The 56,734-nt window shown below is 71.9% G+C and carries 50 protein-coding genes (1 of these 50 cut by a window edge); 25 read left to right on the top strand and 25 right to left on the bottom strand.

Annotation, left to right across the window (positions count from 1 at the left end):
• The 4 genes in view from ACF062_RS03990 to ACF062_RS03975 are tightly spaced (at most 44 nt apart) and all read left to right on the top strand, a layout consistent with a single transcriptional unit that may run on beyond the window.
• Positions 1–81, top strand: the 3' end of a protein-coding gene (locus ACF062_RS03990) for a type II toxin-antitoxin system Phd/YefM family antitoxin (protein WP_392135320.1). The gene continues 192 nt to the left of window position 1, outside the view; only the last 81 of its 273 coding nucleotides appear in the window; its start codon lies off the left edge, out of view; it ends in the stop codon at positions 79–81.
• Positions 74–526 (top strand): PIN domain-containing protein, encoded by a 453-nt coding sequence (locus ACF062_RS03985; protein WP_359775484.1) that lies wholly within the window; start codon positions 74–76, stop codon positions 524–526. Before ACF062_RS03990 ends, ACF062_RS03985 begins: the two co-directional genes overlap by 8 nt.
• Before the next feature lie 27 nt (positions 527–553).
• On the top strand, positions 554–1,303 hold the full coding sequence (gene recO / locus ACF062_RS03980; RefSeq protein ID WP_392135317.1) for a DNA repair protein RecO: 750 nt from the start codon (positions 554–556) through the stop codon (positions 1,301–1,303).
• Positions 1,304–1,347: 44 nt separating this feature from the next.
• Positions 1,348–2,169 carry an isoprenyl transferase gene (locus ACF062_RS03975; protein ID WP_392135314.1) on the top strand — a complete coding sequence of 274 codons (822 nt, stop codon included), beginning with the start codon at positions 1,348–1,350 and terminating at the stop codon, positions 2,167–2,169.
• 63 nt (positions 2,170–2,232) lie between these two features.
• Here the strand turns inward: ACF062_RS03975 and ACF062_RS03970 are convergent, their stop codons facing one another.
• The 4 genes from ACF062_RS03970 to ACF062_RS03955 are packed head-to-tail and all read right to left on the bottom strand — an operon-like array spanning position 2,233 to position 5,419.
• On the bottom strand, positions 2,233–2,697 hold the full coding sequence (locus tag ACF062_RS03970) for a Fur family transcriptional regulator (protein WP_392136510.1): 465 nt from the start codon (positions 2,695–2,697) through the stop codon (positions 2,233–2,235).
• Between the two features lie 17 nt (positions 2,698–2,714).
• Positions 2,715–3,605 (bottom strand): metal ABC transporter permease, encoded by an 891-nt coding sequence (locus ACF062_RS03965; RefSeq protein ID WP_223774545.1) that lies wholly within the window; start codon positions 3,603–3,605, stop codon positions 2,715–2,717.
• A gap of 15 nt (positions 3,606–3,620) precedes the next feature.
• The gene (locus tag ACF062_RS03960; RefSeq protein WP_392135311.1) at positions 3,621–4,403 is read right to left on the bottom strand and encodes a metal ABC transporter ATP-binding protein; all 783 of its coding nucleotides are present in this window, start codon (positions 4,401–4,403) and stop codon (positions 3,621–3,623) included.
• A 32-nt stretch (positions 4,404–4,435) separates the two neighbouring features.
• Positions 4,436–5,419 (bottom strand): metal ABC transporter substrate-binding protein, encoded by a 984-nt coding sequence (locus ACF062_RS03955; RefSeq protein ID WP_392135308.1) that lies wholly within the window; start codon positions 5,417–5,419, stop codon positions 4,436–4,438.
• A gap of 166 nt (positions 5,420–5,585) precedes the next feature.
• Between ACF062_RS03955 and ACF062_RS03950 the strand changes: the two genes are divergently transcribed.
• Positions 5,586–6,968 carry a glycine--tRNA ligase gene (locus ACF062_RS03950; RefSeq protein ID WP_223774543.1) on the top strand — a complete coding sequence of 461 codons (1,383 nt, stop codon included), beginning with the start codon at positions 5,586–5,588 and terminating at the stop codon, positions 6,966–6,968.
• A 36-nt stretch (positions 6,969–7,004) separates the two neighbouring features.
• Here ACF062_RS03950 and ACF062_RS03945 read toward each other — a convergent pair whose 3' ends face one another.
• The gene (locus tag ACF062_RS03945) at positions 7,005–7,817 is read right to left on the bottom strand and encodes a helix-turn-helix domain-containing protein (RefSeq protein WP_392135304.1); all 813 of its coding nucleotides are present in this window, start codon (positions 7,815–7,817) and stop codon (positions 7,005–7,007) included.
• 78 nt (positions 7,818–7,895) lie between these two features.
• Between ACF062_RS03945 and ACF062_RS03940 the strand changes: the two genes are divergently transcribed.
• Complete coding sequence (locus ACF062_RS03940; RefSeq protein WP_392135301.1) at positions 7,896–8,321, top strand: VOC family protein; 426 nt, start codon at positions 7,896–7,898, stop codon at positions 8,319–8,321.
• Positions 8,322–8,358: 37 nt separating this feature from the next.
• Entirely contained in the window at positions 8,359–9,000 is a 642-nt protein-coding gene (locus tag ACF062_RS03935) for a class I SAM-dependent methyltransferase (RefSeq protein WP_392135299.1), read from the top strand.
• Here ACF062_RS03935 and ACF062_RS03930 read toward each other — a convergent pair.
• From ACF062_RS03930 to ACF062_RS03915, 4 genes are all read right to left on the bottom strand, one after another.
• Complete coding sequence (locus ACF062_RS03930) at positions 8,997–9,581, bottom strand: TetR family transcriptional regulator (protein WP_392135296.1); 585 nt, start codon at positions 9,579–9,581, stop codon at positions 8,997–8,999. The genes ACF062_RS03935 and ACF062_RS03930 overlap by 4 nt on opposite strands.
• A 25-nt stretch (positions 9,582–9,606) precedes the next feature.
• Positions 9,607–10,623 (bottom strand): aldo/keto reductase, encoded by a 1,017-nt coding sequence (locus ACF062_RS03925; RefSeq protein WP_392135293.1) that lies wholly within the window; start codon positions 10,621–10,623, stop codon positions 9,607–9,609.
• An 84-nt stretch (positions 10,624–10,707) separates the two neighbouring features.
• Complete coding sequence (locus ACF062_RS03920) at positions 10,708–12,168, bottom strand: MFS transporter (RefSeq protein ID WP_392135290.1); 1,461 nt, start codon at positions 12,166–12,168, stop codon at positions 10,708–10,710.
• A gap of 39 nt (positions 12,169–12,207) precedes the next feature.
• Entirely contained in the window at positions 12,208–13,695 is a 1,488-nt protein-coding gene (locus tag ACF062_RS03915) for an MFS transporter (RefSeq protein ID WP_392135287.1), read from the bottom strand.
• Between the two features lie 101 nt (positions 13,696–13,796).
• Between ACF062_RS03915 and ACF062_RS03910 the strand changes: the two genes are divergently transcribed.
• From ACF062_RS03910 to ACF062_RS03900, 3 genes are all read left to right on the top strand, one after another.
• Complete coding sequence (locus tag ACF062_RS03910) at positions 13,797–14,642, top strand: helix-turn-helix transcriptional regulator (RefSeq protein WP_392135284.1); 846 nt, start codon at positions 13,797–13,799, stop codon at positions 14,640–14,642.
• 60 nt (positions 14,643–14,702) lie between these two features.
• Entirely contained in the window at positions 14,703–15,836 is a 1,134-nt protein-coding gene (dusB, locus tag ACF062_RS03905; protein WP_392135281.1) for a tRNA dihydrouridine synthase DusB, read from the top strand.
• 76 nt (positions 15,837–15,912) lie between these two features.
• Positions 15,913–16,476, top strand: coding sequence for a hypothetical protein (locus ACF062_RS03900; RefSeq protein ID WP_392135278.1), 564 nt, complete (start codon positions 15,913–15,915; stop codon positions 16,474–16,476).
• A gap of 112 nt (positions 16,477–16,588) precedes the next feature.
• Here ACF062_RS03900 and ppdK read toward each other — a convergent pair whose 3' ends face one another.
• The gene (gene ppdK / locus ACF062_RS03895) at positions 16,589–19,345 is read right to left on the bottom strand and encodes a pyruvate, phosphate dikinase (protein WP_392135275.1); all 2,757 of its coding nucleotides are present in this window, start codon (positions 19,343–19,345) and stop codon (positions 16,589–16,591) included.
• A 417-nt stretch (positions 19,346–19,762) separates the two neighbouring features.
• Entirely contained in the window at positions 19,763–21,088 is a 1,326-nt protein-coding gene (locus tag ACF062_RS03890; RefSeq protein WP_392135272.1) for an ROK family protein, read from the bottom strand.
• A gap of 213 nt (positions 21,089–21,301) precedes the next feature.
• On the opposite strand from ACF062_RS03890, the gene ACF062_RS03885 reads away from it, so the two are divergent.
• The 3 genes from ACF062_RS03885 (at position 21,302) to ACF062_RS03875 (ending at position 27,174) form a co-directional block, all read left to right on the top strand.
• Positions 21,302–22,756 carry a hypothetical protein gene (locus ACF062_RS03885; RefSeq protein ID WP_392135269.1) on the top strand — a complete coding sequence of 485 codons (1,455 nt, stop codon included), beginning with the start codon at positions 21,302–21,304 and terminating at the stop codon, positions 22,754–22,756.
• Positions 22,749–24,722 carry a glycogen debranching N-terminal domain-containing protein gene (locus ACF062_RS03880; protein WP_392135266.1) on the top strand — a complete coding sequence of 658 codons (1,974 nt, stop codon included), beginning with the start codon at positions 22,749–22,751 and terminating at the stop codon, positions 24,720–24,722. Before ACF062_RS03885 ends, ACF062_RS03880 begins: the two co-directional genes overlap by 8 nt.
• Before the next feature lie 352 nt (positions 24,723–25,074).
• Positions 25,075–27,174 (top strand): hypothetical protein, encoded by a 2,100-nt coding sequence (locus tag ACF062_RS03875; protein ID WP_392135264.1) that lies wholly within the window; start codon positions 25,075–25,077, stop codon positions 27,172–27,174.
• A gap of 29 nt (positions 27,175–27,203) precedes the next feature.
• On the opposite strand, the gene ACF062_RS03870 is transcribed toward ACF062_RS03875, so the two are convergent.
• Genes ACF062_RS03870 through ACF062_RS03860 form a run of 3 tightly spaced genes read right to left on the bottom strand, consistent with a single transcriptional unit; the run spans position 27,204 to position 30,258 of the window.
• Positions 27,204–28,040, bottom strand: coding sequence for a carbohydrate ABC transporter permease (locus ACF062_RS03870; RefSeq protein WP_392135261.1), 837 nt, complete (start codon positions 28,038–28,040; stop codon positions 27,204–27,206).
• Positions 28,041–28,069: 29 nt separating this feature from the next.
• Positions 28,070–29,005 carry a carbohydrate ABC transporter permease gene (locus tag ACF062_RS03865; protein ID WP_392135258.1) on the bottom strand — a complete coding sequence of 312 codons (936 nt, stop codon included), beginning with the start codon at positions 29,003–29,005 and terminating at the stop codon, positions 28,070–28,072.
• Positions 29,002–30,258, bottom strand: a complete 1,257-nt coding sequence (locus ACF062_RS03860) for an ABC transporter substrate-binding protein (protein WP_392135255.1) — start codon at positions 30,256–30,258, stop codon at positions 29,002–29,004. The genes ACF062_RS03865 and ACF062_RS03860 overlap by 4 nt, the downstream gene beginning before the upstream one ends.
• Positions 30,259–30,495: 237 nt before the next feature.
• Between ACF062_RS03860 and ACF062_RS03855 the strand changes: the two genes are divergently transcribed.
• Complete coding sequence (locus tag ACF062_RS03855) at positions 30,496–31,077, top strand: hypothetical protein (RefSeq protein WP_392135253.1); 582 nt, start codon at positions 30,496–30,498, stop codon at positions 31,075–31,077.
• A 73-nt stretch (positions 31,078–31,150) separates the two neighbouring features.
• A complete protein-coding gene (locus ACF062_RS03850) occupies positions 31,151–31,588 on the top strand; it encodes a group III truncated hemoglobin (protein ID WP_392135250.1) in 438 nt (145 codons plus the stop codon).
• 43 nt (positions 31,589–31,631) lie between these two features.
• Here ACF062_RS03850 and nirD read toward each other — a convergent pair whose 3' ends face one another.
• From nirD to ACF062_RS03835, 3 genes are read right to left on the bottom strand one after another with little or no spacing between them, the layout of a single operon-like run.
• Positions 31,632–31,970, bottom strand: a complete 339-nt coding sequence (gene nirD / locus ACF062_RS03845; protein ID WP_223774523.1) for a nitrite reductase small subunit NirD — start codon at positions 31,968–31,970, stop codon at positions 31,632–31,634.
• Complete coding sequence (gene nirB, locus ACF062_RS03840) at positions 31,967–34,549, bottom strand: nitrite reductase large subunit NirB (RefSeq protein WP_392135247.1); 2,583 nt, start codon at positions 34,547–34,549, stop codon at positions 31,967–31,969. Before nirB ends, nirD begins: the two co-directional genes overlap by 4 nt.
• A gap of 1 nt (position 34,550) precedes the next feature.
• Entirely contained in the window at positions 34,551–35,831 is a 1,281-nt protein-coding gene (locus ACF062_RS03835; protein ID WP_392135244.1) for an NAD(P)/FAD-dependent oxidoreductase, read from the bottom strand.
• Positions 35,832–35,948: 117 nt separating this feature from the next.
• On the opposite strand from ACF062_RS03835, the gene ACF062_RS03830 reads away from it, so the two are divergent.
• Entirely contained in the window at positions 35,949–36,731 is a 783-nt protein-coding gene (locus ACF062_RS03830) for a sulfite exporter TauE/SafE family protein (RefSeq protein ID WP_392135243.1), read from the top strand.
• Positions 36,732–36,755: 24 nt separating this feature from the next.
• Here the strand turns inward: ACF062_RS03830 and ACF062_RS03825 are convergent, their stop codons facing one another.
• The 3 genes from ACF062_RS03825 to ACF062_RS03815 form a co-directional block, all read right to left on the bottom strand.
• Complete coding sequence (locus ACF062_RS03825) at positions 36,756–37,511, bottom strand: class F sortase (protein WP_392135240.1); 756 nt, start codon at positions 37,509–37,511, stop codon at positions 36,756–36,758.
• Between the two features lie 120 nt (positions 37,512–37,631).
• A complete protein-coding gene (locus ACF062_RS03820) occupies positions 37,632–38,183 on the bottom strand; it encodes a hypothetical protein (protein WP_223774518.1) in 552 nt (183 codons plus the stop codon).
• Between the two features lie 269 nt (positions 38,184–38,452).
• Positions 38,453–39,280 (bottom strand): aminotransferase class IV, encoded by an 828-nt coding sequence (locus tag ACF062_RS03815; RefSeq protein WP_392135237.1) that lies wholly within the window; start codon positions 39,278–39,280, stop codon positions 38,453–38,455.
• 56 nt (positions 39,281–39,336) lie between these two features.
• Here ACF062_RS03815 and ACF062_RS03810 point away from each other — a divergent pair, with 56 nt between their 5' ends.
• On the top strand, positions 39,337–39,747 hold the full coding sequence (locus ACF062_RS03810; protein ID WP_392135234.1) for a VOC family protein: 411 nt from the start codon (positions 39,337–39,339) through the stop codon (positions 39,745–39,747).
• On the opposite strand, the gene soxR is transcribed toward ACF062_RS03810, so the two are convergent.
• Positions 39,744–40,304 (bottom strand): redox-sensitive transcriptional activator SoxR, encoded by a 561-nt coding sequence (gene soxR, locus ACF062_RS03805; protein ID WP_392135232.1) that lies wholly within the window; start codon positions 40,302–40,304, stop codon positions 39,744–39,746. The two genes, ACF062_RS03810 and soxR, sit on opposite strands and share 4 nt — an antisense overlap.
• Before the next feature lie 63 nt (positions 40,305–40,367).
• Here soxR and ACF062_RS03800 point away from each other — a divergent pair, with 63 nt between their 5' ends.
• The 3 genes from ACF062_RS03800 to ACF062_RS03790 all read left to right on the top strand — a co-directional run bounded on the left by ACF062_RS03800 (position 40,368) and on the right by ACF062_RS03790 (position 41,949).
• Positions 40,368–41,024, top strand: a complete 657-nt coding sequence (locus ACF062_RS03800; RefSeq protein WP_392135229.1) for an NADPH-dependent FMN reductase — start codon at positions 40,368–40,370, stop codon at positions 41,022–41,024.
• 56 nt (positions 41,025–41,080) lie between these two features.
• Positions 41,081–41,455 (top strand): divalent-cation tolerance protein CutA, encoded by a 375-nt coding sequence (gene cutA / locus ACF062_RS03795; protein WP_392135226.1) that lies wholly within the window; start codon positions 41,081–41,083, stop codon positions 41,453–41,455.
• A 194-nt stretch (positions 41,456–41,649) separates the two neighbouring features.
• On the top strand, positions 41,650–41,949 hold the full coding sequence (locus tag ACF062_RS03790; protein ID WP_223774513.1) for a DUF6355 family natural product biosynthesis protein: 300 nt from the start codon (positions 41,650–41,652) through the stop codon (positions 41,947–41,949).
• A gap of 6 nt (positions 41,950–41,955) precedes the next feature.
• On the opposite strand, the gene ACF062_RS03785 is transcribed toward ACF062_RS03790, so the two are convergent.
• Together ACF062_RS03785 and ACF062_RS03780 are read right to left on the bottom strand one after the other, a co-directional pair.
• Positions 41,956–44,205 carry a molybdopterin oxidoreductase family protein gene (locus tag ACF062_RS03785; RefSeq protein ID WP_392135223.1) on the bottom strand — a complete coding sequence of 750 codons (2,250 nt, stop codon included), beginning with the start codon at positions 44,203–44,205 and terminating at the stop codon, positions 41,956–41,958.
• Positions 44,206–44,553: 348 nt separating this feature from the next.
• On the bottom strand, positions 44,554–45,327 hold the full coding sequence (locus ACF062_RS03780; RefSeq protein ID WP_392135220.1) for a vancomycin high temperature exclusion protein: 774 nt from the start codon (positions 45,325–45,327) through the stop codon (positions 44,554–44,556).
• 274 nt (positions 45,328–45,601) lie between these two features.
• Here ACF062_RS03780 and ACF062_RS03775 point away from each other — a divergent pair, with 274 nt between their 5' ends.
• From ACF062_RS03775 to ACF062_RS03755, 5 genes are all read left to right on the top strand, one after another.
• Entirely contained in the window at positions 45,602–46,513 is a 912-nt protein-coding gene (locus ACF062_RS03775) for a sirohydrochlorin chelatase (protein WP_392135217.1), read from the top strand.
• 48 nt (positions 46,514–46,561) lie between these two features.
• Positions 46,562–47,944, top strand: a complete 1,383-nt coding sequence (locus ACF062_RS03770; RefSeq protein WP_392135214.1) for a deoxyguanosinetriphosphate triphosphohydrolase — start codon at positions 46,562–46,564, stop codon at positions 47,942–47,944.
• Between the two features lie 168 nt (positions 47,945–48,112).
• Positions 48,113–49,375 carry an NAD(P)/FAD-dependent oxidoreductase gene (locus ACF062_RS03765; RefSeq protein ID WP_392135211.1) on the top strand — a complete coding sequence of 421 codons (1,263 nt, stop codon included), beginning with the start codon at positions 48,113–48,115 and terminating at the stop codon, positions 49,373–49,375.
• A 54-nt stretch (positions 49,376–49,429) separates the two neighbouring features.
• Positions 49,430–51,328, top strand: coding sequence for a DNA primase (gene dnaG / locus ACF062_RS03760; protein WP_392135209.1), 1,899 nt, complete (start codon positions 49,430–49,432; stop codon positions 51,326–51,328).
• 302 nt (positions 51,329–51,630) lie between these two features.
• Positions 51,631–52,908: an RNA polymerase sigma factor gene (locus ACF062_RS03755; RefSeq protein ID WP_392135206.1), complete on the top strand. Its 1,278-nt coding sequence runs from the start codon at positions 51,631–51,633 to the stop codon at positions 52,906–52,908.
• A gap of 101 nt (positions 52,909–53,009) precedes the next feature.
• On the opposite strand, the gene ACF062_RS03750 is transcribed toward ACF062_RS03755, so the two are convergent.
• Together ACF062_RS03750 and ACF062_RS03745 are read right to left on the bottom strand one after the other, a co-directional pair.
• On the bottom strand, positions 53,010–54,920 hold the full coding sequence (locus ACF062_RS03750; protein ID WP_392135204.1) for an ABC transporter ATP-binding protein: 1,911 nt from the start codon (positions 54,918–54,920) through the stop codon (positions 53,010–53,012).
• An 11-nt stretch (positions 54,921–54,931) separates the two neighbouring features.
• Positions 54,932–56,665, bottom strand: coding sequence for an ABC transporter ATP-binding protein (locus tag ACF062_RS03745; RefSeq protein ID WP_392135201.1), 1,734 nt, complete (start codon positions 56,663–56,665; stop codon positions 54,932–54,934).
• Between the last annotated feature and the right edge of the window lie 69 nt (positions 56,666–56,734).

Raw genomic sequence — 56,734 nt, 5'->3', positions numbered from 1 at the left:
CTGCCGGACCTCGGCGGGCCGGCGCTCACGGACGATGAGATCGAGGAGACATTGCGCGGGATGGGGGCGGCTGGTGTCTGAGATCCCGGTGGTGATCGCGGATACCAACGCCCTCTACCGCCTCTTCACGCCGAAGGATCCGCGTCACGCGGCCCACAAGGACGCACTGGCCCGCGTAGGGCATTTGGTGGTGTCGCCCATGGTGCTCACCGAACTCGACTACCTGCTGACTGAGCGGGTCGGGGCCGCGGCGTCCATGACTGCCCTTGAGTTCATCGCCCGCCAGGCGGAGACCCGCCGATTCGAGATCCCGGAGGTCGCTCCGCACCTGCGGGGTGCCATGGCGGTGATGCGTGGCTACGCGGACGCGGCGGGTGGCAAAGGTGTCGGGCTGGCGGATGCCATGAACGTCACCCTCGCGGCGTCCTTCCAGACGGCCGACATGCTGACCAGCGACACCCACTTTCGCATGATGCGCCCCTTGACCGCGCATGGCGCCTTCCGGCTGCTCCCCGAGGACCTGTGACCCCCTCGCGTACGCGAGAATGGCCCCATGAGTCTGTTCCGCGACGACGGCATCGTGCTGCGCACCCAGAAGCTGGGTGAGGCGGACCGGATCATCACGTTGCTCACGCGCGGTCACGGGCGGGTACGCGCCGTGGCGCGCGGCGTGCGGCGCACCAAGTCGAAGTTCGGGGCGCGGCTCGAACCGTTCTCCCACGTCGACGTGCAGTTCTTCGCGCGCGGCAGCGAACTGGTCGGGCGCGGCCTTCCGCTGTGCACGCAGAGCGAGACCATCGCTCCCTACGGTGGCGGGATCGTGACGGACTACGCCCGCTACACCGCCGGCACGGCCATGCTGGAGACGGCGGAACGGTTCACCGACAACGAGGGAGAGCCCGCCGTGCAGCAGTACCTGCTGCTCGTGGGCGGCCTCCGGGTGCTCGCCAGAGGAGAGCACGAGCCGCACCTCGTCCTCGACGCCTTCCTGCTGCGCTCCCTCGCCGTGAACGGCTACGCGCCCAGCTTCGACGACTGCGCCAAGTGCGGTCTGCCGGGGCCGAACCGGTTCTTCTCGGTCGCGGCGGGCGGCTCCGTCTGCGTCGACTGCCGGGTGCCCGGCAGCGTCGTACCGTCGGCGGAGACCCTGACCCTGCTGGGCGCGCTCCTCACGGGCGACTGGGAGACGGCGGACGCGTGCGAGGCGCGGCACGCACGCGAGGGCAGTGGGCTGGTTTCGGCCTATCTGCACTGGCACCTGGAGCGCGGACTGCGTTCTCTGCGATACGTAGAGAAAAGCTGAGACAAGCTGAGCAGCATCACCTGTTACGTAGGAGAGAGAGCCCCATGGCACGACGCGGAATCCTCGGACGGTCCCGCCGCGAGTACAAGACCCCCGAGCCGCACCCCACGGGCGTACGGCCGCCGAAGATCCCCGGCGAGCTGGTGCCGAAGCATGTCGCCATCGTCATGGACGGCAACGGCCGGTGGGCGAAGGAGCGCGGGCTGCCGCGCACCGAGGGGCACAAGGTCGGCGCGGAGCGCGTCCTCGACGTCCTCCAGGGCGGCATCGAGATGGGCGTCGGCGCGATCTCGCTCTACGCCTTCTCCACGGAGAACTGGAAGCGGTCCCCGGACGAGGTGAAGTTCCTGATGAACTTCAACCGCGACTTCATCCGCAAGACCCGCGACCAGCTCGACGAGCTGGGCATCCGCGTGCGCTGGGTCGGCCGTATGCCGAAGCTGTGGAAGTCGGTCGCCAAGGAGCTGGAGATCTCCCAGGAGCAGACCAAGGGCAACGACAAGCTCACCCTGTACTTCTGCATGAACTACGGCGGCCGCGCCGAGATCGCCGACGCCGCCCAGGCCCTCGCCGAGGACGTGCGGGCGGGCCGTCTCGACCCGTCCAAGGTCAGCGAGAAGACGTTCGCGAAGTACCTGTACTACCCGGACATGCCGGACGTCGACCTGTTCCTGCGCCCGAGCGGCGAGCAGCGCACCTCCAACTACCTGCTCTGGCAGAGCGCGTACGCCGAGATGGTCTTCCAGGACGTGCTGTGGCCGGACTTCGACCGCCGTGACCTGTGGCGGGCCTGCCTCGAATACGCCTCGCGCGACCGCCGCTTCGGCGGGGCGATCCCCAACGAGCAGCAGATCGCCGACAGCTAGGCGCACGCGGATGAGGGGGCCCGCGCCAGTCCGGCGCGGGCCCCCTCATGTACGTACGTACCGCTACTTGCTCGCGCAGTCCGCGCAGGTGCCGAAGATCTCGACCGTGTGCGCCACGTTCACGAAGCCGTGCTCGGCGGCGATCGTCTCGGCCCACGTCTCGACCGCGGGGCCCTCCACCTCCACGGCCTTGCCGCAGACACGGCAGACCAGATGGTGGTGGTGCTCGCCCGTCGAGCAGCGGCGGTAGACCGTCTCGCCGTCGCTGGTGCGCAGCGCGTCCACCTCGCCGGCGTCGGCGAGGGACTGGAGCGTGCGGTAGACGGTGGTCAGTCCGACCGAGTCACCCTTGTGCTTGAGCATGTCGTGCAGCTCCTGCGCGCTGCGGAACTCGTCCACGTCGTCGAGTGCCGCGGCCACTGCCGCACGCTGGCGGGTGGACCTGCCTCGAACCGGGGCTCCCACGGTTGTCTCCTCGCGTCTGCGCTCTGGTCTGGGCCTGCTGGGCTTGCCGGGCCATTGTGCCAGGTCGCCCAGAACTCAGGTCAGAGCTTGGCTGCCGGCTGGGCCGGAACCGAGCACTCCGCGGGATCGCCGGTCGCCTCCGCGGCGGCCACGGCCCGCGCCCTGCGCCGGGCCAGCGGCGTCGCGAGCACCGTCAGCGCGATGAAGACACCGATGGTGAGCAGCACGATCGTCGCGCCGGGCGGCACGTCCTGGTAGTACGACGTCGCCGTGCCGCCGATCGTCACCGAGACGCCGATCGCCACGGAGATCGCGAAAGTCGCCGCGAAACTGCGGGTGAGCTGCTGCGCTGCCGCCACCGGCACCACCATCAGCGCGGAGACCAGGAGCAGGCCCACGACACGCATGGCGACCGTGACCGTCACCGCGGCGGTGACGGCGGTGAGCAGGTTCAGGGCGCGCACCGGCAGGCCCGTCACGCGCGCGAACTCCTCGTCCTGGCTGACCGCGAAGAGCTGGCGGCGCAGGCCGATCGTGACGAGGACCACAAACGCCGCGAGCAGGCAGATCGCGGTGACGTCCTCCTCGGAGACCGTGGAGAGCGAGCCGAAGAGGTACGACTGGAGGTTCGCGTTCGAGCCGCCGGGCGCGAGGTTGATGAACATCACGCCGCCCGCCATGCCGCCGTAGAACAGCATGGCGAGCGCGATGTCACCGCGCGTCTTGCCGTACCAGCGGATCAGCTCCATCACCACGGCGCCGACGATCGCGACCGCCGTCGCCATCCACACCGGCGAGGTCGAGAGCAGGAAGCCGAGGCCGACGCCCGTCATCGCCACGTGGCCGATGCCGTCGCCCATCAGGGCCTGGCGGCGCTGCACGAGGTAGATGCCGACGGCGGGCGCGGTGATGCCGACCAGGACGGCGGCGAGCAGGGCCCGCTGCATGAAGGCGTATTCGAGGATTTCCATCGTTCTTGCTCGCCCTCAGGTCAGCAGGCCGGTACGGACCGGTTCCGTGTCGGCGGGGTGCGGGTGGACGTGGTCGTGGCCGGGCAGGGCGTGCTGGCCGACGGCCCGCGGGGGCGGCCCGTCGTGCAGGACGCAGCCGTCGCGCAGCACCACGGCGCGGTCGATCAGCGGCTCCAGCGGCCCCAGTTCATGGAGGACGAGCAGGACCGAGGTGCCCTTCGCGACCTGCTCGCGCAGGGTGGCCGCGAGGACCTCCTGGCTCGCCAGGTCGACGCCCGCCATCGGCTCGTCCATGATCAGCAGTTCGGGTTCGGAGGCCAGCGCGCGGGCGATCAGGACCCGCTGGTGCTGGCCGCCGGAGAGGGCGTTCACGGAGTCCTTGGCGCGGTCGGCCAGGCCCACCAGGTCGATGGCGCGGGCGACGGCCTCGCGGTCGGCCTTGCGGAGCAGGCCGAAGCGGGCCCGGGAGAGCCGCCCCGACGTGACGACCTCGCTGATCGTGGCGGGCACGCCGCCCGCGGCTGTGGTGCGCTGCGGGACGTACCCGACGCGGGCCCAGTCGCGGAAGCGGCGGCGCGGGGTGCCGAAGATCTCGACCTCGCCGCCGCTGACCGGGACCTGCCCGATGACCGTGCGGACGGCGGTGGACTTGCCCGAGCCGTTGGCGCCGAGCAGGGCGACGACCTCGCCGCGGCCCACGGTGAGGTCGATGCCGCGCAGCACGGGGCGCGAGCCGAGCTCGGCGGTCACCTTGCGCAGGGATATGACGGCTTCACCTGAATCAGGGGACTTGCTCATGGCTCGTGCCTCCGTAGCCACAGGGGGTGGGGTCACTTGGCGCCCAGGGCCTTGCGCAGGGCCTGGAGGTTGGAGTCCATGACCTCGATGTAGTCGTCGCCCCTGGACTTCTTGGTGATGCCCTCGATCGGGTCGAGTACATCAGTCTTCAGGTTCGCGTCCTTCGCCAGGGTCCTGGCCGTCTCGTCGCTGACGAGCGTCTCGTAGAAGACCGTGGTGACGCCGTCCTCCTTCGCCATCTTCTGGAGGTCCTTGACGCGCTTGTTGCTCGGCTCGCCCTCGGGGTCGAGGCCGCTGATGGCCTCCTCGGTGAGGCCGTAGCGCTCGGCGAGGTAGCCGAAGGCGGCGTGGGTGGTGATGAAGACCTTCGGAGGGGCCGCCTTGGTGTTCTTCAAGCCGTCTTCGAAGCGCTTGTTCAGGCCATCGAGCTTCTTCACGAGCTTCGCGGTGTTCTTCTTGTACGTCGACGCGTGGTCGGGGTCGGCCTTCTCCAGGGCCTTGCCGACGCCCTCGGCGACCTCGGCGTACCGCACCGGGTCGAGCCAGATGTGGGGGTCGGAGCCTTCGTGGGAGTGCTCGTGGCCGTGGTCTTCGTGGCCCTCGTCGGCGTGCTCGTCGGCGTGGCCGCCGACCTCGGTGCCGTGCTTCTCCATGCTGGTCAGGGAGGCGGCGTCGACCTTGGTCTTGATGCCGGACTGGTCGATCGCGTCGTCGACGGCGGGCTGGAGGCCCTTGAGGTACAGGGCGACGTCGGACTCCTCGAGCTGCCCGCGCTGCTTGGCGGAGACGTCGAGGTCGTGCGGCTCCTGGCCGGGCTCGGTGAGGTTCGTGACGGAGACGTGGTCGCCGCCTATCTGCTCCGCGAGGTACTGCATGGGGTAGAACGACGCCACCACGTCGAGCTTGCCGTCCTTGTCGTCCGCGGCGGAGGAGGAGCAGGCGGTCAGGGCCGTGAGGCCGAGGACCGTCGCGGAGGCAAGGGCGGCGGTGGGTATCAGGCGTCGTCGTACGTTCATGACACTCATTTTCAACAAATGTGGAAACGATTGTCAACAAGGGGTCCCGGTGAAGGTCCCCACAAGGGGCCCGAGGCCGCTTGTGGGGAACCGATTTGATTAGGGGGGTCCGGCCGCCGGTAACCTGAGGCATTCGCCTCGCCCACCGTCTTATGAAGAGAGCACCGTGGCCGCCGACAAGATCGACACCATCGTCAGCCTGAGCAAGCGCCGTGGCTTCGTTTTCCCGTGCAGTGAGATCTACGGCGGCCAGCGCGCCGCCTGGGACTACGGACCGCTGGGCGTCGAGCTGAAGGAGAACCTCAAGCGCCAGTGGTGGCGCTACATGGTCACCTCGCGCGAGGACGTCGTCGGCATCGACTCGTCGGTGATCCTGGCGAGCGAGGTCTGGCAGGCCTCCGGCCATGTCGCGACCTTCTCCGACCCGCTCACCGAGTGCCTCTCCTGTCACAAGCGCCACCGCGCCGACCACCTGGAAGAGGCCTACGAGGCCAAGCACAACCGCCCCCCGGCGAACGGCCTCGCGGACATCAACTGCCCCAACTGCGGTACCAAGGGCCAGTTCACCGAGCCCAAGCAGTTCTCCGGCATGCTCGCCACGCACCTCGGCCCGACGCAGGACACCGGCTCCGTCGCCTACCTGCGCCCCGAGACCGCGCAGGGCATCTTCACCAACTTCGCCCAGGTCCAGCAGACCTCGCGCCGCAAGCCGCCGTTCGGCATCGCGCAGATGGGCAAGTCCTTCCGCAACGAGATCACGCCCGGCAACTTCATCTTCCGCACCCGCGAGTTCGAGCAGATGGAGATGGAGTTCTTCGTCAAGCCGGGCGAGGACGAGCAGTGGCAGGAATACTGGATGGAGCAGCGCTGGAACTGGTACACCGGCCTCGGCCTGCGCGAGGAGAACATGCGGTGGTACGAGCACCCGAAGGAGAAGCTCTCCCACTACTCCAAGCGCACCGCTGACATCGAGTACCGCTTCCAGTTCGGCGGCAGCGAGTGGGGCGAGCTGGAAGGCGTCGCCAACCGCACCGACTACGACCTGTCGGCGCACTCCAAGGCGTCCGGCCAGGACCTCTCGTACTTCGACCAGGAGGCCGGCGAGCGCTACACCCCGTACGTCATCGAGCCCGCCGCCGGTGTCGGCCGCACCATGCTCGCCTTCCTGCTCGACTCGTACTTCGAGGACGAGGCGCCCAACGCCAAGGGCAAGCTGGAGAAGCGCACGGTCATGCGCTTCGACCACCGCATCGCCCCGGTGAAGGTCGCGGTCCTGCCGCTCTCCCGCAACCCGGAGCTGTCCCCGAAGGCCAAGGGCCTCGCGACCGCCCTGCGGCAGAACTGGAACATCGAGTTCGACGACGCGGGCGCCATCGGTCGCCGCTACCGCCGCCAGGACGAGATCGGCACCCCGTACTGCGTCACCGTCGACTTCGACACCCTCGACGACAACGCCGTGACGGTGCGCGAGCGTGACTCCATGAAGCAGGAGCGCGTCTCCCTCGACCAGATCGAGGGCTACCTCGCGACGCGGCTCGTGGGCTGCTGACCCTTCTCGCGCGGTGCGTGAAGCCCCCGGTTCCTCTTATGGAGCCGGGGGCTTCGCCGTATGTACGCGTGTCTGTACGAGGATCGCGGCGTCCTGCGGCTGGGGGGCGAGGAGCATGGTCATGCCGTACGCGCGGGGCGAGCCGCCGTCCTCGGTGATGTCCACCGTGCGCGGGGCGAAGTCGCCGACCGAGCGGCAGGCCCACCAGTCCGCCAGGTCCGGCCGCGCGGACCGCAGCAGGCCGGTGAGGTGCCGGAAGTCCTCGGCGTCGGGGCGGCGGTCCGCCCGTGTGCGCAGGTGCCGGTACAGATCCATGGCGACCGGCTCCCAGCCGGGCAGCAGCCGCTGATGCCGCGCGTCGGTGACCAGCAGGAGCAGCAGATTCCGCCGGTCCTCGGGGAAGGCCGCCGGGTCGGGCCACAGCGTGGTGTACGCGTGGTTCCAGGCGAGGATGTCCAGGGCGGGCCCCAGGAGCAGCGCCGGACTGTCGGGCCAACTGTCGAGCACGGCCCTCAACTCCGGGTCGTGCGCGGGCCGCGCGTCGCCCGGCGCCGGGGCGAACCCGGCGAGGGCCAGCGCGTGCCGGTGGGAGGCGTCGTCCAGGCGCAGGGCGCGGGCGACGGCGTCGAGCACCTGCCGGGAGGTGTCCACGCGGCCCTGCTCCAGCCACGTGTACCAGGCGACGGAGACCCCGGCGAGCACGGCGACCTCCTCGCGGCGCAGCCCCTTCGCGCGGCGGCGGGCGGTGCCCGGCAGCCCGACGTCACCGGGCGTGAGGCGCTCGCGGTGGGCGCGCAGGAAGCCGCCGAGTCCCGACCGGAGCGCCGAGGTTGCCGTCGTGGTCGCCATGGGCCCAGCCTATGACCTGGACTCACCCCCACCGATGCCTCTCTGGCAGCGGCGGGCGGCCGGGCCGAGGCTGGTCCCATGACTGACACCCCGACGATGTGGCGCCGCCGCAACGACTCCACGGACCTGCCCGCGCCCCGCCCCTTCCTCCGCGTCTACACCGGCCCCGGCACGCTGGACGCGCTGGCGGCCTCGTACGAGCGGCTGCTCGGCACCGAGCGGGACATGTGGTTCACGTATCCGGAGAAGGACCTCGCCCTCGCGGCGGTCGGCGCCTTCCTCCTGATCGAGGGCACGGAGGAGACGCTGGCCCCCTTCCGCGCGACGCACGGCACGCTCCTCGTCGACTCGGCGCGGGCGTATCTGGAGCGCCTTGCGGCGGAGGGCGCGGAGATCACGGAGCCACTGATCAGGGTCCCGACGGGCTCGGGGTTCACGGCACGGCACCGGGACGGGACGGTGATCGAGTACGTGGAGCACCGGCCGACGGAGGAGGGGCTGTAGGTGTGGGTGTCAGGGGCGGCCCCTAAGGTCTTCACCCATGACCAGAACCTCCACGCACCTCGCCACGACGGCGGACGCCTACGACGCCGTCGCCGTCCAGTACGCCGGAATCGACCGCACCGACCTCAACGGCCCCTCCCTGGACCGCGCGTTGATCGCCGCCTTCGCCGACCACGTGCGGGCCGAGGGCAACGGCACCGTCGCCGAGGTGGGCTGCGGCCCCGGCCCCGTGACCGCCCTGCTGCGGTCGATGGGCCTGGACGTCTTCGGCGTCGACCTGTCTCCGGCGATGATCGGCCTCGCCCGTGAGGCCTACCCGGAGCTGCGGTTCGAGGTCGGGTCGATGGACGCGCTCGACGTGCCCGACGGCGGCCTTGCGGGCGTCGTGTCCTGGTACTCGGTCATTCACACGCCGCCGGAAGAAGTACGGCCCTACTTCGAGGAGTTCCGCCGGGTGCTCGCCCCCGGCGGGCTCCTCCTGCTCGGCTTCTTCGAGTCGGAGGGCGGCCCGGTCACGGAGTTCGACCACAAGGTGACCACGGCATACCGCTGGCCCGTCGACGGCCTCGCGGAGCTGGCCGGCGAGGCGGGCTTCACCGAGATCGGCCGGATGCTGCGGGAGCCGTGGGAGGGGGAGCGGTTCCGCCGGGGGCATCTGCTGATGCGCAGGGGCGGCTAGGCCCGCAGCCCCCGCACCGTCAGGTCCAGTACGGCGGTGAACGCCTCGTCGATGCCGGGGCGGGACCAGTGCGGGGCGTAGCACGGGTCGTGGAAGCGGGAGGTGGCGTCGAAGACCGCGCGGGCCGACAGGGCGGGGTCGGGGGACGTGAAGTCGCCTGTGGTCACGCCCTGTTGGATGATCGCGGTCAGCTGGCCGGTGAGTTCGGTGATGTGGTCGTTCACCACGTCGCCGTTCTCCTCCGCCAACACCGTGTAGGTGGCGAACAGTTCGGGATCGTCACCCGCCTTGTGCTGCTTGGCGTCGAAGAGGCCCGCGAGCCACTGGCGGAGCTTCGCCTCGGGCGGCTCGGAGCCGGTGACGATGCCCGCGAGCGCCACGGACGTACGGTCCAGCCACCGCTTCGTGACCGCGCCGCGCAGCTCCGCCTTCGTGCGGAAGTGGCGGTATACCGTGCCGTGGCTCACCCCCAGGGCGCGGGCCACGTCTACAACCGTGGCCTTGGCCGCGCCGTGCCTGCGCAAGACCTCCTCGGTCGCTTCGAGGATGCGCTCGGGGGTCAGGGGTGCCGCGGTTGCCATGCCCTAGACCGTACCCGTGGGCGGCTCAGTGCTCGCTGTCGAGGTGTGCCATCTGCGCCTCCGGGTAGCGCGCGCCGGCCACCGCGTCCGCGGGCACGGCCGCCTCGATCGCGGCGAGGTCGGCGTCGTCGAACGTCACGCCGAGCGCGCCGAGGGCCTCGTCGAGCCGGTCCCGGCGGCGCGCGCCGACCAGCGGCACGATGGCCGCGCCGTGCCGGGGGCCCTGCGCCAGCACCCAGGCGATGGCGGTCTGGGCGACGCTGACGCCCTTCCGCTCGGCGATCTTCCGCAGGGCGTCGACCAGGTCGAGGTTGCGGTCGAGGTTCTCGCCCTGGAAGCGGGGGCTCATGGCGCGGAAGTCGTTCGCGGCCAGCTGCCGGTCGCGGGTGAAGTGGCCGGAGATCAGACCGCGGGAGAGCACGCCGTACGCCGTGACGCCGATGCCCAGCTCGGCGACCGCCGGCAGGATCTCCGCCTCGATGCCGCGCGAGACGAGGGAGTACTCGATCTGGAGGTCGGAGACCGGGGCGGTCGCGGCGGCCCGGCGGATGGTGTCGGCGCCCACCTCCGAGAGGCCGATGTGCCGCACGTACCCCTTCTCGACCAGCTCGGCGATGGCGCCCACCGTCTCCTCGACCGGGACATCGGGGTCGAGGCGGGCGATGCGGTAGACGTCGATGTGGTCGACGCCGAGGCGCTGGAGGGAGTACGCGGCGAAGTTCTTGACGGCGGCGGGCCGCCCGTCGTACCCGGACCAGCCGCCGTCGGGGTCGCGCAGGGCGCCGAACTTGACGCTGGTCAGCGCCTGTTCGCGGCGCGCGGCCGGGGCGGTGCGGAGGGCTTCGCCGATCAGCAGTTCGTTGTGCCCCATGGCGTAGAAGTCGCCGGTGTCCAGGAGCGTGACGCCCGCTTCGAGGGCGGCGTGGATGGTCGCGATGGACTCCGTGCGGTCCGCCTCGCCGTAGAGGGCGGACATGCCCATGCAGCCGAGGCCGAGGACGGAGGTGCGGGGGCCGGTGGTGCCGAGAGTGAGAGTACGCATGCGTCCACGATGACATGACAGATGACAGATTTCAATATCTGTCATCTGTCATCTGTCATCTGCCAGTCGTCGGTCGCCGGGCCGTCAGTCGTCAGCCGTCATCTGTCGGGCGTCAGCCATTACCGGCTTCTCCAGGCGTTCCGCCGTCCGCTCCGCCGTCTCCCGCGCCCACCGCCCGCTGGACAGCGCCCCGATGAGCAGTACCGCCAGGCCGCAGCCCGCGATGATCCACCAGGCGGGGCGGCTCGCCTCCGTGAAGTCGGTCGCGTACGAGGAGGAGGCGACCCCGGACGCCAGTACCGCGCCGATCACCGCCACCCCCAGGGTCTGGCCGATCTGGCGGCTGGTGGAGGCGACCGCCGCGGCGACGCCCGCCTGGGCGCGTGGCATGCCGGCGACCGCCGTGTTGGTGATGGGGGCGTTGACGAAGCCGAAGCCCAGGCCGAAGACGACGTATGCGGCCAGGCGCGTCCCGCCCGAGTCCTCCGCCTCGAACGCGGCGAAGAGGACGCCCGAGACCGTCATCGCCACCCCCGCGATCAGCAGCGGCAGGCGCGGCCCGCGGCTGCCGACCAGGCGGCCCGACAGCGGCGCGCAGACGAACGTCATGGCCGCCATCGGCAGCATCCACAGGCCGGCGTGGAGTGCGTCCAGGCCTCGTACGTCCTGGAGGTAGAGCGTCGAGAGGAAGAAGAAGCCGCTCAGGGACGCGAAGGCGCAGACCGCGATCGCCGTCGCCCCGCTGAACGGCGCCGACCCGAAGAAGCGCAGGTCGATGAGGGGTTCGGCGCGGCGCGGTTCGTAGGCCAGCAGGCCGAGCAGGGCCGCCAGGGCCGCGCCCGCGAAGGCGAGGGTCAGCGGGGAGGTCCAGCCCACGCTGGGCGCCTCGATGATCGCGTACGTCACCGCGCCGAGCAGCACGATCACCAGGAGCTGCCCGACCGGGTCCGGGCGGCGCGGCCGAGGGGCGCGGGACTCGGGGACGTACCGGATGGTCAGCAGGAGCGCGGCGAGCCCCACCGGCAGGTTGACCCAGAAGATCGAGCGCCAGCCGACCGAGTCGACGAGCAGGCCGCCGACCAGCGGGCCCGCCGCCATGGAGATGCCGACGACGCCGCCCCAGACGCCGATGGCGCGGGCCCGTTCCCGGGGCTCGGTGAAGGTGTTGGTGATGATCGACATGGCGACGGGGTTGAGCATCGAGCCGCCCACCGCCTGGATCATGCGGAACGCCACCAGGCATTCGAGGTTCGGCGCGAGGGAGCAGAGCACCGAGCCGAGGGTGAAGACGACAAGTCCCGTCTTGAAGACCCTGCGGCGGCCGACGCGGTCGGCGGTGGAGCCGGCGAGCATGAGGAGCGAGGCGAGGACGAGGGTGTACGCGTCGATCGTCCACTGCATGCCCGAGACGCTCGCGTCGAACTCCTCGCGCATGGTGGGGAGCGCGACGTTCAGGACGGTGTTGTCGAGGCTGACGATCAGCAGGCTCATGCAGCAGATCGCGAGGACGAGCATCCGTCGGCGGGGGGTGAGTTCATCGGGCATGTAAGCGACGGTAGCCCTCAGGCATGGGCAGGGCCCGGCTCAGCTCAGCCGCCGTGGCAGCCCCAGGCTCAGCACCGCCAGGCCGAGCAGGCCCACGCACTGCACCCCGAGTACGGCGGCGAACGCGTCGCGCATGCCGAGTCCCGGCACCAGCGCGAGGAAGAGCGAGCCGACCGTCGCCACGCCCACCGCCAGGCAGGACTGCTGCACGGTGGCCGCCAGACCGCTGCCCGCGCCCGCCCGCGCGGAGGGCACCGCGGCGAGCACGATCCGGTAGTAGAGGGCGAGTTCGACGCCCTGGCCGAGGCCGCACAGGGCCAGACCGGGCGCCAGCGCCAAGGGGCCGAGCGAGGGCCACGGCAGCCACAGCACCGTCAGGGCGAGCACCACCAGGCCCAAGCCGTGCACCAGCGCGCAGAGCGTCATCGCCCGGCCGCCGAGCCGTGCCACCAGGCGCGGCGCGAGCATCGACGCCGCGATCTGCGTGACGCCCATCGGGACGATGGTCAGGCCCGCCTTGAGCGCGCCGTAGCCGAGGCCCTGCTGGAGCACGATCGCGCTGACGAACATCCAGCCGCTGAACCCGATGAAGATCGGCAGGCCGAGGACGAGGCCCCTGCGGACGCCGGGCGCGCGCAGGAGGGACGGGGGCAGCAGCGGGCTGCCGCCGGTGTGCTCCGCGCGGCGTTCGACGGCGATGAACGCCCAGGCCAGCGGCGGGGCGGCGGCGAGCGTCAGCAGCGACCAGAGGGGCCAGCCGGTGGCCCGTCCCTCGGACAGGGGCAGGAGCAGGGCGGTCAGCGTGGCACCGAGCAGGAGGGTGCCGCCGGTGTCGCTGCGGCGGGGCTGCCCGGCCCGGCTGTCCGGTACCGCGCGTAGTGCGCACAGCAGGGCGGCGACCGCGACCGGCACGTTGACGAGGAACGCCATGCGCCAGCCGGTGCCCGCGAGGTCGGCGGCGACCAGGACCCCGCCGAGCACCTGCCCGAGGAGGACGCCGAGTCCGCTCACCGAGCCGTACAGCGCGACGGCCTTCGCGCGCCCCTCGCCCCGCGTCGTGGCGTGGATGGTGGCGAGGACCTGCGGCAGCATCAGCGCGGAGGCGGCGCCCTGCGCCACGCGCGCCCCCACCAGCCACCACGCGCCGGGCGCGAGCCCGCAGGCGAGCGACGTCAGGCCGAAGGCGGCCACGCCCCACAGGAAGAGCGTCCTGCGCCCGTACGAGTCACCGAGCCGCCCGCCGAGGACGAGCAGCACGGCGTAGGCGACCGCGTACCCGGCGACGACCATCTCCAGCGTGGCGGGGGAGGCGTGGAGGTCGCGTTCGATGCTGGGCAGGGCGACATTGACGATGAAGAAGTCGATGCTGGAGAGGGCGGCGCCGAGGAGGACGGTGAACAGACCCAGCGGGGTGAGTGGGGTGGGCGGGGTCTGTGCGGTTTGCGGGGGCAGTGGGGTCAGCGGGGCGGGGCCCGTGGGCGCGATGGCTCGCACGGGAGTCTTCTCGAAGTCGGGCTTGAGAGTCACGGCTACGACGATGTTGCGGCCCGCAGAGGGGTACCAGAGTCTCTTTATCCTGGTACCAGCCGTACCTGGAAACAGGCTGCGGCATCGGGCAGCCTTGCTCCGTGACCGGTGCAGACATCCGCGGGCAGGAACTCGCCGCCTTCCTCCGCAGCCGCCGTGAGCGCGTGACGCCCGAGCAGGTGGGGTTGGTGCGCGGTCCGAGGCGGCGCACGCCGGGGTTGCGCCGCGAGGAGGTCGCGCAGCTCTCCTCCGTGGGCGTCACCTGGTACACGTGGCTGGAGCAGGCGCGGCCCATCAAGGTGTCGGCGCAGGTCCTGGACGCCATCGCCAGGGCGCTGCTCATGGACCCGAGCGAACGCGCCCATCTCTTCGCTCTCGGCGGCGCCGTCGACCCGCGCCCCGAGGCCGAGTGCACGGCGCTGTCCGCGCAGGTCAGGCGCCTCATGCACCGCGTCGCCCCCTATCCGGCGACGGTGCAGAACGGCCGCTACGACGTCCTCGCGTACAACCGTCCCTGGACCCACGTCTTCGGCGACTTCGACGCGATGGAGCCCCGTGACCGCAACTGTCTGTGGCTCCTGGCCACCGACGACAGGTGGCGGGCGACCTTCCTCGACCGGGACGAGATGCTGCGCGACCTGACCGCGAAGTTCCGCGCCGCCATGGCCGAGCACGGCGCGGAGCCCGCCTGGCGGGAGCTGAGGGACCGGCTGCTCGAAGTGTCCGCCGAGTTCCGCGAACTGTGGGAGCGGCACGAGGTGGCGACGGTGTCCCCACACGTCAAGCGCTATCAGCACCCGGAGGTGGGGCTGCTGCGCCTGGAGCACCGGATGCTGTGGATGGCGCCACTGGCGCACGCGCACCGCCTCATCACGTACGTCCCGGCCGACGACGAGACGGAGGAGCGCCTGGAACGGCTGGCGGAGCTGTCGAGGGAGCAGGAGTGAGGGGCAGTCCGGGGAGTGAGGGACAATAGAGGGTCCCGTCGTCCGTCCCGGAGAGCCCCCATGCCGTCCCAGCCCCTCACGATCGGCCCGCACACCGTACAGCCGCCCGTCGTCCTCGCCCCCATGGCGGGGATCACGAACGCGCCGTTCCGCACGCTGTGCCGGGAGTTCTCGGGCGGCAAGGGCCTCTTCGTCAGCGAGATGATCACGACGCGCGCCCTGGTGGAGCGCAACGAGAAGACGATGCAGCTGATCCACTTCGACGCGACGGAGAAGCCGCGCTCGATCCAGCTGTACGGCGTCGACCCGGCGACGGTCGGCAAGGCCGTCCGGATGATCGCGGAAGAGGACCTGGCCGACCACATCGACCTGAACTTCGGCTGCCCCGTCCCCAAGGTGACGCGCAAGGGCGGCGGCTCCGCGCTCCCGTACAAGCGGCCTCTGCTGCGCGCGATCCTGAAGGAAGCGGTCAGCGGCGCGGGCGATCTTCCCGTGACGATGAAGATGCGCAAGGGCATCGACGACGACCACATCACCTTCCTGGACGCGGGCCGCATCGCGGTCGAGGAGGGCGTGACGGCGATCGCGCTGCACGGCCGCACGGCCGCCCAGCACTACGGCGGCACGGCGGACTGGGACGCCATCGCGCGCCTGAAGGAGCACGTGCCGGAGATCCCGGTGCTCGGCAACGGCGACATCTGGTCGGCGGCCGACGCGGTCCGGATGATGGACGAGACCGGCTGCGACGGCGTCGTCGTGGGCCGCGGCTGCCTCGGTCGGCCGTGGCTCTTCGGTGACCTGGTCGCGGCCTTCGAGGGCACGGGCGCACCGCAGGCGCCGACCCTGCGCGAGGTCTCCGAGGTCATGCTCCGCCACGCGACGCTGCTCGGCGAGTGGATCGGCGACGAGTCGCGCGGCGTCATCGACTTCCGCAAGCACGTGGCCTGGTACCTGAAGGGCTTCGCGGTCGGCTCGGAGATGCGCAAGCGCCTCGCGATCACCTCGTCGCTGGCCGAACTGGAGGACGGCCTCGGCGAGCTGGACCTCGACCAGGACTGGCCGGCGGGCGCGGACGGCCCGCGCGGCCGTACGTCGGGCAACAACCGCGTGGTCCTGCCGGACGGCTGGCTGAAGGACCCCTACGACTGCGCGGGCGTCGGCGAGGACGCGGAGCTGGACACGTCGGGCGGCTGATCCCCGCCGCGGCTCACCCTGCGAGCACACGCAGTTCACGTACGCGCGTACGCACGCAGGCGAGGGGGATGAAGCGATGACGTTGCGCTCCGATGTGGCCGAGCTGCTGGCGGAGGCCGACATCGACGACGTGGATGTCGACGAGGCCGTCGCGGACGAGCACGCCAGGACGTCCGCGTATCTGCGCGTCGTCTCCGCGGCCGCTTCGTCACCGAGCCGCGACCGGGACCGCGCGATGGTGGCCACGATCCGGCGCGACCCGCACGAGATGGGGGCCAAGGTGGCGGTGGTCGCCCTCGTGGACGAGATCGCGAGGAAGGCGACCGGCTCTGCCGAGTTCCGGCAGTGGTCGGACGAACTGCTGCCGGAGATCGCCCGGTTCAGGGTGGAGGGGCACCGCGCGTTCATCCGCCGCCGCATCCACGACTGGCTGTTCTACCTGTCCGTCAGGGATGGTCACGTGCCGACCCCGGCTGAGCTGGCGGAGGTCACGGCCTGGATGCAGCGCTTCCTGGCCGAGGCGTCGACGTCGCCCGCGGTACTCGCCCTGCTCGCCGAGTCGGCCACCACCAGGAAGACCCGGAACATCGCGAGGAACCGGAACATCGCGAGGAACCGGTCCGGAAGCCTTCCGCGCTGACGACACACGAAGGGGCGGCACCCCCGCACAGGGTGCCGCCCCTTCATCGTGGACCGGAGCCGTCGCCGCATCGGTTGAGGGTCGGGGACGCGGCGACGGCTCCGGGGTCTGGCTACCGGTGGTCGCTGCCCGCCGAGTGCGAGGCCGCGCGGCCCGCCTCCAGACGGGCGACCGGGATGCGGAACGGTGAGCAGGAGACGTAGTCCAGGCCCACCTCGTGGAAGAAGTGCACGGACTCCGGGTCGCCGCCGTGCTCGCCGCAGACGCCGAGCTTCAGGTCGGGGCGCGTGGCGCGGCCGGCCTTGACCGCGTCCTTGACCAGCTTGCCGACGCCGTCCTTGTCGATCGTCTCGAACGGCGAGACCCCGAAGATGCCCTTCTCCAGGTAGGCGGTGAAGAACGAAGCCTCCACGTCGTCCCGAGAGAAGCCCCAGACGGTCTGCGTCAGGTCGTTCGTGCCGAAGGAGAAGAACTCCGCGGCCTCCGCGATCTGGTCGGCCGTCAGCGCGGCGCGCGGCAGCTCGATCATCGTGCCCAGCGCCAGCTTCAGCTCGACGCCGGTGGACTCGATGACCTCCGCGATGACCTGCTCGGCCTCCTCGCGGACGATCTCCAGCTCCTGGACGGTGCCGACGAGCGGAATCATGATCTCCGCACGCGGGTCCCCCTTGGCCTTCTTCCGCTCGGCCGCCGCCTCCGCGATGGCCCGCACCTGCATGGTGAACAGCCCGGGGATCACCAGGCCGAGGCGTACGCCGCGCAGGCCCAGCATCGGGTTCTGCTCGTGCAGGCGGTGCACGGCCTGGAGCAGGCGCAGGTCGTTCTCGTTGGCGTCCTTGCGGGACTCGGCGAGGGCCACCCGGACGGAGAGCTCCGTGATGTCGGGCAGGAACTCGTGCAGCGGCGGGTCGAGCAGACGGATGGTGACCGGCAGGCCGTCCATCGCCTCGAAGAGCTCCACGAAGTCCCGCTTCTGCAGCGGCAGGAGCTCCTTGAGGGCGTCCTCGCGCTCCCCGTCCGCGTCGGCGAGGATCAGGCGCTCGACCATCTCGCGGCGCTCACCGAGGAACATGTGCTCGGTGCGGCACAGGCCGATGCCCTGCGCGCCGAAGCGGCGGGCGCGCAGCGCGTCCTCGGCGTTGTCCGCGTTGGCGCGGACCCGCAGCCGCCGTACGCGGTCCGCGTACGCCATGATCCGGTGCACAGCGGCGACCAGCTCGTCGGCGTCCTCGGCGCCCGCGTGCATGCGGCCCTCGAAGTACTCGACGACGGGGGAGGGCACGACGGGCACCTCACCGAGGTAGACCTTGCCGGTCGAGCCGTCGATGGAGACGACGTCGCCCTCCTCGACGACGATGCCGCCCGGCGCGGTGAGGCAGCGCCGCTTGGTGTCGACCTCCAGCTCCTCGGCGCCGCAGACACAGGTCTTGCCCATGCCGCGCGCCACGACCGCCGCGTGGGAGGTCTTGCCGCCGCGCGAGGTCAGGATGCCCTCGGCCGCGATCATGCCGTCGAGGTCGTCGGGGTTGGTCTCGCGGCGGATCAGGATGACCTTCTCGCCCGAACGCGACCACTTGATCGCGGTGTACGAGTCGAAGACGGCCTTGCCGACCGCGGCGCCCGGTGACGCGGCGATGCCGCGGCCGAGCTGCTGCACCTTGGAGTCCGCGTCGAAGCGCGGGAACATCAGCTGCGCGAGCTGCGCGCCGTTGACGCGCTGGAGCGCCTCGGCCTCGTCGATCAGGCCCTGGTCGACGAGTTGCGTCGCGATGCGGAAGGCGGCACCGGCGGTGCGCTTGCCGACGCGGGTCTGGAGCATCCACAGCTGGCCGCGCTCGATGGTGAACTCGATGTCGCACAGGTCCTTGTAGTGCGTTTCGAGGGTCTCCATGATCTGCATGAGCTGGTCGTACGACTTCTTGTCCAGCTGTTCCAGATCGGCGAGCGGCACGGTGTTGCGGATGCCCGCCACCACGTCCTCGCCCTGCGCGTTCTGGAGGTAGTCGCCGTAGACGCCCTGGTGGCCGCTGGCCGGGTCGCGGGTGAACGCGACGCCCGTGCCGGAGTCCGGGCCGAGGTTGCCGAAGACCATCGAGCAGACGTTGACGGCCGTGCCGAGGTCGTGCGGGATGCGCTCCTGGCGGCGGTAGAGCTTGGCGCGGTCGGTGTTCCACGACTCGAAGACCGAACGGATCGCGAGGTCCATCTGCTCGCGCGGGTCCTGCGGGAAGTCCCGCCCGGCCTCCGCCTTGACGATCTTCTTGAACTTGGTGACCAGCTTCTTCAGGTCGGCCGCTTCGAGGTCGGTGTCGACCGCGACCTTCTTCGCCTTCTTGGCGGCCTCAAGGGCGTCCTCGAAGAGGTCCCCGTCGACGCCGAGGACGGTCTTGCCGAACATCTGGATGAGCCGGCGGTAGGAGTCCCACGCGAAGCGGTCGTCGCCGGACTGCTTGGCGAGGCCGGTCACGGACTTGTCGGAGAGCCCGATGTTCAGGACGGTGTCCATCATGCCGGGCATGGAGAACTTGGCGCCCGAGCGGACCGAGACGAGCAGCGGGTCGTCGGCCTGACCCAGCTTCTTGCCCATCTTCTTCTCCAGGGCGTCGAGGTGCGCGCTGACCTCGTCGCGCAGCTCGGCCGGCTCCGCACCGCTGCCGAGGTACGTCTTGCACGCCTCGGTGGTGATGGTGAAGCCCGGAGGGACGGGCAGCCCGAGATTGGTCATCTCGGCGAGGTTCGCGCCCTTGCCGCCGAGAAGGTCCTTGAGGTCCTTGTTGCCCTCGGTGAAGTCGTAAACGAACTTCACCCCCTCGGTCGCCGCGGTCGTCTCACTCGTGTGAGCTACGTGGGGATCTTTGTTTTCCGACACGGGTCTCGACTCCTCGAGGACTCGGTGGCTGCCCTGACGGCGAGGAACATACCCAGATCGAAGGCGCGTGGGTACGTCCACTTGCGCGTCATGCGGCCGTAACCACCCGTCCGCCGCTAGATCGAAAGTGACCCGGGGGTAGGGGGAGGCCGACCGTTGTGTTCAAGTCTTGAAGTTGCAACCCCCGTAGATCCTGGTAAACGCTCAAACGAGCGAGATATTCTCAGATGTGAGTTCACTTCATGAATGATCGAGCATTGGCACTGAGTGCCACCCCTTGGAGAAGTGCAGCCGCCCATGAAGCGCTCATCTGAGCGCAAGGCCTATCAGGGGTGGCGAGAATCACGCCGTTTGGAGCGACGCGATGTCACCATCCGGACGCGCCGCGCCCACCACGGGAGACGCCGCCCACGGCCGCTACACCCCCAGGGCGGCGAGCCGCTCCTCCGCCCGGCCGGGCGCGTACAAGTGCTCCACCACGAGCGTTGCCGCGCCGATCAGGGCCGCGCGCTCGCCCAGGCGGGAGGTGACGACGTCCAGGTGGGCGGTGGAGCGGGGCAGGGCTCGCTGGTACAGCAGCTCACGTACGCCCGTGAGGAAGGGGGTTCCGGCCAGATCTCCGGCGATCATGAGAACGCCCGGGTTCAGGAGGGTCACGACGGTCGCCAGGACCTCGCCGACATGCCGCCCCGCCTCGCGCGCGAACCGTACGGCCTCGGGGTGGCCCGCCTCCAGGAGCGCCCGCACATCTGAGCCGGAGGCCGCCGCGACGCCCACCTCCGTCAGTCTGCGGGCCACCGCCCCGCCGCTGGCCACGGCGGCGAGGCAGCCGTGCGAGCCGCACCGGCACAGCGCGTCCGCTCCCTCGGGCACCCGGATGTGGCCGATGTCGCCCGCGCCGCCGTCGATGCCCCGGTAGACCGCGCCGTCCACCACGACACCCGCGCCGATCCCCGTGGAGACCTTGACCAGGGCGAAGGCCGCGCAGTGCGGGTAGTGGGTGTGCTGCTCGCCGTACGCCATGAGGTTGGCGTCGTTGTCGACGAGGACGGGGAGGTCGGGGGCCTCGGTGAACGCCCGGCGCAGGCGGGTCCTTATGTCGTAGCCGTCCCAGCCCGGCATGATCGGCGGCTGGACGACGCGGCCCGTCCCGGTGTCCACGGGGCCCGGCACGGCCAGCCCGATGCCGCAGACCGACGCGGCGGACCGCCCGCTCTCGCGCAGCAGCTCACCGAAGCGGGCGCCCAGTCCGCCGAGGACCGCGTCGGGGCCGTCCTCCACGGCGACGGGTCCCGACCGCTCGGCGATGATCTCGCCGCCGAGGGTGAGCAGGGCGGTGCGGGCGTGCCGGGTCTCCAGGGCGGCGGCGAGCACCACGGCGTGCGTCTCGTCGAACTCCAGGCGCAGCGCGGGCCGCCCGCCGAGCGGCGAGTCCACCGGGCCCCCGGCCCCCTCCCGCACCCACCCGGCCCGGAAGAGCCGCCCGAGCCGCTGCCCCACCGTGGCCCGCGACAGGCCGGTGACCTCCTGAAGGGCGCCGCGGGTGGTGGCCCGGCCGCTGCGTACGAGGTGCAGCAGTTCGCCGGCGCCGGACTGACCCGCGGCGGCGCGGGCGCGCGGGAGGGGGCGCGCGGCCGGCGCGGTGCCGTCGCCCGTGCCGGTGGGCTCGTTCGCCGGGGGCGCGGAGCCCTCCGTGGTGGTGCCGCGGCGTGCCGAGCCCATGAGTCCCTCCCGATCGCCCATGAGTCCCTCCCGATCGAACGTGTCTTCGCCGGCGCTCACCGTACGGCCGACACGGTCCACGGCGTATTCCGGATTGCCCCGGCGCAACCCGCCACGTACCCCTTGTGCTCGTCAACTCAGCGTTACATATTGGGTTTTGCGTGTGAAGTAGACGTAACTCTAGAGTGCCGGGCACCGAACTGACGGGACGTCGAAAGCCTCCGGGAGATCCGCGTGGACCGCAGCACGACCACCCATCCCCTCGCGGCGCACCGCCCCGCCCGACGGGCCGCCGCCCTGTCGCGGGGCCAGCTGCGGGAGCGCGCCGCCGAGGTGCTGTGGGCGAACTGGACGGGGACCTCGACCGTGCCGTCCCGGGCGCTCTATCCTCACCAGTGGTCCTGGGACTCCGCGTTCATCGCGATCGGCCTGCGTCACCTCTCGCCGCTGCGGGCCCAGTTGGAGCTGGAGACGCTGCTGTCGGCCCAGTGGGGCGACGGCCGCATCCCGCACATCGTCTTCAACGACGCCGTGCCCCTCGACGCCTACTTCCCGAGCCCCGACTTCTGGCGGTCGGCCACGGCGGGCAGGGCGGCCGGAGCCCCCGCCGACGTGCAGACCTCCGGCATCGTGCAGCCCCCGGTGCACGCGCTCGCCGCCTGGCTCGTGCACCGCGCCGACCCCGGCCTCTCCCGTGCCCGCTCCTTCCTCGCCCGCCTCCGCCCCCGCCTCACCGCCTGGCACCGCTATCTCCTGGGCGACAGGGACGCGGGCGGGGCGGGGCTCGCCGCCGTGCTGCACCCGTGGGAGCAGGGCATGGACAACAGCCCTTGCTGGGACGGCCCGTTGAGCCGCGTGGCACCGGCGGATCCGGGCGCCTTCCGCCGCGCGGACCTGGACCACGGGGCGCCCGAGGACCGGCCGACCGACGCGGACTACGGGCGGTATGTGCGGCTCGCGGCGGACTACCGCGACCGGGGGTACGCCGACGTGACGGGACCGCCCGACGCGGCCGGCCCCGGTGCCGGCCAGGGCGCGTTCCGCGTCGAGGACCCCGCGTTCAACGCCCTGCTGATCGCCTCGGAGCACGCACTCGCGCTGATCGACGCGGAGCTGGACGGCCCGGTGGCGCGGTCCTGCGCGCACCGCGCCCGCGCCCGGACCCTGACGGAGGCCCTCGTGGCACGTCTGTGGGACCCGGAGCGGGAGCTGTTCCTCTGCCGCGACCTGTGCTCCGGGGAACTCATCGGCGAGCGGGGCGTGACCGGACTGATCCCGCTGGTGCTGCCCGCGCTGCCGCCCGGCGTCGCCGCCGCCCTGGTGCGCACCGCCCGCGGCCCGCACTTCGGGCTCGGCGGCCCGGCGCGGCTCGTGCCGAGCCACGACCTGACCGGGGCCGCCTTCGACCCGCGCCGCTACTGGCGCGGACCGGCGTGGTTCAACACCAACTGGCTGCTGGAAAAAGGCCTCCGGCTGCACGGCGAGCAGGCCCTGGCGGACGGGCTGCGCGCGGACATGCTCGACGTGGCGGGCGCGTCCGGCTTCGCCGAGTACGTGGATCCGTACACGGGCGAGGGATGCGGCGCGCGCGGCTTCGGCTGGACGGCGGCGCTCACGCTGGACCTGCTGCGCGAGGGACGGGACGGGCTCTTCGAAGGGGCCGAGGGAGAGGGGTGGGGGCATGAGTGACCGGCATCGGCTGCTGGTGCGGGGACGGACGTTCGTGGCCGTCGGCACGGGCGGTGACATCAGCGGGGTCGGCGGCGCGCGGGGCGGTGGCGCGGGGCCGGACGGCCTGTTCGTACGGGACGCGCGGCATGTGAGCCGCTGGCAGCTGACCGTCGACGGAGCCGTGCCCGAGGTCCTCGCGCCGGTCGAGATGTCCGCGGGCGCCACCGGCGCGGCGCGCTGCGTGCTCGTGCCGCGCGGCGGCCGCCAGGAGCCGCCCGCGTACACGATCCTGCGTGAACAGGCCGTCGCCGACGGCGCCTTCGTGGAGTCCCTGCGGATCGTGAGCAACCGCCCGGTGGCGACCCGGGTGCGGATCGCGCTGACCGTGGACGCCGACTTCACCGACCAGTTCGAGCTGCGCGCCGATCACCGTACGTACGCCAAGCCGGGCGCCGTCAGGACCCGGCGGGCGCTCGACGGTGACGACGGTGTGCGGGGGGTCGAGTTCGGCTACCGGCGCGGCGAATGGCGGGCCCGCACCACGGTGACCGCCGACCCCGCGCCGGACGCGGTCGAGGAGACGGGCGCCGGCGCGCGTCGCCTCGTATGGACGCTGGAGCTCGACGCCCACGACACGGTGGAGGTGGCACTGCGTGCCGCCGCGTCTCCGCACGGGGAGGCAGCGCCCCGGCCGCCTGACTCACCCGCCGAGGCCGTTCGTCAACTGGACGCCGTGCGCGAAGACTTGTGGTCCGGCTTCACGCTGATCAGCGGATGGCCCGCCCTCGCCGACGTCTGCGCGCGCGGCCTCTCCGACCTCGCGGTGCTGAGGGTCCCGGCGACGGGACCGGACGGCGAGGCGCTGAGCGTGCCGGGCGCGGGCGTGCCCTGGTTCCTCACCCTGCGGGGCCGCGACGCCCTGCTGACCTCGCTGTTCGCCCTGCCCCATGTGCCGGGTCCGGCGGCGGCGACGCTGCCCGCGCTCGCCGCGACGCAGGCCACGGAGGCCGTGCCGGGCGCGGTCGCCCAGCCCGGCAAGATCGTCCACGAGGTGCGGCACGGGGAACTCGCCCACTTCGGGCAGGTGCCGTTCGGCCGCTATTACGGCTCGGTGGACGCGACGCCGCTGTTCCTGGTGCTGCTCGGCGCGTACACCGAGCAGGCGGGGGACACCGCGCTCGCCCGCCGCCTCGAACCGGCCGCGCGCGCCGCCGTGAGCTGGATGCTGGACCACGGCGGGCTCACCTCGCGCGGCTACCTCGTCTACCGCGCGGACCGGGGCGGCCTCGCCCACCAGAACTGGAAGGACTCGCCCGGCGCGATCTGCTCCGCCGACGGCAGCGGGGCGAGCGGGCCGGTCATGGCCGCGGGCGCGCAGGGGTACGCGTACGACGCCCTGTGCCGCACCGCCTGGCTGGCGCGGACCGTCTGGGACGACCCCGTGTACGCGGATCTGCTCGCGCAGGCGGCGGCCGACCTGCGGGACCGCTTCCAGCGGGACTTCTGGATGCCGGGGCAGAACTTCCCGGCGCTCGCGCTGGACGGCGAGGGCCGCCAGGTCGACGCGCTCGCCTCGGACGCCGGGCACCTGCTGTGGTCGGGGCTGCTCGACAAGGAGTACGGCGAGGCGGTGGGCCGACGGCTCCTGGAGCCGGACTTCTTCTCGGGCTGGGGCGTACGGACGGTCGCGGCCGGGCAGCCCGCGTTCCATCCGCTCTCCTACCACCGGGGTTCGGTGTGGCCGCACGACAACGCCCTGATCGCGCTGGGCCTCGCGCGCTACGGCCTGCACGACGAGGCCCGCACGGTGGCGCGTGGCCTGGTCTCCGCCGCCGCCACGGCGGACGGCCGCCTCCCGGAGGTCATCGCGGGCTACGACAAGGCGGCGTACCCGGTGCCGGTCCCGTACCCCCACGCGTGCGCCCTGGAATCGAAGTCGGCGGCGGCACCGCTGGCGTTGCTGACGGCGGTGAGCGGGGCGTGACGTCTGTAGCGCCGCCTCACCATCGGGTCAACCCGGGAACAGTAGTTCGCATCTCAGCTCGCACCCTTTCTCTGAATTGAGACCGCGAAGCCGCGCTCTTTGTTTTTTCTAACGCCCCTCGATCGGTCGAATTGACTTGCGATACGACAATCACTTGGCGGTCATATGCCCGGGGCGGGAGCCTGTCTCCGTCCACCGCTCCGTCATGTGAAGGGTTTACGACGTGCTTGCTTCCTTGCCTGCCTCCGGTGACGAGCCTGCGGGCAAATCCGGCTCCCCGGGGCCGTTTCCCCTTCCGGTCTCACAGGAGCGTCAACAGGCCTGGATTGATGCCGTACTGGCGACCGAGGGGGTGAATCTGCCCCGTGGCGCTCTGGAGAACATCGCGCCCTTCGTCGTCGAGCCCGAGGACACGCTGGGCGAGGCGGACGCCAATGGCGTACGCAGACTCAAGGGAAGCGCGGTCCGGCGTGTGCACACCGATGCCGGTGACATGGTCGTCGCCCTCGTCCGTATGCACGGAGTCGGAGGCGTGCAGTGGGGGCACAACGAGCGGATCAGCTCGATCTGGCGCTCCATGGCCGACCCGACGGTCGGGCACGGCACGGAGCGGACCCTGGCTCCGGTGCGGCCGTGGAAGGGAGTCGTCGGCGACGGGAGCGAGACCTGTCTCGCCGCGCTGGAAAGCGTGGTGCCCAACCGGCACGCGCTGATGATGAACGCCGAGGACGCGGCGAACGCCCTCATGCGCGTGGACCGGGTCCGCCCCTATGACCTGGAGGAGGACCTGGTCCTCAACGGCCAGCAGGACCCCGCGATGTACGTTCCCCAGCAGGTGCGCCTGGACGAGGAGCCGGAAAGGGACTCTGACGGCAATCCCCTTTATCCGGCCGCGTACTGGGGATGGATGGCGGTCCGCGGAAACAATCGAACGCAGAAGCGTCAGTCGATTTTCCGGCTGAGTTCCGGTGAGGTACTGGCCGGTGTCCCGGTGGAAAAGCTGGGCAGGAACGGCGACGGCGTCATCTTCGATCCCCATGTCTGGCTCACCGAGTTCTCCACCCTGCTCAACAAGGAGTACGCGGAGGCGACGGACGACCTCGACCCCACGAACGGCTCCCGGGCCCGCCGGGCGGCCGCCATCGCCGTGGTGGAGTCCCATCTGGTGATCGGCACCCCGACCCCGCAGCGGCTGTTCCGCATCGTGCAGATGAACAACCGGCGTGACCATGTGCACCCGCCCCTGGAGTTCGACCCCATCAACCGTTCACGCGCGCTGGGGCGCAGCGTTCTCGGCATGTACGTGGCCCGGCGCGTGATGAGCGAGAAGACGGCGGAAGTGCTCTCGGGGCTCGCGCCGATCCGCGAACTGCCGGACGCGACACCGGACATGGAGGTCTCCGAGCTGCGCGACCTGCGGTCGATGAAACTGCTGCTGGAGCTGTTCCCTGTGGATGCGCACCGGCGCCATCTGCTGCGGCGCGCGCTCAGTGAGAATCCGCCGTCACAGCTCAGTAAGCCGGAGATCGATCAGCGGGCCAGAACCTGGTCCGCTCTCACCTCCGAGAGCTACCCGCAGCCGTGGAACCCACGCGTCGGACAGGTGTTCGGCCTCAAGGTCCGTGAGGGCATCGTCCTCTCCGGCCGCCGACTGCCCGACCTCCTGGCGACCGCCGACACCGACGACGCGGCCTTCGAGGAGCTGGTGGCCTACCGCGCGGCCCACTGGCTGGCGTCCTTCGGCATCATCGAGGCCGACCGCGGCTCGCTCGACGGCCAGGAGATGATCGGCGACGCGGGCGAGCGGATGCGCCGCTCGCGCCGGAGCGTCACGAACTCGTTGCAGGCCCTGCGGCACGAGAAGAGCCGGATCATGGCGGTCGGGGTGCTGAGGGCGCTCGTGGCCGCGATGGACGACGGTGACCGGAAGCCGTGGCAGGTCGGCGTCTCGGGGAGGGAGATGCCGGGCCGGGAGATGACGCCTTTCTGGTTCGACAGGGAGTTCCCGAAGGAGAACGGGACGGGTCGCCGCAAGACGGCAGTGACGTCGCGCCCCGCCCCGGCCCCCTCGGCACCGGGCTTCCCGCCCGACCCTGAACCCGCCCCCGAGCCCGCCCTCGCCCCTGCCCACCGGACGCCACCGCCCGAGCAGGAGCCGCCGGAGAAGGAGTCCGCCGGAGAGGAGCCCGTCGGCAAGGAGCCGGTCGAAGCCGACGAGCCCACCGTCGATGCCCTGGTCACCCGCGTCGAGGACCGCATTCGCCGGCTGCACGAGACGTCCGCCGAAGCCGGCGAGCTCCTGGAGAGGCTGAGGCGGCAGGCCGGCGGGGCCACCCATGCCCGCCCCATCGCCCGGCACCGCGCCGACGGCGCCGTACGTCTGGTGACGCAGACCCTGTCCAGGCTCCGCCAACTCCCCGAGCTCATGGAGGACCTGACCCAACCGGAGTGACGCGGGGCGGCCACGGCAAGGGGGGAGGCTCAGTCGTCGATGCCCGACCTCTCCACCCCCGCCACGATCCACCTCTGGAAGAACAGGAAGACCACGAGGATCGGCACGATCGACACCGCCGCCGCGACGAACAGTTGGTGCAGCCGGATGACCTGGGAAGTCGTGAACGTGGCCAGCGCCACCTGGACCGTCCACGCCTCCCGGTCCTGGCCGATCACCAGGGGCCACAGGAAGGAGTTCCACGCGCCGATGAACACGATCGTGCCGACGGCCGCGAAGACGGGACGGGAGTTCGGGACGACCACGCGCCAGTACGTACGCCAGTAGCCGAGGCCGTCCACCCGGGCCGCGTCCTCCAGCTCCCTCGGGAAGCCGAGGAAGTACTGCCGGAAGACGAAGCACGCGAAGGCCGAGAAGAGAGTCGGGATGATCAGGCCGCGCAGGGTCGACACCCAGCCGAGGGACGAGACCAGCACGAAGCTCGGTACGAAGGTGACGGCCGCCGGGACCATCATCGTGCCGAGGATCGCGTAGAAGACGCGGTCGGCGTGGCGGTAGGGGATGCGCGCCAGGCCGTACCCGGCGAGTGAGGCGAGGACGACCGTGCCGAGGGTCGTGGCGACGGCGATCAGCGACGAGTTGAGCAGGGCGCGCGCCATCGGCACCGTCGGGTCGTCGAAGAGCTCCGAGAGGTTCGACCAGCGCAGCGTGGTGGGGAAGAACGTCCAGTCGGGAGAGGTGATGTCCTCCTCGGACGCGAGGCCGTTGCGGACGAGGAGGTAGAAGGGGATCAGGAACAGCAGGGCGAGCGCGATCAGCAGGACGACCCGCAGCGCGCGTCCCGCCCGGACCAGGGCGTCATCCATGGGCCTTTTCGAGGGTGCCGTCACCGCTGTCAGTCCTCCTTCCCGCCGAGGCCGAACCAGCGCGCCTGGCCGACCGTCACCACCGCGATGATCAACGCGAGGATCACCGCGCCCGCGCTGCCGAATCCGAGGTTCTGCCCCTGGCCGAGCGCCGTGTAGTAGAGGTAGACGAGCGGCGGGCGGGCGTAGGGCGGATAGCCCTGGGAGTCCGAGAGCAGGTTGTAGAACTCGTCGAAGGCCTGGAAGGCGTTGATCACCAGGAGCAGCGTCACCGCGATCGACGTCGCGCGCAGCTGCGGGAGCGTGATGTGGCGCAGGACCTGCCAGCCGGGCCGCGCACCGTCCACCGCCGCCGCCTCGTAGAGGGTGGGGGAGATCCGCTGGAGGCCCGCCAGGAAGAGGACCATGTAGAAGCCCGCCTGGAGCCAGAGCCGCACGGTGACGATGACCAGCCAGTACCAGGGAGGCTGTGTCGTCGACAGCCACGCGATCTGGTCGGCGCCGAACCAGCCGAGGACGGTGTTGGCGAGCCCGAACCGCACGCCGTTGAAGATCGACAGCTTCCAGATCAGCGCCGCCACGACGTAGCTGCACGCGGCGGGCAGGAAGAAGACCGACCGGAAGAACGCCTGCGCCCGGCGCATGCGGTTGACCATCAGGGCGAGCGCCAGCGACAGGACGAACGTGGTGGGCACGATGAACGCCGAGAAGACCGCGAAGGTGACGAGGCTGTCGGTGAACGCCTCGTTCCGCAGCATCGACGTGTAGTTGTCGAAGCCGACGAAGTCGGTGGGGGAGACGGTGTTGTGGGCGTCGAAGAAGCTGAGGTAGACGCTCCAGGCGAGCGGTACGTATGTGAAGAGGACCAGGCCCAGCGCGAAGGGTCCGACGAAGACCCAGAACCAGAGCGTGCGGTTCTGGGTGCCCAGCCGCTTCCTTCCCGTCCCCGTCAACGTCTCCCTCACCGCTTCTTCTTGACCCGGGCCAGCTCCGCCCGCACCTCGCGCACGACGGACCTGAGCTCGCTCTCCGGGTTCGCGCCGGACTTGATGATCCGGCTCAGCGCGTCCTGGTAGGCGGTGCGGCTCGCCGGTGTCCACAGCAGCGGCTGGGCGTAGCCGTACTCGGTGGAGTAGCGCACGGCGTCCGCCGCCGGGCCCTCCTTCAGCTTGTCGGCCTTCTTCACGAGGGAGAGCCGGGCCGGGATGTGGAAGCCGTAGGAGAGCGCGAAGTCCTCCTGGTACTCCGTCCTGTCGATCCACAGCCACTTCAGGAAGTCCTTCGCCTCCTCCTTGTGGTCGCCGCGGGCGTTCACCGCCGCGCCGTACGACCCGACGGGCAGCGCGGGCCTGCCACCCGAGCCCTCCGGGGGCAGGGCGAGGACACCGAAGTCGTCGCCCAGCGCCTTGCGTACGGCGGGCAGCGCCCACAGGCCGCACCACTGCATGGCGGTCAGCTCCTGCGTGAACGCCGAGGGGTCCGACCAATCGGAGGGCGCGCCGAGCAGCAGTGACTTGTCGGCGTACAGCTGGCGCAGTCTGCCGAGGGCGCGGGCGGCGGCCGGGTCGTCGAAGCCGACCTCGCCGTCCTCCGTGACCGACTCCAGGCCGGCCGCGTGCAGCGGGGTGATGCCGAGGGCGCCCGCGCCGCCGTCGTTGCCGAGGAAGAGGCCCTTCACCTTCTTCGTCGTCAGCGCCTTCGCCGCGTCGACCAGCGCCTCCAGGCTCCGGGGCGGCTCGACGCCCGCGTCGTCCAGCAGGCTCTTGCGGTAGTAGAGCAGGTGCATGTCGACGACCTGGGGGATCGCCCAGATCTTCCCGTCGTACGTCTTCGGGGCGAGCACCACCGGGTCGAAGTCGTCCTTCACGCCGTCGAAGAGGTCGGTGAGGTCGACGACCTGCCCCTTGCGGATCTGGTCCAGAGAGGGGCCGTTGACCTCGAAGACGTCGGGCCCGGAGTCGGTGAGCAGAGCCGCGGCGGTCTGCTCGTCGTAGTTCCCGGGCCGCCACTGCACCTGGACGTCGGCCTTGTCGTACGCGGCGGCGTACCGCTTCACGGCCTGCTCGGTGCCCGCCTCGCCGTACTGGTGGTACCACTGCGCGAGCCGCGGGCCCTTGCCGCCCGAACCCCCGCCGCCACGCCCCGTGTTCGACCCGCACGCGGTGAGCAGGCCGAGTGCCGCGCCGGTCCCGAGCAGTGTCCTGCGGCTGATGGTCATGCCGGTCGTCTCCCTGCGTGAGGTCGGAGTACCTGTACGTGTGCGTGTACGCGTCGGCCCAACGATCAACCATGCGCGGCGATTACGACAGTGGTGTTGCGGCCGAGTGTCACCAAGCCGGAAGCCGGAAGCCGGGGCGCGTGTCGCGTCAGCGCTCCGTCAAGGTCTCCACCTCGGGTGTATGTGCGGCGTCAAGGGTGGCGCCATGGCCGCGCGGCGCGTCCTACGGTGCCGCACATGGGACACGACAGGACGATCCGGGGCGCTTCCCGGCGCGGTGCGGTGCGGGGCAGCGGCCACCGGAGCGGCGGCGGCACGGCGGACACGGTGACTGACCGGAATTGGACGGCCCAAATGCGGTCCGCCGCCCTGTGCGCGCTGGGGCTGCTGGTGCTGGTGGTCCTCCTCGACCTGTTCAGCGGCACGTTCACCGCGCTCAGGCTCGCCCTGTGGTGGGGGCTCGCCGCGCTGCTGTACGTGGTGCTGCACCCCGCGCGGGTGACGGCGGGCCCCGGCTGGCTCGCCGTCCAGGGGCTCGGCCGCCGCAGACACGTCTGCACCGGCCTGCTGACCGCCGTGCGCCGCAGCGAGGGCGTGGCGGCGCGGCTGGTCCTGTGCGACTCGCTCGGCCACCGCGTCGAACTCGACCCCCGGGTCCTCGTCGCCGACCCGCTGCTGCTGCACCGGCTGGACCGGGGGGCCCGCGCCGCACGGGAGGCCGGGCTGCTCAGGACGGGCTGCGCCGAGCTGCGGCGGCTCACCGAGCAGGTCGACGGGGCGGCGGCGCGCGGCGTGTTCGAGGCGTCGGACCTGCGGTAGGGCGGGGCCCGCGCCCCTGCCGCGGTGACCTTCGGTCCTGGGGGCGGCGCGGTGGATGGGGGAAACTGCCGGTATGGACATCGCCACCCGTGCCGACCTCGACGTACTGCTCCGCCGCTTCTACACGGCCGCGTTCGCCGACCCGCTCATCGGCCCGTTCTTCACGGAGATCGCCGGGACCGACCTCGATGTCCACCTCCCGCGCATCACCGACTTCTGGGAACGCGCGCTCTGGCGCACCGCCGACTACCGGCGCAACGCCTTCGCCCCGCACGCCGCGCTGCACACGGCCCGCCCGCTCACCGCCGAGCACTTCGGCCGCTGGGTGCAGCTGTGGCACGCCACGGTCGACGGGCTGCACCGCGGCCCGGACGCGGACCGCGCGAAGGCACAGGGCGAGCGGATCGCGCTCGCCCTGCTGCGGCGCCTCGGCGGCAAGGACGCGCCCACCGCAGGGGAGGGCCCCGGCTTCGTCCCGCTGGCGGCGGTGGAACTGCGGATGGCGGCGTAGGGCGTTCGGGCGGCCCGGAGAGCGTCGGGCCAGCGACGGCCGGTCAGGCGATCCGTACGGGATGCGTCTGGACGGCGACCTCGTCGTCGTCCAGGCACCGCCCCGTCTCCAGGTCGAACCGCTGCTTGAGGAGCGGCGAGGCGACGAACGGACGGCCGGCCTCGGAGCCGAGCAGGCCCCGGGAGAGCACCGCGGCGCCCGTGAACGGATCGCGGTTGTCGATGGCGTACGCGCGTCCCTCGCGGTCGAGGAAGAGCGCCGCCTGGCGGCCGTCGGGCAGCAGGGCGGCGATGCCCCGGCCCGGGGTCAGCCGGGCGCGCTCGCAGACCTCGAACCAGTCGTCGGCGTAGCGCAGGTGGACACGCGTGGGGGCGGTGCTCATCGGGAGGCTCCTTCCAGGGGGCGGGGGCCGATGGACAGCAGGGGCAGGTCCGGCTTGATCTGGTCGCGCTCCGGGACGAAGCCGACCGTGGGGTCCGGCACGCCCGGCGCGTTCACGAAGGACACGAAGCGCGCGAGCCGCTCGGGGTCGTCGAGGGTCTCGGCCCACTCGTCGCGGTAGTGCGTGACGTGGTCGGCCATCAGCGCCTCCAGCTCGGCGCAGATGCCCAGCGAGTCGTGGACGACCACGTCGCGTACGTGGTCGAGGCCGCCGTCGAGCCGCTCCAGCCAGGCCGCGGTGCGCTCCAGGCGGTCGGCGGTGCGGATGTAGAACATCAGGAACCGGTCGATGAGGCGGACCAGTTCCGCGTCGTCCAGGTCCTGCGCGAGCAGGTCGGCGTGGCGCGGGGTCGCGCCGCCGTTGCCACCCACGTACAGGTTCCAGCCGCTCGCCGTGGCGATCACGCCGAAGTCCTTCGACTGGGCCTCGGCGCACTCGCGGGCGCAGCCGGAGACCGCCGACTTCAGCTTGTGCGGGGCGCGCAGGCCGCGGTAGCGCAGCTCCAGGTCGATGGCCATGCGCACGGAGTCCTGCACGCCGTAGCGGCACCAGGTCTGCCCGACGCAGGACTTCACGGTGCGCAGCGCCTTGCCGTAGGCGTGCCCGGACTCGAAGCCCGCGTCCACGAGGCGCGTCCAGATCATCGGCAGTTGCTCCACACGGGCCCCGAAGAGGTCGATGCGCTGCCCCCCGGTGATCTTCGTGTAGAGGCCGAAGTCCCGCGCCACCTCGCCGATGACGATGAGCTTCTCCGGGGTGATCTCGCCGCCGGGGATGCGGGGGACCACCGAGTAGGAGCCGTTCTTCTGGAGGTTGGCGAGGAAGTGGTCGTTGGTGTCCTGGAGCGCGGCCTGCTCACCGTCCAGGACATACCCCTCGGCGCCGATCGTCGGGGCCAGCGAGGCGATGATGGAACCGACCGTCGGCTTGCACACCTCGCAGCCCTCGCCGCCGCGCGCCGCCTCACGGCCGTGCCCGTCGAGCAGCGCGCGGAACGACGTGATCCGCAGGACACGGACGATCTCGTACAGCTCCTGGCGGGTCTGCCCGAAGCAGCCGCACAGCCCCTTGTCGCCGGAGTGCGGAAGGAGCTGCCCGATGACCTTCACGCAACTGCCGCAGCCCGTACCGGCCTTGGTGCACTTCTTGACCTCGGGCAGGGTGGCGCAGGCCTGGATGGCGTCCTTGGTGACGTTGTGGCAGCTGCAGATCACCGCCGAGCCCGGCAGCGACTCCGGGCCGAGCGCGACGGGGGCGCCCGCGCCCTCGGGCAGCACCAGCTGCTCGGGCGGCAGCGGGGGCACGGTCCCGGTGAGCGGGCGCAGCAGGCCGTACGCCTCCGCGTCGCCGACGAGGATGCCGCCGAGCAGCTCACCGCCCGCGCCGATCACCAGCTTCTTGTACGTGCCCGAGCGCGAGTCGGAGTAGACGACGTCGAGGCAGCCCTCCGCCGTGCCGTGCGCGTCGCCGAAGGAGGCGACGTCGACGCCGAGGAGCTTCAGCTTGGTCGACAGGTCGGCGCCCGTGAAGCGCGCCTCGCGGTCGGCGGCGATGGCGGCGGCGGCCGTCTGCGCCATCTCGTACCCGGGCGCGACCAGGCCGTACACGCGGCCGTCCGAGGCCTGCGCGCACTCGCCGATCGCATACACGTCCGGGTCACTGGTGCGGCACTGCTCGTCTACGGTGATGCCGCCGCGCTCGCCGACCGCGAGACCGTGGTCGCGGGCCAGCTGGTCGCGCGGGCGGACACCGGCGGAGAACACCACCAGGTCGACGGCGAGTTCCTGGCCGTCGGACAGCTTCATGGCGCTGACCGCGCCGTCCTCGTCCGTCACGATCTCCTGCGTGCCGGTGCCCGTGTGGACCGTCAGGCCCATGCCGGTGATGGTGCGCAGGAGCGCCGCGCCGCCGCCCTCGTCGACCTGCACCGGCATCAGCCGCGGCGCGAACTCCACGACGTGCGTGGCGAGTCCGAGACCGCGCAGCGCGCCCGCCGCCTCCAGGCCGAGCAGGCCGCCGCCGACCACCGCGCCGGTCGTCGCGCGCTTCTTCGCGTACTCCTCGATGGCGAGGAGGTCCTCGATGGTGCGGTAGACGAAGCAGCCCGTCGCGTCCTTGCCCGGCACGGGCGGCACGAAGGGGTACGAGCCGGTGGCGAGGACCAGCGTGTCGTACGGGACGACGCGCCCGGAGCGGGCCGTGACCGTCCTCGCCTCCCGGTCGAAGCTCTCGGCGGGTTCGTCGACGTACAGCTCGATGCCGTGCGCGTCGAGGAACTCCCGGTCGGTGAGGGAGAGTTCGTCGGGCGTGCGGCCCGAGAAGTACGAGGTGAGCTGCACCCGGTCGTAGGCGGGGCGCGGCTCCTCGCAGAGCACCACGATCCGGTGGCTCGCCGCGAGACCGCGCTCGACGGCGGCTTCCAGGAAGCGCTGGCCGACCATGCCGTGGCCGACGAGCACGATCGTGGGGCGGTGGTGTGGGGCCCGCGGGGTGTGTGCGGGGCTCGGGGGTGTCGGCATGTCAGCGGCCTCCGATGGGGGTCTGCCCTGCTCGAACGGAGTCGAGAGCTTGGGGATGGGTGAGCAGGTGGAGCAGGGGGCTGTCGTCGTCGGGCAGCGGGTCGTCCGCCTCCCAGGCGCGGGCGAGCGCGCCCACCGAGGCCAGGTCGCCGAGCAGGACGCCGCCGACCAGGCGGTCGCCGCGGACGACGACCTTGCGGTAGGTGCCGCGGGTGGCGTCGGCGAGCTGGATGACGTCGTCGTCGGGGTGCGGCTCGGGGTCGCCGAACGCCGCCAGGTCCAGCGGACCGGGGCCCGCGAGGGTGAGGCGGGTGAGCATGCGGCTGCCGGTGTAGGGGGCCGCGCCACGGCCGAGGAGGTCGTCGGCGAGCGCGTCGGCCTGTTCCAGGGCGGGCGTCGCCAGGCCGTAGACGCGGCCCGCGTGCTCGGCGCAGTCACCGACGGCACGGATGTGCGGGTCGGAGGTGCGCAGCCGGTCGTCCACGACGATGCCCTTGCGTACGTCGAGTCCGGCGGCCAGCGCCAGACCGGTACGGGGGCGGACGCCGCAGGCGAGGACCGTCAGATCGGTGTCCAGCGAGTAGCCGTCGGCGAGCTCCACGCTGCGCACGGCCCCGTCGGTGACGCCGACCCCGCGCACCCGGCACTCGGTGTGCACCTCGACGCCGAGGCCGGTCAGGTGCGCCCGCACCAGCTCCGAGGAGGCCGGGTCGAGCTGACGCTCCATGAGCCGCTCGGCCTGCTGCGTCAGGACGACCTGCGCGCCCCGCTCGGCCAGCGCGCGGGCCGCCGAGACGCCGAGGAGACCGCCGCCGATGACCACGACGCGGACCCCGGGCGTGACGGCGGCGGACAGGGCCAGGCAGTCGTCCATCGTCCGGAAGGCGTGCACCCCGCCCGGCAGCTCCCGGGCGCCGGGCGCGAACAGACCGCGCAGGGGCGGCAGCACGGGGTTGGAGCCGGTGGCGATGATCAGGGTGCCGTAGGGGACGACGGTGCCGTCCGCGCAGTGCACCCGGCGCTCCGCGCGGTCGACGCGGACCACGCGGGTGCGCAGGGTGGTGCCGGGCGGCTTCGGCAGGGTGATCACGTCCGCGCCGTACCGGCCCGCGAGGACCTCCGCGAGGAGCACGCGGTTGTACGGGGCGTGGTCCTCCTCGCCGATGAGTACGGTGTCGGGGCCTCCGGGAGCCCCGGTGCCTCCGGGACCCTCGGCGCCGAGGCGCTGCGCTACGCGGGCGCCGGCCAGGCCCGTGCCGATCACCACTGCCGTGGATGTCATGCTCAGCAGCCTGCGGGGCGGGTGTTTCCCGGCCGGGGCCGCGTTGTTTCTCCGGGGGAACGGTGCGCTCAGCGTCCGCTCGGGGGCGGTGTGAGGGTTGGCTATAGGGTCGCGATCATGCCTGACATATCCATGACCACGGTCGTCGTGCTCTGCCTCGCCGCCCTCGCGGCCGGCTGGATCGACGCCGTGGTCGGCGGCGGCGGACTGCTGCTGCTCCCCGCCCTGCTGCTCGGCCTGCCGGGCGGTACCCCGGCCGCACACGCCCTCGGCACGAACAAGGCGGTGGCGATCGTCGGTACGACGGGCGCCGCGGTGACCTACGTGAAGAAGACCCCCGTCGACGTGCCCACCGCCGTCCGGATCGGCCTCGCCGCGCTCGCCGGGTCGATGGGCGGCGCCTTCTTCGCGGCGGGGATGAGCACCGACGTACTGAAGCCCGTGATCATGGTGGTGCTCGTCGCCGTCGGCAGCTTCGTGATCCTGCGGCCCGCCTTCGGCACCGCGCCCGCCGCGGAGCCCGCCTCACCGAAGCGGATCCTCGCCGCGATCGGCCTCGCGGGCCTCGGCATCGGCTTCTACGACGGCCTCGTCGGACCCGGCACGGGCACCTTCCTCGTGCTCGCCCTGACCGCCGTGCTCCACCTCGACCTGGTCTCCGCGTCGGCCACCGCGAAGATCGTCAACTGCTGCACCAACGCCGGCGCCCTCGCGATGTTCGCCTGGCAGGGCGCCGTCCTGTGGCAACTGGCCGCGCTGATGGCCCTCTTCAACCTCGCGGGCGGCATGTTCGGCGCCCGCACGGCGCTCAAGAAGGGCAGCGGCTTCGTCCGGATCGTGCTCCTGACCACCGTCTTCGGGCTCGTGGTGAAGATGGCGTACGAACAGTGGGTCGCCTGAGGCCCCGGCCCGACCCGCCGGGACTCAGCGCACCGCGGTCAGATGCGCGAAGACCACCACGTTGCCCTGGTAGCCGGTCCGCTTCGAGTACCTGCCGCCGCAGGTGATGACCCGCAGCTCGGGGCGCGGAGCCGGGCCGTACACCTTCTCGTCGGGGAAGTCCTTGGCGTCGTACACCTCGTTCGCGTGGACCGTGAAGACGGCCACGCTGCCGTCCCTGCGCTCGACCTCGATGGTGCGGCCCCTGCTCAGCGCGCCCAGTTCGTAGAAGACGGCCGGGCCCTCCTTGTTGTCGACGTGGCCCGCGACGATGGCGGTGCCCCGCTCGCCGGGCGTGGTGCCCGCCTCGTACCAGCCGGCGAGGTTCTTCCGGCCCGGCGGCGGGACGTCGAGGCTGCCCTGCGGGGTCAGACCGAGCCCCATCAGGGGTGCGTCGACGCCGATCGCCGGGATCCGCACGCGGTCGGGCGGCGAGGGCGGCAGCGCCGCGGTGCCGGTGCCCGGGCCGGTGCCGGCGGAGTGGTCGGCGCCCGGCCGGGACGGTGCGGCCTGCGCGGGGGAGGGCTGCGGTGGCGGGTGCGACGCGGTGCCGTTGCGCAGCAGCCACGCCCCGGAGCAGAGCGCCACGGCGGTGACGGTCGCTATGACGGCGTTGCCGGCCCTCCTGCGCGTACCGGACGCCGTACGGGCCTTCGCCCCCGTGGCCCCCTTGGCGCGGGTCGGCGTACGCGAGACGCGGCGTGTGACTGACGTACGGGAAACGCGACGTGTGCGGCGCATGCGGCATCCCCCTCGGGGTCGGTCGGGCCGGTTGCCCTCGTCCCCCTCCCCGCCCACGAGGGGACACGGGCAGGGAGGGGGGCGGGGGCGGCGGTACCGGTGGACAGCGGAGGGTGTCCGTCAGATCCTGTCGCCTCTCGCCCGGCGATGCAGGAGCCAGGTACCGCCCGCGGCGGCGACGGCCAGGGCGGCCACTCCCGCCGCGGTCTGCACGGGGTCGGGACCGAGCGTGCCGCCGACCCCCGTCTTCACATGTCCCCTCGGATGCGGCCGCGGCTGCTCCGCGGCGGCCGCGGTGGAGGTGATCGTCACCACCAGATCGCCCGCCACCTGCTTGTTCTTCACGGCGGCGCCTCCGGAACCGGAGCACTTCGCGACGATCTCGTAGGTGCCGGGCTGCGCGGACGGCGGCACCTCGAAGCGCCCGACCGCCTCCTCGGGGCGCTTGCCCGGCGCCAGGGTGAAGGCGCCCGCCCCGACCGCGCTGGCGTCCCCGCTCGCGGTCCCGCCGGAGCCGCAGGCGGTGGTGTGCACGGTGACGGCGGAGCCGGGGGTGACGGTGGCGGGGCGGATCTCCAGCCCGCCGACGGGGACGGCGGTCGCGGGGGCGGCCAGGGCGCCCACCGTCGCTACGGCGAGCGCGGTACCGGACAGCAGACGGGCGTTGCGCATGGTGCTCGTTCCTCCGAGGCCTCGCGGAACGCGCCCCGCGGCACCCCCAAGTGCCGCTGCGTCGGTCGAGTCCCGCTGTACCGAGGTAAAGGGCACTCGGCGGCGACCGCCTCCTGATGAGGCGTCACGAAGCCGTCCGTATGCCGCCCGTATGGGGGAACTTCGGCGCATCGGCGGGAGAGTTCCAGCAGGTCACCGGCGTCTCGCCGGCGAGATTCCGAAGAGCGTGCCCGGCGCCTGTGAATGGGTGACCCGACGCGGCGGCGCGCTCAGACCGTGTCCCAGGGCACCTCCTCGTAGACCCCGGCCACCGTCGCCATCAGCTTCTCGTCGACCGCGTACGCGACGGAGTCGATGCGCCGCACCGGGCTGACGCCCCACGCGTTGGTGACGAACGCCGCCGTGTACGACGGCAGGTCCGCGAGGGTGACGGGCGCGTGCACGGTGGGCAGCCCGGCGGCCGGCAGGCGCGCCTCGATCAGCCGCATCGTGATGCCCGCCAGGTGCGGCGCGTTCGGCCACACGATCCGTGGGCCGCCCGGTGTGCGCTCGCAGAAGGCGATGTTCGTGACGGCGCCCTCGCTGATCTCCCCGCCGGGGCCGGTGAGCAGCGCGTCGTCGAAGCCCGCGCGCCGCGCCAGCTCGCCGTACCGGGCCTGTCCGAAGCCGCCCAGATGTTTGATGTGGGCGAAGGGCCGCTGATACGGCACGGACATCAGCGCCCGCGCGCGGTCCGCCATGGCGGCGGGCAGCACGGTGGGCGGCCGCACGGTCACCATCAGGGACGGTTCGCCTTCGGGGGCGTGGACGTGGACGCGTACGGAGGCGTCGTCGATGGCGCTCGCGCCGGCGGGGTCGCCGCGCAGGATGTGCCGGATCAGGCCACGTACCCGCTCCCCGTCCAGCCCTCGCCCGAACAGTTCGCGCGTCGCCGCGTCGAGGCGGTCCAGATGGAGGTCGATGCCGCGCACCTTGCCGCCTCTGACCTGCATCGCGGTGAAGTGTCCGGTGTTGACGAGGGCGGGCCACAGCAGGTTCTCCGCGGTGGCGGGACGTCCGTCGATCTCAATGCGCTGGACCAGCGCCGGAGTTGTCATGGCGCCACGCTACGAGACGGCCTCCGGCACTCTTGATCTTGTGGCAAGATCGCGGGATGCTACGACTGACCGACTTCATTATCGACTGCCCGGACACGATGAAGCTGGCAGCCTTCTACTCCGAAGTGACGGGGCTTCCGGTCAAGGAGGGCAGCGACGAGAACTGGGCCGGTATCCAGTTCGGCGAGATCGAACTGGCCTTCATCCAGGTGGAGGACTACCGCGCCCCGCAGTGGCCCGACAACGAGCACCCCAAGCAGTTCCACCTCGACTTCGAAGTCGACGACATCGAGGCCGAAGAGCGCCGGGTCGTGTCCCTCGGCGCCACCCCGCAGCGGGACTGCGTCGAGCCCGACGGCTACGGCTTCCGCGTCTATACCGACCCCATCGGCCACCCCTTCTGCCTCTGCCGCAACAAGGGTGTCATCTGGACCGATCAGCGCCCCGTCTGGCCCAAGCGCGACTAGCCCCCGGCTCCCTGCGGACCGGCGGCGGTTCCGGCTTCCCCCGGCCCGGGGGCGCCGGCCTGCGCCGTGTCCGTGCGGCCCGCGGGGCCGCTCGGGTCCTTGTCCTCCAGCAGGCGGCGCGGCCCGGGGCCGCGCTCGCCCAGTTCGTCCCACGGGTTGGTCAGCGCGCACTTGGCGAGCGAGAGGCAGCCGCAGCCGATGCAGTCGGTGAGGTTGTCGCGCAGCCGCTGGAGGGCGCGGATGCGGTCGTCGAGATCCGCGCGCCAGCACTCGGAGATCCGTGCCCAGTCCTCGCGGGTCGGCGTGCGGTCCTCGGGCAGCAGGCCGAGCACCTCGCGGATGGTGGCGAGCGGGATGCCGAGCCGCTGCGAGGTGCGGATGAAGGCCACCCTGCGCAGGGTGTCGCGGCTGTAGCGGCGCTGATTGCCAGAGGTGCGGCGGGCCGTGATGAGCCCCTCGCGTTCGTAGAACCGCAGGGCGGACGGGGCGACCCCGCTGCGTGCGGCGAGCTCTCCGACGGTGGCTTCCTTGGCGTCCGGTGCGAGATGCGCGGTCATGCGGTCAGATTAGCCACACGGCGCGCTTGACCTGAACCAAGGTTTAACTAAGAGGCTTGGCCCATGACTGAGACCACGTCCTCCTCGTCCACCCTGTCTTCCTCCTCCGCCACCGCGTCCTCCACCGTCTCCCCGGACGCCGACGCGCCGCTCCGCGTCGCCGTGATCATCGGCAGCAACCGCGAGGGCCGCTTCGGGCCGATCGTCGCCGAGTGGCTGCTCTCCCGGGTCCGCGAACGCTCTGACCTCTCCCTCGACGTCGTCGACCTCGCCGAGGTCGACCTGCCGACCTCCCTCTCCTTCGACCCGTCCGCCGCCGTCGCCGCCGAACTCGCCAAGGTCACCCCGAAGCTGGCCGCCGCCGACGCGTTCATCGTCCTCACCCCCGAGTACAACCACTCCTACCCGGCGTCCCTCAAGAGCGTCGTCGACTGGCACAAGGCGGAGTGGGAGGCCAAGCCCGTCGCCTTCGTCTCCTACGGCGGGCTCTCCGGAGGCCTACGGGCCGTCGAGCACCTGCGCCCGGTCTTCGCCGAACTGCACACGGTCACCATCCGCGACACCGTCTCCTTCCACAACGCGGGCGCCCTCTTCGACGACGCCGGCAACCACCGCGATCCGGCGGGCGCCGACGCCGCCGCCAAGGTCATGCTCGACCAGCTGGCCTGGTGGGGCTGGGCGCTCCGGGGCGCCAAGGCGGTGCGGCCGTACGGGAGTTAAGCGGGCGGGGGTGGGCGGGTCGGCGAGTCCTGGCCGTCGCTGTGCACAATCGCCGTATGGACGACGAACCGACGACGCAGCCCGCACCGACCGCGCCGCCCGTACCAGGCGCGCCGACCGCGCTGACCGTGCTGACCACGGCCGACGCGGAAGGCAAGGCGCGGGAACTCGCGTACGGCGCGATCCGGGCGCGGCTCGCGGCCTGTGCGCAGATCACCGGGCCCGTCACCTCCGTGTACCGCTGGGAGGACGAGATCGAGACCGCCCAGGAATGGCAGGTGCTCCTCAAAACGACCGCCGCCCGCTATGCCGCCCTGGAGGCGTGGCTCACCGAGGCCCACGACTACGACACCCCCGAGATCATCGCCACGCCGGTGGTCCGGGGGAGCGCGGCCTACCTGGAGTGGGTGGAGCGGGAGACCACCGACTGACAACTCGCCCCCCACCCGCCCCAGAAGACGAAAACCGCAGCTCAAACGCCGACGCACTCGATCTGGCGTACTCCATCACTCATACGGACGACGTCGCGCGACCGCGAAGAGTCACAGCGATGAGACTCTGCGTGTGCCCTTCCGGTGCACGCGATCGGTGCGTGAGCACCACGTCCTCAAGAAGGAGTCGCTTCATGCGAGTTCGCCGTTCCCTGCCCGCGTTCGTCGGAGCCGTGACCCTCGCCCTCGGTATGTCGATGGCGGCGACCGCCACCGCGACCGCCGTCTCGCCGTCCGCCATCCAGAACCCCTGCGGGTTCTACGAGACCCACAGCGACGCCTACTACAACCACTGCACGAGCGACGGCTCGAAGATCCTGATCGAGATCGACGACTGGGGCCCGAACACCGTCAAGTGCGTCGGCCCCGGTGTCACCTGGATCGGCGAAGCCGGGGACGTCGACGGCGCCTGGTACATCGGGCGCACCTGCTGACCTCTCCTAGCCCTGTTCCGGCGGGCCCGGGCGCGCACCCGCCCGGGCCCTGTCCCTGTCCGCGTCCGTGTTCAGGACCCCGTCCCCGTTCGTGGTCATGGGCTCCGCCGGTTCGAGCCGCACCGCGCACACCTTGAACTCCGGCATCCGCGAGACCGGGTCGAGCGCCGGATGCGTCAGCGAATTGGCCCGCCCCTCGCCCGCCCAGTGGAACGGCATGAAGACCGTGTCCGGACGGATCGACGACGTGACCCGTGCCGGAGCGACCGCGCGGCCACGCCGCGACACCACGGCGACCGCCTCGCCCTCCGCTATCCCGAGCCGCGCCGCGAGCCGCGGATGCACCTCCACGAACGGGCCTGGCGCCGCGGAGTTGAGCTCATCGACCCGCCGCGTCTGCGCCCCCGACTGGTACTGCGCGAGGACCCGCCCGGTGGTCAGCAGCACGGGATACTCCGCGTCCGGCTCCTCAGCGGCGGGCCGGTGCACGACCGGCACGAACCGCGCCCGCCCGTCCTCCGTGGCGAACCGGTCGAGGAACAGCCGAGGCGTCCCGGGATGCATGGCCTCCTCGCCACCCGCCTCCACGTCACCACGGGGGCACGGCCAGAACACCCCCTCGCCCTCCCCCTCCCTCAACCGCTCGTACGAGATGCCGGAGTAGTCCGCCGCCCCGCCCGCGCTCGCCCGGCGCAGCTCCTCGAAGACCTCCCGCGGATCGGTGGGGAACTTCTTCCCGTGGCCGAGCCGCGCCGCGAGCCCGTGCAGCACCTCCAGGTCGCTGCGGACCCCGTCGGGCGCGGACACCGCCCGGCGGCGCAGCAGCACCCGCCCCTCCAGGTTGGTCACCGTCCCCGTCTCCTCGGCCCACTGCGTCACCGGCAGCACCACGTCCGCCAGTTCGGCCGTCTCGGACAGCACGACGTCCGCCACCGCGAGGAAGTCGAGCGACCGCAGCCGCTCCTCCACATGCGCGGCCCGGGGCGCCGACACGACCGGGTTGGAACCCATCAGGAGCAGTGTCCTGATGTCCCCGCCGAGCGCGTCGAGCAGTTCGTACGCCGACCGGCCGGGGCCCGGCAGCGTGTCGGGATCCACGCCCCAGACCTCCGCCACGTGCGCCCGCGCCGCCGGGTCCGTCAGCTTGCGGTAGCCGGGCAACTGGTCGGCCTTCTGGCCGTGTTCGCGCCCACCCTGGCCGTTGCCCTGCCCGGTCAGGCAGCCGTACCCGGACAGCGGACGCCCCGCCCGGCCCGTGGCGAGGCACAGATTGATCCACGCCCCGACGGTGTCCGTGCCCTTGGACTGCTGCTCGGGCCCGCGCGCGGTGAGCACCATCGCGGCCTTCGCGTCGCAGAACATGCGCACCGTCTCGCGCAGTTGGGGCACCGGCACGCCGGTGATCCGCTCGACCAGCTCGGGCCAGTGCGCCATCGCCGCCGCCCGCGCCTCCTCCCAGCCGGTCGTCCGCTCCTCGATGAACGCCTCGTCCGTGCGGCCCCCGGACACGACCAGGTGCAGCAGGCCGAGCGCCAGGGCGAGGTCCGTGCCGGGACGCGGCGCCAGATGCAGGTCGGCCTGCTCGGCGGTGCGCGTCCGGCGCGGGTCCACGACGATCAGCGTGCCGCCGTTCTCCCGCAGTTCCGTGAGGTACCGCAGGGCGGGCGGCATCGTCTCGGCGAGGTTCGACCCGACGAGGATCACGCAGCCGGTGCGCGGGATGTCCTCCAGCGGGAACGGTAGCCCCCGGTCGAGCCCGAACGCCCGCTGCCCGGCCGCCGCGGCCGACGACATGCAGAACCGTCCGTTGTAGTCGATCTGCGACGTGCCGAGCGCCACCCGCGCGAACTTGCCGAGCGCGTACGCCTTCTCGTTGGTCAGCCCGCCTCCGCCGAAGACCCCGCAGGAGTCCGGGCCATGTTCCGCACGCGCGCGGGACAGCTCGGCGGCGATCCGGTCCAGGGCCTCCTCCCAGGTGGCCGGCGCGAGCTTGCCCGTGGCGTGGGATCGGACGAGGGGCTCGGTCAGGCGCACCCGGGAGGAGAGCAGAGCGGGCGCCGTGCGTCCCTTGCCGCACAGGGCGCCCTTGTTCACGGGGAACGCCGCGCGCTCCACGACCTCCACGCCACCACCGGTGCCCGCCGTCAGCCCCATCCCGCACTGAAGCGCGCAGTACGGGCAGTGGGTCGCCGTCACCGCCGTGACCACGGGAGTCGCGGAGGTCGCCGGTGTCGCGGGTGTCGCCGTGGAGTGCATGCCGCCCAGCGTCCGCCGTGCTTGTTACGTGCCCAGACGCGCTCGCGTTACGCACGCGGTAAGCCGGTCTCAGCCATGCCCGCGCCCCACTGTGAGGTACGGCCCCGAGCCGCCGGTGGACGGACTGCCGTGCCGGGGTGCGTGAGGGGCGTCCCGACATCCTCCTTGCAAGGGAGGCGCTCACTGCTGGACCCGCGCCCGCCGGGGCCGCTCGCCCGCGGGCTTGTCGGCGAGCGAGCCGATGAAGAGCGGCTTTGACAGTTTGGTGCGCGGCCAGGCACCTGCGGGTGTGTCGTGGCTGGGCGCGCAGTTCCCCGCGCCCCTTCGGGGCGCCCAAGCCCCCAAGACTCACCGCCCCGAAGCCAGCGCCCGTTCCACGCCCCGCTCTCGTGGGCCCAGGAAGCGCGGGTCCGGGTGGAACGCCGCGTCCAGCGCCGCCTTGCCCGCCGCAAAGACCTCCCGCGCTCCGCCGTAGTACCAGGTCGCGTCGTGCACCGCGTCCACCCCGACGCCGTACGACGAGACACCCGCCGCGTCGCAGAGCGCCACCGCTCTGCGTATGTGGAAGCCCTGGCTGATCAGCACCGCCCGGTCCACGCCGAAGATCTTCTTGGCGCGGACGCAGGAGTCCCAGGTGTCGAACCCGGCGTAGTCGCTCACGATCCGCCGGTCCGGCACGCCGTGCTTCTTCAGATAGGCGCGCATCGCGTCCGGTTCGTCGTACTCCTCGCGGCTGTTGTCGCCCGTGACGAGCACGACCTCTATCCGTCCCGCGCGGTACAACTCGGCCGCCGCGTCCAGCCTATGCGCGAGATACGGCGACGGCTCGCCCTTCCACAGGCCGGCGCCGAAGACCATCGCGACCCGTGCGCGCGGCGCGTCCGCGACCGAGCCGATCTTGCTGTCCGTCGTCACGAAGAGCCAGGTCGCGGGCAGCAGCGCGACGACGCACAGCGCCATCGCTCCCTGCACGGCCCGCCGCCGCCCCTTCCGCGTCCGTGGGAGCCGCGACCACGCCGGACGCCGCGGCCACGCCGGGCGCGACCGCCCCGCCAAGCCCGCACGCCACGCCGCCGCCGACCCCCGCAGCCGCTCCCACCAGCGCCGATTCACCTGGTCCATGTGTGCCTCGCCCCCGTGCCACCCCTCGGACCTCCCCAGATCCGATCACTCCCCCCACCGTAGGCCACACCACCGGCGACGAGTGCGTCCCGCAACCCGGACCCGCCCCTGAAACGCCCCTGACCCACCCCCGAGCCGGCCCCCTGACCCGCCCGCCGCCGCAGACCCCTGACCGGCCCCCCTGACCGACCCCCGCCCCCCGCCGTGAGCCCGCCGCAAACAGCCGTCACGGCCGCGCAACGCCCCCGCAATCTGCCCCGGCCATCCTCGGTCCATGACGCCGTCGAACCCTCTTCACGACGACTCCGGCAGCACCCACCTCGACAGTACGGCGCAACTCATGGACCGAATCACCAGCCAACTCGGCAGCCGGCTCGGCCTCGTCTCACCCGACGGCAGCCGCCGCCCGGCCCCCCGCCCCCGTCCCGGCACCCGCCCCACCCTCGTCCTCGTCCCCCACGGCAGCCGCGACCCCCGCGCCCTCGCCACCGTCACGGCCCTCGCCGAGCGGATCCGCGAGCAGCGGCCCGGCCTCACCGTCCGCCTCGGGCACATCGAGCTGAACGAGCCACTGCTCACCGACACCCTCGCCGCGCAGCGGGGCGGCCGGGCCGTGCTCGTCCCGCTGCTCCTGAGCCGGGGCCAGCACGTCAAGCGGGACATCCCGGCGGCCGCCGCCGGCGTCCCCCACCTCGACACCCGCGTGGCCGCCCCGCTCGGCCCGCACCCGATGCTCGCCGAGGCGCTGCACTACCGGCTCGTCGAGGCGGGCTGGCCCACGCGGCCCCCGAGCACGGGCACACGCCGCCGCCACGCGGTCGTCCTCGCCGCCGCGGGCTCCCGTGACCCCGAGTCGGCCGCCGACACCGAGGCCGCCGCCGCCCTGCTCGCCGACCGCCTGGGCGTGCCCGTGATCCCCGCCTACGCCGCCCCCACCGCCGCCTGCGCCCGCACCGTGCCCGACGCCCTTGAAGCCCTGGCCGCCGAGGGCCGGACCCGCACCGCCGTCGCCGCGTACTTCACCGCGCCGGGCCGCTTCGCCACCCAGAGCGCGGCCGCCGCCCCCTGGATCGCCGCACCCCCGCTCGGCGCCCACCCCGCGCTGGCCCGGCTCGTCTTGCACCGCTACGACCAGGCCCGCAGCGTCCCGTCGGCGGCCGAATACCGGCGCCTCACCGCCGTCTGACGGGAGGCCAGATCCCCCTTTGTCACTGCTTGCGTCTACTGTCGGTGCATGGAAGGCACCGTGGAAGGCACAGCACCGAACGCGCGATCCGAGGCCCAGGACGCCTGCGCGGCCTATGACGAGGCCGCCGTCGAGCGATGGGCCGCCGAGCCCGACAAGAGGCCGGGGCGTACGGCCTTCCAGCGCGACCGCGCGCGTGTGGTGCACTCCGCCGCGCTGCGCCGGCTCGCCGGAAAGACCCAGGTCGTCACGCCCGGCACGAGAAGCCAGGCCTGGGACGCCAGCGCCCGCACCCGGCTGACACACTCCCTGGAGTGCGCCCAGGTGGGCCGCGAGCTGGGCGCCGCCCTGGGCTGCGACCCCGACCTGGTGGAGACCGCCTGCCTCTCCCACGACCTCGGCCACCCGCCCTTCGGGCACAACGGCGAGCAGGCGCTGAACGAGGTGGCGGCGGACTGCGGCGGCTTCGAGGGCAACGCCCAGTCGCTGCGCCTGCTCACCCGCATCGAGCCGAAGCGCTTCGTGCGCTCGGAATCCACCGGCGAGCTGGTCAGCGTCGGCCTCAACCTCACCCGCGCCGCCCTGGACGCCGCCACCAAGTACCCCTGGCGGCGCGGCGGCCACCCCACGAACCCGGCGTCCTCGAAGTTCGGGGTCTACGAGGACGACCGCCCGGTCTTCGACTGGATCCGCAAGGAGGCCCCGGGGCAGCGCACCTGCTTCGAGGCTCAGGTCATGGACTGGTCGGACGACGTGGCGTACTCGGTCCACGACTTCGAGGACGGCCTGCACGCCGGCCACATCGACCCCAACGCGCTGCACGCCGAACCGGAGCGGCGGGACATCTACACCGTGGCCCTCGGGCGCTACGTCCCCGCGGACACCGACCCCGAAGAGCTCGCCGAGGCCCTCGACCGCCTCCTGGAGCAGGAGTGGTGGCCGCACGGATACGACGGATCGGCCGTCGCCCAGGCCCGCTTGAAGGACGCCACCAGCCAGCTCATCGGCCGCTTCTGCCTCGCCGCGGAGACCGCCACCCGCGCGCGATGGGGGCCCCGCCCAGGCCGTCCAGGCACTGGGGGAGGCAGAGGGCCCCTCTCGCGGTATGCCGCAGAGCTCGTCGTGCCCCGCGCGGCGCGGCACGAGTGCGCGGTGCTCAAGGCCGTCGCCGACCTCTACGTGATGCAGCGCCCCGCGCAGGAGCGGCTCCGCGCGGACCAGCGCGTCGTCGTGGCCGAACTCGCCGAGGCGCTCACGGCGCGTGCCCCCGAGGGCCTCGACCCGCAGTTCAGGGCGCTGTACGACGCGGCGCCCGACGACCGGGCCGCGCGGCGCGTCGTGATCGACCAGATCGCGTCACTCACGGACGCGGCGGCCCGCGCCCTGCACACCCGCCTGACGGCGAGACAGCAAGGGAGCAGCGGCCGGTGACCATGGAGTGACCACAGGGCGTGACGAAAAGTGGCCTCTTGGGGCCACGCCCCCTTCCCCCATCACGCTCCGTGCGGGACGCTCCCTGTGGCGGCAAGGCTGTGTTCTTCGGCAAGGCTGTGTTCTTCCGGGGGCCACCCCCGGTACCCCCCGGCAAGGAGGCATCAAGTGGTCGACGCGCATCAGACGTTCGTCATTGTGGGAGGAGGTCTGGCCGGCGCCAAGGCGGCCGAGACGCTCCGTTCCGAGGGATTCACCGGCCGGGTGATCCTCGTCGGTGACGAGCGTGACCACCCCTACGAGCGCCCGCCCCTGTCCAAGGGCTACCTCCTCGGCAAGGAGGAGCGCGACAGCGTCTTCGTCCACGAACCGGGGTGGTACGCGCAAGCCGACGTGGAGCTGCACCTCGGCCAGCCCGTCGTCGCCATCGACCGCGCCACCAGGAGCGTGCGCCTCGGCGACGGCACGGCCGTCCACTACGACAAGCTGCTCCTGGCCACCGGCGCCGAGCCGCGCCGCCTCGACATCCCCGGCACGGACCTCGCGGGCGTCCACCACCTGCGCCGCCTCGCCCACGCCGACCGCCTCCGGCAGGTCCTCGCGGCCCTCGGCAGGGACAACGGCCACCTGGTGATCGCGGGCGCGGGCTGGATCGGCCTGGAGGTCGCGGCGGCCGCCAGGGAGTACGGCGCGGAGGTCACCGTCGTCGAGCGGGAGCCGACCCCGCTGCACGGCGTCCTCGGCCCGGAGTTCGGCCAGGTCTTCACCGACCTGCACGCCGAGCACGGGGTGCGCTTCCACTTCGGCGCCTCGCTCACCGAGATCGTCGGCCAGGACGGCATGGTCCTCGCCGTCCAGACGGACGACGGCGAGGAGCACCCCGCGCACGACGTGCTCGCCGCGATCGGCGCCGCCCCGCGCACGGCGCTCGCCGAGGCCGCGGGCCTCGACCTGGCCGACCGCGCGCACGGCGGCGGCGTGCTGGTCGACGCCTCGCTGCGGACCTCGGACCCCGACATCTACGCGGCGGGCGACGTGGCCGCCCAGCACCACCCGCTCTTCGGCACGGGGCTGCGCGTCGAGCACTGGGCGAACGCCCTGAACGGCGGCCCGGCGGCCGCCCGCGCCATGCTCGGCCAGGACGTCCGCCATGACCGCGTGCCCTACTTCTTCTCCGACCAGTACGACGTGGGCCTGGAGTACTCCGGCTGGGCGCCCCCGGGCACGTACGACCAGGTGGTGGCCCGCGGAGACGTCGGGAAGCGGGAGTTCATCGCGTTCTGGCTGAGCGAGGGACGGGTGCTGGCCGGGATGAACGTCAATGTGTGGGAGGTCACGGAGACCGTGCAGCAGCTGATCCGCACGGGCGCCCGCCCGGACATCGAGCGCCTCGCGGACCCCTCCGTCCCCCTGGAGTCGCTGCTCGCGTGAGGGCCGGGCGGCGGCCCGGGCGGGAGTGTCACAGGCGAGCCGTAGTATTCGTACGTGGCAGGCAGGATCAATGACGAGGACGTGAAGGCGGTTCGGGACGCGGTCCCGATCGACGCCGTGGTCTCCGACTACCTCCAGCTGCGCAACGCCGGAGGTGGAAACCTCAAGGGCCTGTGCCCCTTCCACGACGAGAAGTCCCCGTCGTTCCAGGTCAGCCCGAGCAAGGGCCTCTTCCACTGCTTCGGCTGCCAGGAAGGCGGCGACACGATCGCCTTCGTGATGAAGATCGACCACCTCACGTTCTCGGAGACGGTCGAGCGCCTCGCCGCCAAGGCGGGCATCACGCTGCGGTACGAGGAAGGCGGGTACAACCCCAGCCACCAGCGCGGCGAGCGCATCCGCCTGGTCGAGGCCCACAAGGTCGCCGCCCAGTTCTACGTGGAGCAGCTGGAGAGCCCCGAGGCCGAGATCGGCCGCAAGTTCCTCGCCGAGCGCGGCTTCGACCAGGCCGCCGCCGCGCACTTCGGCGTGGGGTACAGCCCGGCCGGCTGGGACCACCTCACCCGCTATCTGCGCGGCAAGGGCTTCACCGACAAGGAGCTGACCCTCTCCGGCCTCTCCCAGGAGGGCCGCCGCGGCCCCATCGACCGCTTCCGCGGCCGCCTGATGTGGCCCATCCGCGACATCGGCGGCGAGGTCGTCGGCTTCGGCGCCCGCAAGCTGCGCGACGACGACAACGGCCCGAAGTACCTCAACACCCCCGAGACCCCGATCTACAAGAAGGGCCAGGTCCTCTACGGCGTCGACCTGGCCAAGAAGGAGATCGCCAAGACCTCCCGCGCGGTCGTCGTCGAGGGGTACACCGACGTCATGGCCTGCCACCTCGCCGGCGTCACCACCGCCATCGCGACCTGCGGCACGGCCTTCGGCGGCGACCACATCAAGATCCTGCGCCGCCTCCTGATGGACAACGGCTCGGCGCGGGTCATCTTCACCTTCGACGGCGACGCGGCAGGCCAGAAGGCCGCCCTGCGCGCCTTCGAGGACGACCAGAAGTTCGCCGCCGAGACGTACATCGCCATCGCGCCCGAGGGCATGGACCCCTGCGAGCTGCGCCTGGCCAAGGGCGACGAGGCGGTCGCCGACCTCGTCGAGCCCCGCACGCCGCTCTTCGAGTTCGCCCTGCGCCAGATCGTCTCCCGGTACGACCTGGAGACCCCCGCCGGCCGCGCCGCCGCCCTGGACGAGGCGGCGCCCGTCGTGGCCCGCATCAAGAACAGCGGCGCGCAGCACGAGGTGGCCGTCCAGCTCGCCGGCATGCTCGGCATCCTCGACACCCAGTTCGTCGTCAAGCGCGTGGCACAGCTGGCCCGTTGGGCCCGTGACCGCGGCGGCCGGGGCCCCGCGCAGCCGCAGGGCAGACCCCAGCAGACGTACGCGCAGGGACCGCCGCCGCCCAGCGGCCCCGCGCTCACCCTGCGCAGCCCCGCCCACCGCACCGAGCGCGAGCTGCTCAAGCTGGCCCTCCAGCGCCCCGAGCTGGTCTCCCCGGCCTTCGACGCGTATGGGGTGGACGAGTTCACCGCCCCGCCCTACGCGGCCGTGCGCCAGTGCATCGAGGAGGCGGGCGGCGCCGAGGCGGGCATCGCCGACGCGCAGGCCTACCTCGCGCGCGTGCTCGACGCGGCACCCGACGACACGGTGCGCCGGATGGTCACCGAGCTGGCCGTCGAGGCGATCCTGCGCAAGACCGTCGACGAGGTGTACGCGGGCGTGCAGCTCGTCCAGGTCCGGCTGCGCGCCGTCGACCGCCGCATCCGCGACGTCCAGGGCAGCCTCGCCCGCCTGGGCGCCGGCGGTGACCCGCAGCGGCTGACCGCGGTGCAGAACGAGTTGTGGGTCCTCCAGCAGTACGGCCAGGCGCTGCGCGACCGCGGGGCCGACGCCCTCTAGGGCCTGTCTGACAATTCCCGCCTGCCTCGCGACGCCATGCACGCACTCTCGCCGCACCGGGCGCAGAGCCAAGTACATCCAGTACGAGGCCCTACGCCCGGCACGCCGAGAGCACGCACCTGACGCCGCGAGGCCGCCCTCCGGGCGACGACGGGAATTGTCAGACAGGCCCTAGACGCGTGGCCCTCAGGCGCGGCCGGCGCGGGTTGCCCCCCGGGTAACCACGCGGTTACGGACCGGACTCAAAAAGTCACCGCACGCCCCTCGTGGCGGCCGTGTGTCGTACCCCACACTGGGTTCCGGTGCCTGAGTCCTCGGAGCGCGGCCGGCCCGCAGACAGCGGGCCCGACACCCCCGCGGTTCCACCCCTCGTGTCCGGGACGGACAGCGGCGAGGCCGTCGTCCTTCTCCCGTTGCCGCACGCCTCAGCAGCGATCACCCTGGAGGTCGCCCCCGTGCAGACCCAGACCCAGACCCTCGCCCAGAGCGACACCGCCGCGCGCCCCGAAGCGGACAAGGACGTCCTGGAGGCGGTCCCGCCGCAGAGCCGCGCCCCGCTGCACCCCGAGTCCGAGACCCCCGAAGTCCCGGAACCCCCCGAGGCCCCCGAGCCCCTCGAACCGGAGACCGCCGACGTCCCAGCCCCCCGCGGCCGCACCGACACCGGCGGCCCGTCCTCCGACCTGTTCCGCCAGTACCTGCGCGAGATCGGGCGGATCCCCCTGCTCACCGCCGCGGAGGAGGTGGAGCTCGCCCGCAACGTGGAGGCCGGCCTCTTCGCCGAGGAGAAGCTGGGCAACACCCCCGACCTGGACTCCCAACTCGCCCTGGACCTCGACAAGCTGGTCGTCATGGGCCGGATGGCCAAGCGCCGCCTCATCGAGGCCAACCTCCGCCTGGTCGTCTCCGTCGCCAAGCGGTACGTGGGCCGCGGCCTCACCATGCTCGACCTCGTCCAGGAGGGGAACCTCGGCCTGATCAGGGCGGTGGAGAAGTTCGACTACGCCCGGGGCTACAAGTTCTCCACGTACGCGACCTGGTGGATCCGGCAGGCCATGTCCCGCGCCCTCGCGGACCAGGCCCGCACCATCCGCGTGCCCGTGCACGTCGTGGAGCTCATCAACCGCGTCGTGCGCGTCCAGCGCCGCATGCTCCAGGAGCGCGGGTACGAGCCCACGCCCGAGGAAGTGGCGGCCCAGCTGGACCTGCTCCCCGAGCGGGTCAGCGAGGTCCTCAGGCTGGCGCAGGAGCCGGTCTCGCTGCACGCGCCCGTCGGCGAGGAGGACGACGTCGCGCTCGGCGACCTCATCGAGGACGGCGACGCGACGTCCCCCGTGGAATCCGCCGCGTTCCTGCTGCTCCGCGAGCACCTGGAGGCGGTCCTCTCCACGCTCGGCGAGCGCGAGCGCAAGGTCGTCCAGCTGCGCTACGGCCTCGCGGACGGCAGGCCGCGCACCCTGGAGGAGATAGGGCGCATCTTCGGCGTGACGCGCGAGCGCATCCGCCAGATCGAGTCCAAGACCCTCAACAAACTCCGCGACCACGCGTTCGCGGACCAGTTGAGGGGCTACCTGGACTGAAGCACTCCGCCCAGGAAGCGCCCCGTCAGGGGCGCGGGGAACTGCGCGCTCAGCCACACGAGACCGGCACTCGCAGAACCCCGACACCCCCCACGACGCCCCTAGTCGACCTCGGCCACCGCCTCCGCGAACTGCGCCGCATAGAGTCGCGCGTACGCCCCACCGGCCGCCAGCAAGGCATCATGCGTCCCCTGCTCCACGATCGCCCCGTCCTCCATGACCAGGATCGTGTCCGCGTCCCGGATCGTGGAGAGCCGGTGCGCGATGACGAAGGACGTGCGCCCGTGCGCGAGCCGCGCCATCGCCTTCTGGATGAGCACCTCGGTGCGGGTGTCGACCGAACTCGTCGCCTCGTCGAGCACCAGGATCACCGGATCGGAAAGGAACGCCCGCGCGATGGTGATGAGTTGCTTCTCGCCCGCGCTCACGCCCGTGCCGTCGTCGTCGATCACCGTGTCGTATCCGTCGGGCAGGGTACGCACGAAACGGTCCGCGTGGGCCGCGCGCGCCGCCTCCTCGACCTCGTCGCGCGTGACCTCCTTCGCCGCGCCGTACGCGATGTTCTCCGCGATGGTGCCGCCGAAGAGCCAGGTGTCCTGGAGGACCATGCCGATCCCGGCCCGCAGCTCGTCCCGCGACATGCCGGCGATGTCGACGCCGTCCAGCGTGATGCGCCCGCCCGTCACCTCGTAGAACCGCATGAGCAGGTTGACCAGCGTCGTCTTGCCCGCGCCGGTCGGCCCGACGATGGCGACGGTGTGGCCGGGTTCCACGACCAGGGACAGGTCCTCGATGAGCGGCTTGTCCTTGGCGTAGCGGAAGGAGACGTGCTCCATCTCGACCCGCCCGCTGAGCTTCGCGGGACGCTCGCCCGGCACCGGGTCGGCCTCCTGCTCCTCGGCGTCGAGGATCTCGAAGACCCGCTCGGCGGACGCGACGCCCGACTGCACGAGGTTCGCCATCGAGGCGACCTGCGTGAGCGGCATCGAGAACTGCCGCGAGTACTGGATGAAGGCCTGCACGTCACCGATGGACAGCGAGCCCGACGCGACCCGCAGCCCGCCCACCACGGCCACAAGGACATAGTTCAGGTTCGAGATGAAGAACATCAGCGGCTGCATGGCGCCGCTGATGAACTGGGCCCTGAACCCGGCCTCGTACAACTGGTCGTTCTGCTCGGCGAACGCCTTCGCCGACTCCTCCTGCCGGCCGAACACCTTCACCAGGGCGTGCCCGGTGTACATCTCCTCGATGTGCGCGTTCAGCTTGCCGGTGCTCTTCCACTGCTGCACGAACTGCGGCTGCGATCGCTTGCCGACCTTCATCGCCACGAAGAACGACAGCGGCACGGTGACCAGCGCCACCAGCGCGAGCAGCGGCGACACCCAGAACATCATGACCAGCACGCCGATGATCGTCAGCAGCGAGTTGATGAGCTGGCCCATCGTCTGCTGGAGCGTCTGGTTGATGTTGTCGATGTCGTTCGTGGCACGGCTCAGCACCTCGCCGCGCTGCCGCTTGTCGAAGTACGACAGCGGCAGCCGCGACAGCTTCTCCTGTACGTCGCCACGCAACCGGAAGACGGTCCGGTTGATGGCGAGGTTGGAGAGCCGGGTCGCCACGGTCAGCAGCAGGCCGGCCGCGAGGAACGTGCCGAGCGCGAGCAGCAGGACCTCGCCCATCGCGCCGAAGTCGATGCCCTCGCCCGGCGTGAAGTCGACGCCGGTGAGCATGTCGGCCATGCCGCCGTCGCCCTTGTCGCGCAGGCCCTCGATCACCTGTTCCTTCGTCAGGTCCGCGGGCATGTCACGGCCGATGATCCCCGCGAAGATCAGGTCGGTCGCCCTGCCGAGGATCTTCGGGCCGAGGACGGAGAGCGCGACGCTCAGGATTCCGGCCGCGATCATCCCGTACATCGTGGTGCGCTCCGGCCTGAACTGCGCGAGCAGCCGCTTGCCTGAGCCCTTGAAGTCCATCGACCGGGAGTCGGGGCCCATCATCGGTCCACCCATGCCAGGGGGCATTACGCGGCCTCCGCTTCCGTCAGCTGGGAGAGCACGATCTCCCGGTAGGTCTCATTGCTCTCCATCAGCTCGTGATGGCGGCCGCTGCCCACGACCCGGCCCTCGTCGAGGACCACGATGCGGTCGGCGTCCCTGATGGTCGAGACGCGCTGCGCGACGATGACGACGGTCGCCTCGGCGGTTTCCCGGGACAGCGCGCCGCGCAGTGCCGCGTCGGTGGCGTAGTCGAGCGCGGAGAACGAGTCGTCGAAGAGGTAGATCTCCGGGCGCTGCACCAGCGTGCGCGCGATGGACAGGCGCTGGCGCTGGCCGCCGGAGACGTTGGTGCCGCCCTGCGAGATCGGCGCGTCGAGCCCCTCCGCCAGGCCCGCCACGAACTCCTTGGCCTGGGCGACCTCCAGGGCGTGCCAGAGTTCCTCGTCCGTCGCGTCCGGATTGCCGTACCGCAGGTTGGTCGCGACCGTGCCCGCGAAGAGGTACGGCTTCTGCGGGACCAGGCTCACGGTCCGCGCGAGCAGCGCGGGCTCGACGGTGGTCACGTCCACGCCGCCGACCAGGACCTGCCCCTCGGTCGCGTCGATCAGCCGAGGCACGAGGCCGAGCAGCGTCGACTTGCCGCTGCCCGTCGAGCCGATCACGGCGGTCGTCTCACCGGGGCGGGCGAGAAGGTCGATGGCCTTCAGGACGGGCTCCTCGGCGCCGGGGTAGCGGAAGCCCGCGCCCCGGATCTCCAGGTGGCCGTGGCTGCGCAGCTCGCGCACCGGTTCGGCCGGGGGCACCACGCTGGACTCGGTGTCCAGGACCTCCTCGATGCGCTCGGCACAGACCTCCGCGCGGGGCACCATCATGAACATGAAGGTGGCCATCATCACCGACATCACGATCTGCATGAGATAGGCGAGGAACGCGGTGAGCGCGCCGATCTTCATGTCGCCGCCGTCGATGCGCCGCGCGCCGAACCAGACGACGGCGACCGACGAGATGTTCACGACGGTCATGACGATCGGGAACATCAGCGCGAGCAGCCTGCCGCTGCCGAGCGAGACGTCGGTCAGGTCGGCGTTGGCCCCGCGGAAGCGCTCCTTCTCGTAGGTGTCCCGGACGAAGGCGCGGATGACGCGGTTGCCGGTGATCTGCTCACGCAGCACGCGGTTCACCGTGTCGAGCCGCACCTGCATGGTGCGGAACAGCGGACGCAGGCGCCGCACGATGAGGCTGACGCTGATCCCGAGGACGGGTACGACGGCGACCAGCACCCCGGAGAGGGGGATGTCCTGGCCGAGCGCCATCACGATGCCGCCGACGCACATGATGGGCGCGGTGACCATCAGCGTGAACGACATCAGGACCAGCATCTGCACCTGCTGGACGTCGTTGGTGGTCCGCGTGATCAGCGAGGGGGCGCCGAACTGGCCCATCTCGCGCGCGGAGAAGGACTGCACGCGGTCGAAGACGGCGGCCCGGACGTCGCGCCCGAGGGCGGAGGCGGTGCGTGCGCCGTAGAAGACGGCGCCGATGTTGCAGACCATCTGCACGATGGTGACGGCGATCATGACGCCACCGAAGGTGAGGATGTAACCCGTGTCCCCCTCGACGACACCGTTGTCGATGATGTCGGCGTTCAGGGTGGGCAGATAGAGCGCGGCGCAGGTCTGGAGGAACTGCAACAGCACCAGCAGGGCGATCGGTTTCTTGTACGGGCGCAGGTGCGTCCGCAGGAGTCGTATGAGCACGCTCGGTCTCTCGAAAGGGGTCGAATGGCGGCGAGTTCGGCGAGGTCGCCCCCCATCCTGCGGCACCCG

This window comes from Streptomyces sp. NPDC015345, from assembly GCF_043078805.1.
Lineage (GTDB): Bacteria > Actinomycetota > Actinomycetes > Streptomycetales > Streptomycetaceae > Streptomyces.
The sequence above is the reverse complement of the archived record's forward strand: the minus strand, read 5'-3'. Positions and strand labels throughout refer to the sequence as shown.

Bases quoted from the DNA above. Each gene is read 5' to 3' on its own strand.
- ACF062_RS03930 (WP_392135296.1), bottom strand. From the start codon at position 9,581: ATGGCAACCGCGGCACCCCTGACCCCCGAGCGCATCCTCGAAGCGACC.
- ACF062_RS03870 (WP_392135261.1), bottom strand. From the start codon at position 28,040: ATGGATGACGCCCTGGTCCGGGCGGGACGCGCGCTGCGGGTCGTCCTG.
- ACF062_RS03900 (WP_392135278.1), top strand. From the start codon at position 15,913: ATGACGTTGCGCTCCGATGTGGCCGAGCTGCTGGCGGAGGCCGACATC.
- ACF062_RS03880 (WP_392135266.1), top strand. From the start codon at position 22,749: ATGAGTGACCGGCATCGGCTGCTGGTGCGGGGACGGACGTTCGTGGCC.
- ACF062_RS03940 (WP_392135301.1), top strand. From the start codon at position 7,896: ATGACTGACACCCCGACGATGTGGCGCCGCCGCAACGACTCCACGGAC.
- ACF062_RS03815 (WP_392135237.1), bottom strand. From the start codon at position 39,280: ATGACAACTCCGGCGCTGGTCCAGCGCATTGAGATCGACGGACGTCCC.
- ACF062_RS03860 (WP_392135255.1), bottom strand. From the start codon at position 30,258: ATGACCATCAGCCGCAGGACACTGCTCGGGACCGGCGCGGCACTCGGC.
- dusB (WP_392135281.1), top strand. From the start codon at position 14,703: ATGCCGTCCCAGCCCCTCACGATCGGCCCGCACACCGTACAGCCGCCC.
- ACF062_RS03935 (WP_392135299.1), top strand. From the start codon at position 8,359: ATGACCAGAACCTCCACGCACCTCGCCACGACGGCGGACGCCTACGAC.
- soxR (WP_392135232.1), bottom strand. From the start codon at position 40,304: ATGACCGCGCATCTCGCACCGGACGCCAAGGAAGCCACCGTCGGAGAG.
- ACF062_RS03830 (WP_392135243.1), top strand. From the start codon at position 35,949: ATGCCTGACATATCCATGACCACGGTCGTCGTGCTCTGCCTCGCCGCC.
- ACF062_RS03890 (WP_392135272.1), bottom strand. From the start codon at position 21,088: ATGGGCGATCGGGAGGGACTCATGGGCTCGGCACGCCGCGGCACCACC.
- nirB (WP_392135247.1), bottom strand. From the start codon at position 34,549: ATGCCGACACCCCCGAGCCCCGCACACACCCCGCGGGCCCCACACCAC.
- ACF062_RS03920 (WP_392135290.1), bottom strand. From the start codon at position 12,168: ATGCCCGATGAACTCACCCCCCGCCGACGGATGCTCGTCCTCGCGATC.
- ACF062_RS03965 (WP_223774545.1), bottom strand. From the start codon at position 3,605: ATGGAAATCCTCGAATACGCCTTCATGCAGCGGGCCCTGCTCGCCGCC.
- ACF062_RS03975 (WP_392135314.1), top strand. From the start codon at position 1,348: ATGGCACGACGCGGAATCCTCGGACGGTCCCGCCGCGAGTACAAGACC.
- ACF062_RS03850 (WP_392135250.1), top strand. From the start codon at position 31,151: ATGGACATCGCCACCCGTGCCGACCTCGACGTACTGCTCCGCCGCTTC.
- ACF062_RS03800 (WP_392135229.1), top strand. From the start codon at position 40,368: ATGACTGAGACCACGTCCTCCTCGTCCACCCTGTCTTCCTCCTCCGCC.
- ACF062_RS03825 (WP_392135240.1), bottom strand. From the start codon at position 37,511: ATGCGCCGCACACGTCGCGTTTCCCGTACGTCAGTCACACGCCGCGTC.
- nirD (WP_223774523.1), bottom strand. From the start codon at position 31,970: ATGAGCACCGCCCCCACGCGTGTCCACCTGCGCTACGCCGACGACTGG.
- ACF062_RS03925 (WP_392135293.1), bottom strand. From the start codon at position 10,623: ATGCGTACTCTCACTCTCGGCACCACCGGCCCCCGCACCTCCGTCCTC.
- ACF062_RS03955 (WP_392135308.1), bottom strand. From the start codon at position 5,419: ATGAACGTACGACGACGCCTGATACCCACCGCCGCCCTTGCCTCCGCG.
- ACF062_RS03960 (WP_392135311.1), bottom strand. From the start codon at position 4,403: ATGAGCAAGTCCCCTGATTCAGGTGAAGCCGTCATATCCCTGCGCAAG.
- recO (WP_392135317.1), top strand. From the start codon at position 554: ATGAGTCTGTTCCGCGACGACGGCATCGTGCTGCGCACCCAGAAGCTG.
- ACF062_RS03855 (WP_392135253.1), top strand. From the start codon at position 30,496: ATGGGACACGACAGGACGATCCGGGGCGCTTCCCGGCGCGGTGCGGTG.
- ACF062_RS03790 (WP_223774513.1), top strand. From the start codon at position 41,650: ATGCGAGTTCGCCGTTCCCTGCCCGCGTTCGTCGGAGCCGTGACCCTC.
- ACF062_RS03820 (WP_223774518.1), bottom strand. From the start codon at position 38,183: ATGCGCAACGCCCGTCTGCTGTCCGGTACCGCGCTCGCCGTAGCGACG.
- ACF062_RS03750 (WP_392135204.1), bottom strand. From the start codon at position 54,920: ATGGGTGGACCGATGATGGGCCCCGACTCCCGGTCGATGGACTTCAAG.
- ACF062_RS03785 (WP_392135223.1), bottom strand. From the start codon at position 44,205: ATGCACTCCACGGCGACACCCGCGACACCGGCGACCTCCGCGACTCCC.
- ACF062_RS03945 (WP_392135304.1), bottom strand. From the start codon at position 7,817: ATGGCGACCACGACGGCAACCTCGGCGCTCCGGTCGGGACTCGGCGGC.
- ACF062_RS03780 (WP_392135220.1), bottom strand. From the start codon at position 45,327: ATGGACCAGGTGAATCGGCGCTGGTGGGAGCGGCTGCGGGGGTCGGCG.
- cutA (WP_392135226.1), top strand. From the start codon at position 41,081: ATGGACGACGAACCGACGACGCAGCCCGCACCGACCGCGCCGCCCGTA.
- ACF062_RS03770 (WP_392135214.1), top strand. From the start codon at position 46,562: ATGGAAGGCACCGTGGAAGGCACAGCACCGAACGCGCGATCCGAGGCC.
- ACF062_RS03775 (WP_392135217.1), top strand. From the start codon at position 45,602: ATGACGCCGTCGAACCCTCTTCACGACGACTCCGGCAGCACCCACCTC.
- ACF062_RS03835 (WP_392135244.1), bottom strand. From the start codon at position 35,831: ATGACATCCACGGCAGTGGTGATCGGCACGGGCCTGGCCGGCGCCCGC.
- ACF062_RS03810 (WP_392135234.1), top strand. From the start codon at position 39,337: ATGCTACGACTGACCGACTTCATTATCGACTGCCCGGACACGATGAAG.